Annotated in this window: 52 protein-coding genes (2 of these 52 cut by a window edge); 27 read left to right on the top strand and 25 right to left on the bottom strand. The window is 73.8% G+C overall.

Going from position 1 to position 55561, the window contains the following annotated elements:
• On the bottom strand, nt 1-343 hold the 5' portion of the coding sequence (locus tag ABTY62_RS30535) for an ATP-binding protein (protein WP_311729478.1). 86 nt of this gene lie to the left of the window's left edge; 343 of the gene's 429 nt are visible here — the first part of the coding sequence; its start codon is at nt 341-343; the stop codon falls past the left edge of the window.
• 249 nt (nt 344-592) lie between these two features.
• Here ABTY62_RS30535 and ABTY62_RS30540 point away from each other — a divergent pair, with 249 nt between their 5' ends.
• Both ABTY62_RS30540 and ABTY62_RS30545 read left to right on the top strand, forming a co-directional pair.
• On the top strand, nt 593-1462 hold the full coding sequence (locus tag ABTY62_RS30540; RefSeq protein ID WP_352132644.1) for a helix-turn-helix domain-containing protein: 870 nt from the start codon (nt 593-595) through the stop codon (nt 1460-1462).
• A 9-nt stretch (nt 1463-1471) separates the two neighbouring features.
• Nucleotides 1472-1729, top strand: coding sequence for a DUF397 domain-containing protein (locus ABTY62_RS30545; protein ID WP_352132645.1), 258 nt, complete (start codon nt 1472-1474; stop codon nt 1727-1729).
• A 5-nt stretch (nt 1730-1734) separates the two neighbouring features.
• On the opposite strand, the gene ABTY62_RS30550 is transcribed toward ABTY62_RS30545, so the two are convergent.
• On the bottom strand, nt 1735-2907 hold the full coding sequence (locus tag ABTY62_RS30550) for an 8-amino-7-oxononanoate synthase (protein WP_352132646.1): 1173 nt from the start codon (nt 2905-2907) through the stop codon (nt 1735-1737).
• Between the two features lie 171 nt (nt 2908-3078).
• On the opposite strand from ABTY62_RS30550, the gene bioB reads away from it, so the two are divergent.
• The 3 genes from bioB to bioD all read left to right on the top strand — a co-directional run bounded on the left by bioB (nt 3079) and on the right by bioD (nt 6404).
• A complete protein-coding gene (gene bioB / locus ABTY62_RS30555) occupies nt 3079-4320 on the top strand; it encodes a biotin synthase BioB (RefSeq protein WP_352132647.1) in 1242 nt (413 codons plus the stop codon).
• The gene (locus ABTY62_RS30560; RefSeq protein ID WP_352132648.1) at nt 4313-5626 is read left to right on the top strand and encodes an adenosylmethionine--8-amino-7-oxononanoate transaminase; all 1314 of its coding nucleotides are present in this window, start codon (nt 4313-4315) and stop codon (nt 5624-5626) included. Before bioB ends, ABTY62_RS30560 begins: the two co-directional genes overlap by 8 nt.
• Nucleotides 5627-5690: 64 nt before the next feature.
• On the top strand, nt 5691-6404 hold the full coding sequence (gene bioD / locus ABTY62_RS30565; RefSeq protein ID WP_352132649.1) for a dethiobiotin synthase: 714 nt from the start codon (nt 5691-5693) through the stop codon (nt 6402-6404).
• 102 nt (nt 6405-6506) lie between these two features.
• Here the strand turns inward: bioD and ABTY62_RS30570 are convergent, their stop codons facing one another.
• The 3 genes from ABTY62_RS30570 to ABTY62_RS30580 form a co-directional block, all read right to left on the bottom strand.
• Nucleotides 6507-9083 carry a glycoside hydrolase family 3 N-terminal domain-containing protein gene (locus tag ABTY62_RS30570; protein ID WP_352132650.1) on the bottom strand — a complete coding sequence of 859 codons (2577 nt, stop codon included), beginning with the start codon at nt 9081-9083 and terminating at the stop codon, nt 6507-6509.
• A gap of 79 nt (nt 9084-9162) precedes the next feature.
• On the bottom strand, nt 9163-9534 hold the full coding sequence (locus tag ABTY62_RS30575; protein WP_352132651.1) for a fic family toxin-antitoxin system, toxin component: 372 nt from the start codon (nt 9532-9534) through the stop codon (nt 9163-9165).
• Nucleotides 9531-9758 (bottom strand): antitoxin, encoded by a 228-nt coding sequence (locus ABTY62_RS30580; RefSeq protein ID WP_311729487.1) that lies wholly within the window; start codon nt 9756-9758, stop codon nt 9531-9533. Before ABTY62_RS30580 ends, ABTY62_RS30575 begins: the two co-directional genes overlap by 4 nt.
• Nucleotides 9759-9866: 108 nt before the next feature.
• Between ABTY62_RS30580 and ABTY62_RS30585 the strand changes: the two genes are divergently transcribed.
• Genes ABTY62_RS30585 through ABTY62_RS30595 form a run of 3 tightly spaced genes read left to right on the top strand, consistent with a single transcriptional unit; the run spans nt 9867 to nt 12744 of the window.
• Nucleotides 9867-10298 (top strand): GNAT family N-acetyltransferase, encoded by a 432-nt coding sequence (locus ABTY62_RS30585; RefSeq protein ID WP_352132652.1) that lies wholly within the window; start codon nt 9867-9869, stop codon nt 10296-10298.
• 56 nt (nt 10299-10354) lie between these two features.
• A complete protein-coding gene (locus ABTY62_RS30590; protein ID WP_352132653.1) occupies nt 10355-11743 on the top strand; it encodes a hemolysin family protein in 1389 nt (462 codons plus the stop codon).
• Nucleotides 11740-12744, top strand: coding sequence for a hemolysin family protein (locus ABTY62_RS30595; RefSeq protein ID WP_352132654.1), 1005 nt, complete (start codon nt 11740-11742; stop codon nt 12742-12744). The genes ABTY62_RS30590 and ABTY62_RS30595 overlap by 4 nt, the downstream gene beginning before the upstream one ends.
• A 246-nt stretch (nt 12745-12990) precedes the next feature.
• Here the strand turns inward: ABTY62_RS30595 and ABTY62_RS30600 are convergent, their stop codons facing one another.
• Together ABTY62_RS30600 and ABTY62_RS30605 are read right to left on the bottom strand one after the other, a co-directional pair.
• A complete protein-coding gene (locus ABTY62_RS30600; RefSeq protein WP_352132764.1) occupies nt 12991-13212 on the bottom strand; it encodes a hypothetical protein in 222 nt (73 codons plus the stop codon).
• Between the two features lie 133 nt (nt 13213-13345).
• Nucleotides 13346-13600 (bottom strand): hypothetical protein, encoded by a 255-nt coding sequence (locus ABTY62_RS30605; RefSeq protein WP_352132655.1) that lies wholly within the window; start codon nt 13598-13600, stop codon nt 13346-13348.
• A 31-nt stretch (nt 13601-13631) separates the two neighbouring features.
• Here ABTY62_RS30605 and ABTY62_RS30610 point away from each other — a divergent pair, with 31 nt between their 5' ends.
• The 3 genes from ABTY62_RS30610 to mug all read left to right on the top strand — a co-directional run bounded on the left by ABTY62_RS30610 (nt 13632) and on the right by mug (nt 16496).
• Nucleotides 13632-14402, top strand: a complete 771-nt coding sequence (locus tag ABTY62_RS30610; RefSeq protein WP_352132656.1) for an SGNH/GDSL hydrolase family protein — start codon at nt 13632-13634, stop codon at nt 14400-14402.
• A 92-nt stretch (nt 14403-14494) separates the two neighbouring features.
• Nucleotides 14495-15928 carry an adenylosuccinate lyase gene (gene purB, locus ABTY62_RS30615; RefSeq protein ID WP_352132657.1) on the top strand — a complete coding sequence of 478 codons (1434 nt, stop codon included), beginning with the start codon at nt 14495-14497 and terminating at the stop codon, nt 15926-15928.
• Nucleotides 15929-15947: 19 nt separating this feature from the next.
• A complete protein-coding gene (mug, locus tag ABTY62_RS30620) occupies nt 15948-16496 on the top strand; it encodes a G/U mismatch-specific DNA glycosylase (RefSeq protein WP_352132658.1) in 549 nt (182 codons plus the stop codon).
• A 39-nt stretch (nt 16497-16535) separates the two neighbouring features.
• Here the strand turns inward: mug and ABTY62_RS30625 are convergent, their stop codons facing one another.
• Genes ABTY62_RS30625 through ABTY62_RS30635 form a run of 3 tightly spaced genes read right to left on the bottom strand, consistent with a single transcriptional unit; the run spans nt 16536 to nt 18739 of the window.
• Nucleotides 16536-16976, bottom strand: coding sequence for a hypothetical protein (locus ABTY62_RS30625; RefSeq protein WP_352132659.1), 441 nt, complete (start codon nt 16974-16976; stop codon nt 16536-16538).
• A 44-nt stretch (nt 16977-17020) separates the two neighbouring features.
• A complete protein-coding gene (locus tag ABTY62_RS30630) occupies nt 17021-17743 on the bottom strand; it encodes an ABC-2 transporter permease (protein WP_352132660.1) in 723 nt (240 codons plus the stop codon).
• 6 nt (nt 17744-17749) lie between these two features.
• Nucleotides 17750-18739, bottom strand: coding sequence for an ABC transporter ATP-binding protein (locus ABTY62_RS30635; RefSeq protein WP_352132661.1), 990 nt, complete (start codon nt 18737-18739; stop codon nt 17750-17752).
• Nucleotides 18740-18839: 100 nt separating this feature from the next.
• Between ABTY62_RS30635 and ABTY62_RS30640 the strand changes: the two genes are divergently transcribed.
• From ABTY62_RS30640 to ABTY62_RS30665, 6 genes are all read left to right on the top strand, one after another.
• Nucleotides 18840-20150 (top strand): sensor histidine kinase, encoded by a 1311-nt coding sequence (locus ABTY62_RS30640; protein WP_352132662.1) that lies wholly within the window; start codon nt 18840-18842, stop codon nt 20148-20150.
• Between the two features lie 34 nt (nt 20151-20184).
• Nucleotides 20185-20838: a response regulator transcription factor gene (locus ABTY62_RS30645; RefSeq protein ID WP_311729499.1), complete on the top strand. Its 654-nt coding sequence runs from the start codon at nt 20185-20187 to the stop codon at nt 20836-20838.
• 67 nt (nt 20839-20905) lie between these two features.
• Nucleotides 20906-22165: an ROK family protein gene (locus ABTY62_RS30650; RefSeq protein ID WP_352132663.1), complete on the top strand. Its 1260-nt coding sequence runs from the start codon at nt 20906-20908 to the stop codon at nt 22163-22165.
• A gap of 53 nt (nt 22166-22218) precedes the next feature.
• Nucleotides 22219-22833, top strand: a complete 615-nt coding sequence (locus tag ABTY62_RS30655) for a hypothetical protein (RefSeq protein ID WP_352132664.1) — start codon at nt 22219-22221, stop codon at nt 22831-22833.
• A 101-nt stretch (nt 22834-22934) separates the two neighbouring features.
• Nucleotides 22935-23651: an SMI1/KNR4 family protein gene (locus ABTY62_RS30660; RefSeq protein WP_352132665.1), complete on the top strand. Its 717-nt coding sequence runs from the start codon at nt 22935-22937 to the stop codon at nt 23649-23651.
• Nucleotides 23652-23727: 76 nt separating this feature from the next.
• Nucleotides 23728-25305 (top strand): SMI1/KNR4 family protein, encoded by a 1578-nt coding sequence (locus ABTY62_RS30665; protein WP_352132666.1) that lies wholly within the window; start codon nt 23728-23730, stop codon nt 25303-25305.
• A gap of 45 nt (nt 25306-25350) precedes the next feature.
• Here ABTY62_RS30665 and ABTY62_RS30670 read toward each other — a convergent pair whose 3' ends face one another.
• Nucleotides 25351-26094 (bottom strand): GntR family transcriptional regulator, encoded by a 744-nt coding sequence (locus ABTY62_RS30670; RefSeq protein ID WP_352132667.1) that lies wholly within the window; start codon nt 26092-26094, stop codon nt 25351-25353.
• Between the two features lie 148 nt (nt 26095-26242).
• On the opposite strand from ABTY62_RS30670, the gene ABTY62_RS30675 reads away from it, so the two are divergent.
• Nucleotides 26243-27022, top strand: a complete 780-nt coding sequence (locus tag ABTY62_RS30675; protein ID WP_352132668.1) for an SDR family NAD(P)-dependent oxidoreductase — start codon at nt 26243-26245, stop codon at nt 27020-27022.
• Here ABTY62_RS30675 and ABTY62_RS30680 read toward each other — a convergent pair.
• Nucleotides 27016-27924 (bottom strand): RNA polymerase sigma-70 factor, encoded by a 909-nt coding sequence (locus ABTY62_RS30680; RefSeq protein ID WP_352132669.1) that lies wholly within the window; start codon nt 27922-27924, stop codon nt 27016-27018. The two genes, ABTY62_RS30675 and ABTY62_RS30680, sit on opposite strands and share 7 nt — an antisense overlap.
• A gap of 108 nt (nt 27925-28032) precedes the next feature.
• Nucleotides 28033-29091: a DMT family transporter gene (locus ABTY62_RS30685; RefSeq protein WP_352132670.1), complete on the bottom strand. Its 1059-nt coding sequence runs from the start codon at nt 29089-29091 to the stop codon at nt 28033-28035.
• A gap of 47 nt (nt 29092-29138) precedes the next feature.
• On the opposite strand from ABTY62_RS30685, the gene pdxR reads away from it, so the two are divergent.
• The 5 genes from pdxR (at nt 29139) to ABTY62_RS30710 (ending at nt 36166) form a co-directional block, all read left to right on the top strand.
• Entirely contained in the window at nt 29139-30665 is a 1527-nt protein-coding gene (pdxR, locus tag ABTY62_RS30690; protein ID WP_352132671.1) for a MocR-like pyridoxine biosynthesis transcription factor PdxR, read from the top strand.
• A gap of 67 nt (nt 30666-30732) precedes the next feature.
• A complete protein-coding gene (locus ABTY62_RS30695) occupies nt 30733-32337 on the top strand; it encodes an alkaline phosphatase D family protein (protein ID WP_502997550.1) in 1605 nt (534 codons plus the stop codon).
• Between the two features lie 30 nt (nt 32338-32367).
• Complete coding sequence (locus ABTY62_RS30700; protein WP_352132672.1) at nt 32368-32892, top strand: DUF1990 domain-containing protein; 525 nt, start codon at nt 32368-32370, stop codon at nt 32890-32892.
• 194 nt (nt 32893-33086) lie between these two features.
• The gene (locus ABTY62_RS30705) at nt 33087-34358 is read left to right on the top strand and encodes a GNAT family N-acetyltransferase (protein WP_352132673.1); all 1272 of its coding nucleotides are present in this window, start codon (nt 33087-33089) and stop codon (nt 34356-34358) included.
• A gap of 101 nt (nt 34359-34459) precedes the next feature.
• Nucleotides 34460-36166, top strand: a complete 1707-nt coding sequence (locus ABTY62_RS30710) for a DUF885 domain-containing protein (protein WP_352132674.1) — start codon at nt 34460-34462, stop codon at nt 36164-36166.
• Nucleotides 36167-36262: 96 nt separating this feature from the next.
• Here ABTY62_RS30710 and ABTY62_RS30715 read toward each other — a convergent pair whose 3' ends face one another.
• The 7 genes from ABTY62_RS30715 to ABTY62_RS30745 all read right to left on the bottom strand — a co-directional run bounded on the left by ABTY62_RS30715 (nt 36263) and on the right by ABTY62_RS30745 (nt 48021).
• Entirely contained in the window at nt 36263-39784 is a 3522-nt protein-coding gene (locus ABTY62_RS30715; protein WP_352132675.1) for an AAA family ATPase, read from the bottom strand.
• Nucleotides 39781-40938, bottom strand: coding sequence for an exonuclease SbcCD subunit D (locus ABTY62_RS30720; protein ID WP_352132676.1), 1158 nt, complete (start codon nt 40936-40938; stop codon nt 39781-39783). Before ABTY62_RS30720 ends, ABTY62_RS30715 begins: the two co-directional genes overlap by 4 nt.
• 165 nt (nt 40939-41103) lie before the next feature.
• Nucleotides 41104-41379, bottom strand: a complete 276-nt coding sequence (locus tag ABTY62_RS30725) for a CPCC family cysteine-rich protein (RefSeq protein WP_352132677.1) — start codon at nt 41377-41379, stop codon at nt 41104-41106.
• Between the two features lie 5 nt (nt 41380-41384).
• On the bottom strand, nt 41385-46049 hold the full coding sequence (locus tag ABTY62_RS30730; RefSeq protein ID WP_352132678.1) for a putative T7SS-secreted protein: 4665 nt from the start codon (nt 46047-46049) through the stop codon (nt 41385-41387).
• Nucleotides 46050-46152: 103 nt separating this feature from the next.
• Complete coding sequence (locus ABTY62_RS30735; protein ID WP_352132679.1) at nt 46153-46794, bottom strand: hypothetical protein; 642 nt, start codon at nt 46792-46794, stop codon at nt 46153-46155.
• Nucleotides 46791-47225 (bottom strand): SseB family protein, encoded by a 435-nt coding sequence (locus tag ABTY62_RS30740; protein ID WP_311729517.1) that lies wholly within the window; start codon nt 47223-47225, stop codon nt 46791-46793. Before ABTY62_RS30740 ends, ABTY62_RS30735 begins: the two co-directional genes overlap by 4 nt.
• Before the next feature lie 160 nt (nt 47226-47385).
• Complete coding sequence (locus ABTY62_RS30745) at nt 47386-48021, bottom strand: YigZ family protein (protein ID WP_352132680.1); 636 nt, start codon at nt 48019-48021, stop codon at nt 47386-47388.
• A 116-nt stretch (nt 48022-48137) separates the two neighbouring features.
• Here ABTY62_RS30745 and ABTY62_RS30750 point away from each other — a divergent pair, with 116 nt between their 5' ends.
• Nucleotides 48138-48545, top strand: a complete 408-nt coding sequence (locus ABTY62_RS30750; RefSeq protein WP_311729604.1) for a CoA-binding protein — start codon at nt 48138-48140, stop codon at nt 48543-48545.
• A 59-nt stretch (nt 48546-48604) separates the two neighbouring features.
• On the opposite strand, the gene ABTY62_RS30755 is transcribed toward ABTY62_RS30750, so the two are convergent.
• Complete coding sequence (locus ABTY62_RS30755) at nt 48605-49159, bottom strand: YbaK/EbsC family protein (protein ID WP_352132681.1); 555 nt, start codon at nt 49157-49159, stop codon at nt 48605-48607.
• Nucleotides 49160-49223: 64 nt separating this feature from the next.
• A complete protein-coding gene (locus ABTY62_RS30760) occupies nt 49224-49796 on the bottom strand; it encodes a helix-turn-helix domain-containing protein (RefSeq protein ID WP_352132682.1) in 573 nt (190 codons plus the stop codon).
• A gap of 135 nt (nt 49797-49931) precedes the next feature.
• On the opposite strand from ABTY62_RS30760, the gene ABTY62_RS30765 reads away from it, so the two are divergent.
• Nucleotides 49932-50486: a gamma carbonic anhydrase family protein gene (locus ABTY62_RS30765; protein ID WP_352132683.1), complete on the top strand. Its 555-nt coding sequence runs from the start codon at nt 49932-49934 to the stop codon at nt 50484-50486.
• A 15-nt stretch (nt 50487-50501) separates the two neighbouring features.
• Here ABTY62_RS30765 and ABTY62_RS30770 read toward each other — a convergent pair whose 3' ends face one another.
• Entirely contained in the window at nt 50502-51164 is a 663-nt protein-coding gene (locus tag ABTY62_RS30770) for a DedA family protein (protein WP_352132684.1), read from the bottom strand.
• A gap of 516 nt (nt 51165-51680) precedes the next feature.
• On the opposite strand from ABTY62_RS30770, the gene ABTY62_RS30775 reads away from it, so the two are divergent.
• Both ABTY62_RS30775 and ABTY62_RS30780 read left to right on the top strand, forming a co-directional pair.
• Entirely contained in the window at nt 51681-52544 is an 864-nt protein-coding gene (locus ABTY62_RS30775) for a DUF8017 domain-containing protein (RefSeq protein ID WP_352132685.1), read from the top strand.
• 91 nt (nt 52545-52635) lie between these two features.
• A complete protein-coding gene (locus ABTY62_RS30780) occupies nt 52636-53967 on the top strand; it encodes an MFS transporter (RefSeq protein ID WP_352132686.1) in 1332 nt (443 codons plus the stop codon).
• Here ABTY62_RS30780 and ABTY62_RS30785 read toward each other — a convergent pair.
• Nucleotides 53954-54799, bottom strand: coding sequence for a spermidine synthase (locus ABTY62_RS30785; RefSeq protein ID WP_352132687.1), 846 nt, complete (start codon nt 54797-54799; stop codon nt 53954-53956). The genes ABTY62_RS30780 and ABTY62_RS30785 overlap by 14 nt on opposite strands.
• 78 nt (nt 54800-54877) lie before the next feature.
• Nucleotides 54878-55561 carry the 3' portion of an elongation factor Tu gene (tuf, locus tag ABTY62_RS30790; RefSeq protein WP_352132688.1) on the bottom strand. The gene runs 498 nt beyond the window's last position, so 684 of the gene's 1182 nt are visible here — the last part of the coding sequence; the start codon falls outside the window, past its right edge; the stop codon is at nt 54878-54880.

Consider the following 55561-nt stretch of genomic DNA (forward strand, 5'->3'; position numbering starts at 1 on the left):
ACTCCGCGGCCAGTGAACGGATGATCAGCAGGCCCCGGCCGCTGTCCTGGTGGGGGGCGGCCGGCAGCCGTTTGGGCCATCGGGGGTGGCTGTCGGTGACGCCGATCCTCAGCCGCTCCTCACGCTCGAGCCGCACGTCCACGGTGAAGGTGGGTGACTGGCCCATGGTGTGCTGCACCGCGTTGGTGGCGAGTTCGGAGACGACGAGCCGTACGATGCCGACGGTCTCCGCGTCCGTCGGCAGACCCCATTCGGTCAGCACGCTCGTCACATATCTTCGCGCCGCGGTCACCGAGACCGGCGCGCTCGGGAGAGTGACGGATGCTTCCTGGTGGTCAGCCATGGCGACCCTGTCCCTTCCCGCCGGGGTCGCGGCTGCGGGCGCGTGCGAGTGGTATTGCCAAGCCAGTGAAGTCGTTGGGCAGCCCCGGCGGCTCTAGCGTCAGACTGCCATCGATAGGGCCCGCGACGGGGGCGATCCGCCGAGTTATGCATATATCTGTCGCTCGAAACGGTGAACTCTGCTACGGAAGACCGGATTTGAGCGGCACACTGGCGACCGGGAATTCACAGATAGCCGAAAGGGGACATCATGCGGTATGGCCCTGCGGTGCGCCGCCGCAAGCTCGGTGCGGAACTCCGCCGCCTCCGCGATCTCGCCGGACTCACCAGTGGCGAGGCAGCGCGCCGGGTGGGCTGGCACCAGTCGAAGGTGAGTCGGCTGGAAACCGGGCGCAGCGGCGCGAGACCGTCCGATGTGACGCGGCTGCTGGATGTCTACGGGGTCGCCGACCCGGAGTTGCGGGCGCTGCTGGAGGCGCTGTGCGGCGGGGGCGCCTCGGATCCCGAGGGTTCGCGGCGCGGCTGGTGGTACGCGTACCGCGATCTGCTGCCGCCCGCCTACCGGGACTTCATCAGCCTGGAGTCGGAGGCCTCGGCCGCGTACACGCTGGAGACCACGGTGGTGCCGGGGCTGCTCCAGACCCCGGACTACGCGCGGGCGGTGACCCGGGCGGCGCTGCCGGATCTGCCGCGGCCGGAGGTGGACACCTTGGTGGAGGTGCGGATCGCGCGGCAGTCGGTGCTGCGCGGGGCGCGTCCGCTGCGGCTGCACGCGGTGCTCGACGAGGCGGTGCTGCGGCGGGAGGTCGGCGGGCCCGGGGTGATGGCGGATCAGCTGAGGCATCTGGCAGAGGTGGCGGCGCTCCCTCAAGTACGGCTCCAGGTACTGCCATTCTCGGCCGGAATGCCCATTGGCATCACAGGTCCTTTCATTATTTTTTCGTTTTCGCACATTAGTGATCTCGATGTTGTTGTTCTCGACCACTTGACGAGTAGCCTCTACCTGGAGCGGAAAGAAGACCTCCGGGCGTACAGCGCCGCGTTCGACACGCTGCGCACCAACGCCCTGTCAGTCAAGGAATCGTTGACCTTCATCACAAAAATCGGGGGCGGCGCCTGAGGGGGCACCATGTCTGGAATGTCCTGGTCCCTACCCTGCGATTCGGCACTGCGCGATGCGCAATGGCGGCGCAGCAGCTACAGCACCGGAATGAACAACTGCGTCGAGTCGGCCGCACTCCCGCCCGGCCTGCTGGCCGTGCGGGACTCCAAGAACACGGCCGGTCCCGCGTTGCTGTTCACCCCGGAAACCTGGGTCACGTTCGTCGACGCGCTACGGGGCGGCGCGCTCGACACCGACGGGACCCGCGCCGACGGGCGTAGCTGAGCTGTCTAGGCGGTCGGCGCGGTCCTCACGACCGCGTCGGCCGCCTCCTCGATTTGCTGATCGGTCAGATCCGCCCGGGCCGTCAGCCGCAGCCGGGAAATGCCGTCCGGGACGGACGGCGGGCGGAAGCAGCCGACGGCCAGCCCGGCCGCCCGGCAGTCCGCGGCCCACCGCACCGCCCGCTCGGGCGAGGGGGCCCGCACCGACACCACCGACGCGTCCGGCCGCACCGCGCTCAGCCCGGCGGCGGTGAGCCGTTCGTACAGCGCGGTGGCCACCGCGCGGGCGCGCTCGGCGCGCTCCGGCTCGCGGCGCAGCAGGCGCAGGCTCGCCTGGGCGGCGCCCACGGCGGCCGGGTTGAGGCCGGTGTCGAAGATGAAGGTACGGGCCGAGTTGACCAGGTGTTCGATCACCCGCGCCGGTCCCAGGACGGCCCCGCCCTGGCTGCCCAGCGCCTTGGACAGCGTGACCGTGACGACCACGTCGGGCGCCCCCGCGAGCCCGGCGGCGTACGGCGCGCCGCGCCCGCCGTCGCCCAGCACCCCGAAGCCGTGCGCGTCGTCGACGACCAGGGCCGCGCCGTGTGCGCGGCAGGCGGCGGCGAGGCCGGGCAGGGGCGCGGCGTCCCCGTCGACGGAGAAGACGGAGTCGGTGACCACGAGCGCGCGGCGCGAGGCGGTTTCCGTCCGGTAGGCGGTTTCCAGGGCCTTGCGCACCGCCTCGGGGTCCGCGTGCGGCACCACGGCGACCTCGGCCCTGGACAGCCGGCAGCCGTCGATGAGCGAGGCGTGGTTGCCCGCGTCGGACAGGACCAGGGCGTCGCGACCGCTCAGCGCGGCGACGGCGGCGAGGTTCGCCGCGTAGCCGGAGGAGAACACCAGGGCCGCCTCGAAGCCGCAGAAGGCGGCGAGTTCCGCCTCCAGCGCGGCGTGCAGCTCCGTATGCCCGGTGACCAGCCGGGACCCGGTCGAGCCCGCCCCCCAGCGCGCCGCCGCCGCACCGGCCGCGGCCGTGACCTCCGGATGCCTCGCCAGGCCCAGGTAGTCATTGCCCGCCAGGTCGAGCAGCGGGGAGTCGGCGGGACGGGGGGTGAGCGTGCGGACGAGTCCGGCACGGCGCCGCCGTTCGCTCTGTTCGTCGATCCACTCGAACGGGTCGTCGTGACGGTCCTGGGGCATACGCCGTCCCTGCCTTCCGCCGGGCACCTGTCGGGCGCCAACTGTCGGGTCCCGATAGAACGTAGCGGCGTCCATGCACGGTCAGGGTGTGGCAATACACACACCTGGAACGGATGGTGTTGTGGAGTCTCTCCTTTGCCCCGGGCCCTGGGGCAGGGCAGGATCGGCGCCATGGAGCTGCTGAAGACGCTGGTGGACAAGGGGCTGCGGCGCGAGCTGCCGACCCGAGAAGAGGCCCTCGCCGTGCTGGCGACCGCCGACGACGATGTGCTCGACGTGGTGGCCGCGGCGGGCAAGGTGCGCCGCGCCTGGTTCGGGCGGCGGGTGAAGCTCAACTATCTGGTCAACCTCAAGTCCGGGCTGTGCCCCGAGGACTGCTCGTACTGCTCACAGCGGCTCGGCTCGCGCGCCGGCATCCTCAAGTACACCTGGCTGAAGCCCGAGGAGGCCGCGGCCGCGGCGGGCGCGGGGGTCGCCGGCGGCGCCAAGCGGGTCTGTCTGGTCGCCAGCGGGCGCGGGCCGACGGACCGGGACGTGGAGCGGGTCTCCCGCACCATCGAGGCGATCAAGGAGGAGAACGAGGGCGTCGAGGTGTGCGCCTGTCTCGGCCTCCTCTCGGACGGGCAGGCGACGCGGCTTCGGGAGGCGGGCGCCGACGCGTACAACCACAACCTCAACACCTCGGAAGCCACGTACGGGGACATCACCACCACCCACACCTACGCCGACCGGGTGTCGACCGTGCAGCAGGCCCAGGCGGCGGGCATGTCCGCCTGCTCCGGGCTGATCGCGGGCATGGGCGAGACGGACGCGGACCTGGTCGACGTGGTCTTCGCGCTCCGCGAGATGGACCCCGACTCGGTGCCGGTCAACTTCCTCATCCCCATCGAAGGCACCCCGCTCGCGCAGGAGTGGACGCTCACCCCGCAGCGCTGCCTGCGCATCCTGGCGATGGTGCGGTTCGTCTGCCCGGACGTGGAGGTACGGCTCGCCGGCGGCCGCGAGATCCATCTGCGCTCGCTCCAGCCGCTCGCCCTGCACCTGGCCAACTCGATCTTCCTGGGCGACTATCTGACCACCGAGGGCCAGGCGGGCGCGGACGACCTCGCGATGATCGCCGACGCCGGCTTCGAGGTGGAGGGCAGCGACACGACGACGCTGCCCGCGCACCGGGCCGACGCGCTCGCGGCGGCCCGGGCGGGCTGCGGTTCGCACAGCTGTTCCGAGGGGGAGGCGACGGGCGGAGGCTGCGGGCCGTGCGGCGACGCCGCGCCCGCGGAGGCGCCGGCCACCGAAGCCGGGACCGGAGCCGGAGCTGAGGCAGTCGAGCCCGCGCGGGCCGCCGGCGCCCGCACCGACCTGGTCGCCGTGCGCCGCCGTGGCGCGGGCACGGACCTGCCGCCCAATGCCTGAGCCGCTGACGCCCGCCGAACTGCTGGCCCTGGACCGGCAGCACGTCTGGCATCCGTACGGGCCGATGCCCGGCCGCCAGGACCCGCTGATCGTCGAGTCCGCCTCCGGGGTCCGGCTGCGCCTGGCCGAACCGGCGGAGGGCCACCGGGAGCTGATCGACGGGATGTCGTCGTGGTGGTCCGCCGTCCACGGCTACAACCACCCCGTGCTCAACGACGCGGCCCGCGGCCAGTTGGACCGGATGAGCCATGTGATGTTCGGCGGACTCACCCACGAGCCCGCCGTGCGGCTGGCCGCCCGCCTCGTGGAGCTCACCCCCGAGCCGCTCGAGCACGTCTTCCTCGCCGACTCGGGCTCCGTCTCGGTCGAGGTCGCGGTCAAGATGTGCCTCCAGTACTGGCGCTCGCTGGGCCGCCCCGCCAAGCGACGGCTGCTCACCTGGCGCGGCGGCTACCACGGCGACACCTGGCAGCCGATGGCGGTCTGCGACCCGGACGGCGGAATGCACCACCTGTGGTCGGGCCTGCTGCCCCGTCACCTCTTCGCCGACGCGCCCCCGCCCGGCTTCGACGCCCCGCCGGACCCCGCGTACGAGGCGCATCTGCGCGACCTGATCGCCCGCCACGCGGACGAACTGGCCGCGGTGATCGTCGAGCCGGTGGTGCAGGGCGCGGGCGGGATGCGCTTCCACTCCCCCGGCCTGCTGCGGGTGTTGCGCGAGGCCTGCGACGAGCACGACGTGCTGCTGGTCTTCGACGAGATCGCCACCGGCTTCGGCCGTACGGGCGAGCTCTTCGCGGCCGGACACGCGGGCGTCAGCCCCGATGTGATGTGCCTGGGCAAGGCGCTCACCGGCGGTTATCTGACGCTCGCCGCGGCGCTGTGCACCCCGCGCGTGGCGGACGGCATCTCGCGCGGCGAGCTCCCGGTGCTCGCCCACGGCCCGACGTTCATGGGCAACCCCCTGGCCGCCGCCGTCGCCCTCGCCTCGATCGACCTGCTGCTCGGCCACGACTGGCGGCAGGAGGTCAAGCGCATCGAGGCGGGCCTGCGGGACGGTCTGGCCGCCACGGCCGAACTGCCCGGCGTACGGGACGTCCGGGTCCTGGGCGCCATCGGCGTCGTCCAGCTCGACCACGCCCTCGACGGAGCGGGCATGGCGGTGGCCACCCGCGCGGCGGTACGGGAGGGCGTCTGGCTGCGGCCGTTCCGCGACCTGCTTTACACCATGCCGCCGTACATCACGGGCGACGACGACGTGACCCGCATCTGCGCGGCCGTCCACGCGGCGGCCCTCGCGGCCTGACCCGACCGGGCGGGCGTCCGCCGCGACAACCCGCACCACACGAGAGACCGAAAGGCGCCACCCCATGCCCGTACTCGTCATCACCGGCACCGGCACGGAAATCGGCAAGACCGTCACCACCGCGGCCATCGCCGCCGCCGCGCTGGCCGGCGGCCGGTCCGTCGCCGTGCTCAAGCCCGCGCAGACCGGGGTCCGGGCGGACGAGCCGGGAGACGCGGCGGAGGTGGCGCGGCTGGCGGGGGCGGTCACGCAGGCGGAACTCGCCCGCTACCCGGACCCGTTGGCCCCGGCCACCGCCGCCCGCCGGGCCGACCGTCCCGCCGTGCGGCCCGCCGACGTGGCCGAGGCGGCGGGGAAGCTGGCCGCCGAGCACGACCTGGTGCTCGTGGAGGGCGCGGGCGGGCTGCTGGTGCGCTTCGACGAGGAGGGCACGACGCTCGCGGACGCGGCGCGGCTGCTGGACGCGCCCGTGCTGGTCGTCGTCCAGGCGGGCCTGGGCACGCTCAACACGACCGTTCTGACGGCGGAGGCGCTGCGCGCCCGGGGCCTGCGCTGCCCCGGCATCGTCATCGGCAGCTGGCCCACGGCCCCGGGCCTCGCGGACCGCTGCAATGTCGCGGAACTGCCCGGGGAGGCGGGCGCCCCGCTGCTGGGCGCCGTGCCGCAGGGCGCGGCGGCACTCCCGCCCGCCGACTTCCGCGCCGCGGCCCCCGGCTGGCTGGCCCCCGAGCTCGACGGGACCTGGAGCGCGGAGCGGTTCGCCGCGGCGCACGGCTGACCGGGCCGACGGTCCGACCGGGCGGCGGGGCGCACGCGATCGTCGCGTGCACCCCGCCGACTCACCCCCGCCGACCCACCCCCGCGGCCTCATCCCGCGGCCTCATCCCGCGGCGCGATACGCCGCCCTCAGCTTCCGCAGCGCCCCGGTCACATCCCCGCCGAGCAGCAGATGGTCCGCCTCGGCGAAGGGCTTCGCCACCGCCGGGGTGATCTTCTGGCCGACCCGGTCCTGGACCAGGAGCCGCGCGGCCGTCACCAGAGCCCGGCCCTCCGCGGAGTCCGCGCGCCCCGCCTTCCGCAGGACCCTCGCCTCGGCGGTCAGCTCCCCGAGGCGCTTCGCGCCGCCGTCCGTACCGGACGCGCGGGCCGTCGTCGTCAGCCCCCAGCCGTACGGGTACTGCGGGTCGTACGCCGCGTCGCCCACGTTGATCGGCAGCTGGGCCTCGGACTTGGGCCAGGTCACCGGCAGCTGCCCGGTGAAGGGCCGCTTGCCGTACAGGACGTCCGCGACCCCGTCGCCCTCCGTGCCGGGCAGCCAGGAGGCGACGAGGGCGTCGATGTCGCCGAGGCGGTCGCCGATGAGCTGCGGGCGGCCGGAGACGATCAGCACCGCGCACTTCATGGCGCCGCACACCCGGTCCACCGCGGCCCGGTCGGCCTTGGACAGCCGCAGGTCATGGCCGTTGCCGACGTCCCCCGCCCCCTCGGCGTACGGGGTCTCGCCGACGACCACGACACCGACGTCGTGTCCGTCCGTCGGGGCGGAGGCGTCCCTGGAGTAGGTGATGGCGGAGTCGGCGGCCGCCTTCCGCATGCCCTCCAGGATCGTGGTGCCCTCGGTGTGCCGGCCGGAGGAGCCCTGCCAGGTGATGGTCCAGCCGCCGGTCTGGTTGCCGAGGTCGTCGGCGCTGGACCCGGCGACGTACACCTTCTGGGAGGGCTTCAGGGGCAGCACCCCGCCGCCGTTCTTCAGCAGCACCTGCGACTTCGCGGCCGCCTCGCGGGCGACGGCGCGATGGCCGGCCGAGCCGATCCGGCCGAGGTTCGAGGTGTCGGCATACGGCTTCTCGAAGAGACCGAGCCGGAACTTGGCCGTCAGGATGCGGGAGACCGCGTCGTCGATCCTGGCCCGGCTGATCCGGCCGGCCTCGACCTCGTCGACGAGGGTGGAGTGGAAGTCCGCATACGCCGTGGGCACCATGACCATGTCCACGCCGGCGTTCACCGAGGTACGGACGTCGCTCGGGTAGTCGCCGGGGATCTGGTCAATGGCCTTCCAGTCGCTGACGACGAAGCCGTCGAAGCCCATCCGGCCCTTCAGCACGCCGTTGATCATCGCCCCGTCGGCGTGCATCTTGAGCGGCGGCCGCCCGTCGCCGAGGATGTCGAGCGAGGAGTACGAGGGCATGACCGTGCCCACCCCGCGGCGCACGGCCTCCCGGTACGGCGCGAGGTGGATCTTCTCCAGCTCCTCGCGGGTGACCTTGGTGACGCCCTGGTCGATGGTGTAGCCGTCGGTCGTCGAGGAGCCGAACTCCGTACCGCCGTCCCCCACGAAGTGCTTGGCGGTGGCCAGCACCTTGTCGCCGCGGTCGAGGTCCTTGCCGCTCGGCGAGCCCTGAAGGCCCCTGATGACCGGCTCCATCGCGATGACCAGCGCCGGGTCCTCGCCGAAGGACTCGTACGCCCGTCCCCACCGCTCGTCGCGCGATACGCACAGGCAGGGCGCGAAGTCCCAGGGGACGCCGGTGGCGCGCACCTCGGAGGCGGTCACCGCGCCCGTCCTCTCGGCCATCCGGGGGTCGCGGGCGGCGCCGAGGCCGATGTTGTGCGGCATGATCGTCGCCCCGACGAGATTGTTGTGGCCGTGCACCGCGTCCACGCCGTACACCAGCGGGATCTGGAAGCGGGTGGCCTGGGCGCGCAGTTGGAAGGCGTCCACCATCCGCGCCCAGGCCTCGGGCGTGTCGGGGGTGGGCACCGAGCCGCCGCCGGACAGCAGGGAGCCGAGGCCGTAGGCGGCGATGTCGCCCGGCGAGGTGAGCGCGCCGCGCTCGGCCTGGGTCATCTGCCCGGCCTTCTCCTTGAGCGACATCCGGGAGAGCAGGTCCTTGACGCGCTGCCGCACGGGCAGTTTCGGGTCGAGATACGGCAGCCCATGGGCGTCGATCACGACCCGGGGCGGCTCGGCAGGGGCCTTGGCGCCCGACACGGTGAGCCGCAGCGGAACGGTCTCGGCCGGTTCGGCGCCGCCGCCCCGCGCGGTGACGACCTCGACGGTGCGGGAGGCGCCGGAGGCGGTGCCGGCCGGGAAGGTCACGCTGCCCTCGGCCGGGCGGTAGTCCTCCCCGGGGCTGGCGGTGGCACCCGCGCCGTCCGCGTCGGTGGCGTAGTCGACGGTCACGGGTGCGCCGAGCGGCGCGGAGCCGGTGGTGGCCACGGAGATCCTGACCCGGGCGGTCGCGCCCTCCTCGACCGGGTAGACGGCCGCGTCCGTGACCACCCGCGCCTTGAGCGAGCCGTCGGCCGTCGCGTGGCCCGCGGCCGCGGCGCCTCCCGTGAGGGGCAGTAAGGCGACGACGGCGGCCCCGGCGACGAGCGACGCCGCGGTCGGTCCGAGCCTTCCGTGCTCTCCTGTCCGTCTCCGCTGTCTTCGCAGTCTTCGCTGACCTGGCATCGCGGCTCCTTCGGCGCTCCTTCGGCTGGATGCACAGATCCTGGGCCGACGTGCCGCCCCGATCGCGGCGGCACGCCGCTCAGGCGCTCCAGGTGCGCAGCTCGGCGGCGATGGCGTGGACGTCCGCGGTGCCGTCCTTGACGAGGCGGGCCAGGTCGCGGACGCGCTCGGGGGTGGTGGCGATCTTCAGCCCGCTGGCGACGAGATAGGCGTACGCGACGGCGGTCGCGAACAGCGCGTTGGACCGCTCCAGGGCGGGCACCAGCAGGAGCAGCTGGAGCAGCGAGGCGGCCCTGGTCTGCGGGTCGGGGTAGATGGGGGTGCCGAATATCTCGGCTTCATGCCTGCTGACGGCGGCGACCAGCGCGCCGTAGTCGGTGACCTGCGGGTCCCCGGGGGTGCTGCGCTCGGCGACCATCAGCAGCCAGGCGAGGTCGATCCGCACCGTCAAGACCGCGCCCCGGCCTCCTTGCCGAACTCCTCGTCGAACACGGTTTGATACTGCTTCATGAAGTCGGCGGCCGCCTCCACGAAGGTATGGCCCACCTCTCCGGCGTCCTTGCGGACGAGCTCTTCGATGTAGCGGTTCATGCTCATGCCCCGCTGGAGCGCGCGCTCCCGCGCCACCTCCGCGGTGGCCTCATCGACCCGGACGTTCAGCTGTGTCTTCGCCACGGCCTCACGCTAGCGTCAATCCGCTAGCATCGGCAAGCCGGGTCTCGCATCGCGGGACCGGGGGCAATTCGATCGACGCCGGGCTCCCGGCGGTGATGGGATCCCACCATGAACGATCTCGTGATACGGGCCGCGACGCCCGCGGACCTCGACGCCGTGCTGGCCTTCTGGAAGGAAGCCGCCGAGGGCACCAGCATCAGCGACGACCGGGACGGCGTGGCCCGGCTGCTCGACCGCGACCCCGAGTCGCTGCTGCTGGCCGAGCGGGAGGGAGAGCTCGCCGGGACCGTGATCGCGGGCTTCGACGGCTGGCGCTGCCATCTGTACCGGCTCGCCGTGCACCCCGGCCACCGGCGCCAGGGGGTCGCCACCGCGCTCCTCCAAGCGGCCGAGGAGCGGTTCACCGCGCTCGGCGGGCGGCGCGGTGACGCGATGGTGCTGGAGGACAACGAGCTCGCCCACCACGCCTGGCGCGCGGCGGGCTACGCCCCGCAGCCGGAGTGGAGCCGCTGGGTCAAGCCCCTGGCCACCTCCCACTAGCCCACATCGCGCACTCCCCCTGTTCCTGCCGGACCATGGGACACGGGGGTGAACCGATGACCGAAGTGCTCCTCCTGGCCGTGGCGGTCCTGCTGGCCCTCGCCTGCGGCGGGTTCGTCGCGGCCGAGTTCTCCCTGACCACCGTCGATCGCGGTGAGCTCGAGCGGGCGGCCGAGCGCGGGGAGCGGGGGGCGGCCAGTGCGCTGAAGGCCGCGCGCAGCCTGACCTTCCAGCTCTCCGGCGCCCAGCTCGGCATCACCGTCACCAATCTGGTGGTCGGCATGCTCGCCGAGCCGTCCGTGGCCGCGCTGCTGGCCGGGCCGCTCGAGGCGGCGGGGGTGCCCGCCTCCGCCGTCCACTCGGTGGCGCTGGTGATCGGCACGGCCCTCTCGACGGTCGTGCTGATGGTCGTCGGCGAGCTGGTCCCCAAGAACTGGGCCATCTCCCGCCCGCTGGCCGTCGCCCGGGCCGTCGCCGCCCCGCAGCGCGCCTTCAGCGCCGCCTTCCGCCCGCTCATCGCCCATCTCAACAACGCCGCCAACCGCACGGTGCGCCGGATGGGCCTGGAGCCCGCCGAGGAGCTGGCCTCCGCGCGCAGCCCGCAGGAGCTGGTCGCGCTGGCCCGGCACTCGGCCCGGGAGGGCGCCCTGGAGGAGGACACCGCGGAGCTGTTCGTACGGACCCTGAATCTGCGGAAGCTGACCGCGGAGAACGTGATGACCCCGCGCGTGCAGGTCATCGCGCTGGACGTACGGGCCACCGCCGAGGACGTCGCCAACGCCACGCGCGCCACCGGCCTGTCCCGCTTCCCGGTCTACCGCGGCAGCCTGGACACCGTCGTCGGCACCGCCCACATCAAGGACCTGCTGGCCCTCCCCGCCGAGGAGCGGCCCCGCCGCCCGGTGTCGGAGCTGATGCGCGAGCCGCTGTTCGTCCCCGCGCCGCTCACCGTGGACCGGGTGCTCGACCGGCTCTCCGGGGAGCGCAGCATGGCCGTGGTCATCGACGAGTACGGCGGCACGGCCGGGGTCGTCACCCTGGAGGACATCGTCGAGGAAGTGGTCGGCGAGGTCCGCGACGAGCACGACCCGCACGAGAAGCCGGGCCTGGCCCCGGCCGGGGAGGACGCGGAGGGCCGGGCGCTGTACGACGCGGACGGCGCGGCCCGCGTCGACCAGCTGGAGGCGCTCGGGATGCGGGTGCCGCACGGCCCGTACGAGACCCTGGCCGGGCTGGTGGCCACCGGTCTCGGCCGGATCCCGGTGCGGGGCGACACCCTGGAGGTGGCGGGCTGGGGCGTCGAGGTGGCCGACGACTCCGGCCACCGCGCCGCGCGCGTACGGCTGCGGGCGCCGCTGCCGGACGACGGCGATGGCGGGGATCGCGGGGATCGCGGGGATCCCCGGGACGGCCGGAGCGGAGACGGTGAGGGGGCGGCCCGATGACCCTGCTCCAGGTGCTGATCGGCCTGCTGACGGTGGTCGTCAACGCCTTCTTCGTGGGAGCCGAGTTCAGCCTCGTCTCGGTGCGGCGCAGCCAGGTGGAGCCGCGCGCCGAGCAGGGCGACCGGCGGGCCCACGCCGTGCTGTGGGGCCTGGAGCACGTCTCCGCGCTGCTCGCCGCGGCCCAGCTGGGCATCACGCTGTGCACGCTGGTGCTGGGCGCCGTCGCGGAGCCGGCCATCGCGCATCTGCTGGAGCCGGTGTTCCACGCGGTGGGCCTGCCCCTGGGGCTGATCCACCCGGTGGCGTTCGTGATCGCGCTGGCCGCGGCGACCTATGTGCACATGCTGTTCGGCGAGATGGTGCCCAAGAACGTGGCGCTGGCCGAGCCGGTGCGCACGGCGCTGCTGCTCGGCCCGCCGCTGGTCACCCTGGCGCGCGGGCTGCGCCCGGTGATCTTCACGGTCAACTCCTTCGCCAACGCCCTGCTGAAGCTGTTGCGGGTGGAGCCCAAGGGCGAGGTGGCCTCGACCTTCTCCGACGACGAACTGGCCCGGGTGGTCGTGGACTCCCGCAAGGCCGGAATGCTCGACGACCGGGCCACCGAACGGCTGCGGGACGCCCTCGAACTCGGCCGCCGCCGGGTGCGCGATGTCGTGCTGCCTCTGGACCGGGTGGTCTCCGCCCGGCTCGGGGTGACCCCGGAGGAGCTGGAGGGGCTGGCGGCCGAATCCGGGTTCTCGCGCTTCCCGGTGGTCGACGGCTCCGGGCGCGTCCTGGGCTATCTGCACGTCAAGGACGCGCTGGACGCCCGCCCCCGCGACCTGCCGTTCCGCCTCGACCAGCTGCGCTCGATCGCCCGGGTGCGGCCCCAGACGGCGCTGGACGACGTGCTGACCGCGATGCGCGGCAGCCGCACCCACCTCGCCGCCGTCATCGGCCCGGACGGTCGTCTGGAGGGCCTGGTCACCATGGAGGACGTGCTGCGCGAGCTGGTCGCCTGAGCCGGCGGGCAGGCGGCCCGCCGTCCGCCCCTCAAGCGTCTGCCATGTGTCACCGCCTGGGCCCTTCTCCGCGATCTCTGCGACGGTTACGCCCCCAGCTACCGCTGGGAGGTGCCCCCGCCCGGCCGAAGGCTGGGGGCGGGCCTACTCGGGCGGGCCCGACAACGCAGCGCGGGGGCTCCGCCCAGCGGTAGCCGGGGGCGCGCGCCAGGCGTCGCGGGCCCGCGGAGACCGGGGAGACAGGGCCTAGCCGCCCCGCCGCGACTCGTGCGCGATGATGCACGCCTGCCAGTGGGCGAGCGCCTCGGCCTTGCCCCCGCCCCCTTCCTCCGCCACGGCCAGCAGCGCGTCGGCTGCCATCGCGGCCAGCCGGACGGCCACCCGGCACACGTCCCGCCGCTCCAGCGGGTCCAGCAGGGCGACGGCCCCCTCCCCGTCGTCGGCGAGCGCGGCGGCCACGATGGCCATGGTCGTACGGTCGCATTCAAAGGCATCCACGCCGCCAGACTGCCCCGATGCGCCCCATCCGGAACCCGGCACGGGCCAACCGAGGGATCCGCCGGGCGCGCGGGGCGCGCGTGAGGCGCGGGTCACGCGAGCCTCATGTGGGCCGGGTGCCGGATGGGTCGTAGCGGAAGATCGTGTACTCGATCCTCCCGATGACCTTCGTTCTGGCGGTCCGCCGGTACAGCTCGGGCGGCCGGAAGATGTTGTCGTCGTAGATGTCGGCGCCCGGCTCCAGGTTCCAGATGGCGGTCGTGCCGTTGCGCGCCCCGCCCTCGAAGTAGATGTTGGTCATGCCCATGCGGCTCATCATGCGCGCGCCCGCCGTGGCGCGCACCCACGGGGCGGTCATGGGACGCCCACCGGATAGGATCGCCCGCGCCATGCGGATGAACACCACCTACACCAGCTACGTCGCGGTCGGCGACTCCTTCACCGAGGGCATGTCCGACGGACTGCCGGACGGCAGCTACCGGGGCTGGGCCGATCTGCTCGCGGCGCGCCTCGCGGCCCGCACCCCCGGGTTCCGCTACGCCAACCTCGCGGTGCGCGGCAAGCTCATCGGACAGATCGTCGACGAGCAGGCCGACCCGGCGGCGGCGATGGGCGCGGACCTGGTCACCCTGGTCGGCGGCCTGAACGACGTGCTGCGGCCCAAGTGCGACGTGGAGCAGGTCTGCGGGCTGCTCGAGGATGCCGCGGGGCGGCTGGCGCCCAGCTGCAAACAGCTGGTGCTGATGCGCAGCCCGGGGCGGCGCGGGCCGGTGCTGGGGCGGTTCCTGCCGCGGATGGAGGAGCTGTTCTCCTTCATCGACGGGCTGGCGGCGCGGCACGGCGCGATCGTCGTGGACCTGTTCGCCTCCGAGGCGCTCGGCGATCAGCGGATGTGGGCGGAGGACCGGCTGCATCTGAACGCCGAGGGGCACCGGCGGGTGGCCGAGGCGGTCTGGCAGGCGCTGGGGCACGAGCCGGAGGCCGACTGGAACGCCCCGCTGCCGCCCGCCGTACAACCCGGCTGGGCCGCCCGGCGCGCCTCGGACGCGCGCTTCGCCCGCGAGCACCTCGGGCCGTGGATCGGCAGGCGGCTGACGGGCCGTTCCTCGGGCGACGGGCGGCCGCCGAAGCGGGCCGAACTGCTGCCGTACGAGGGCTGATCCGCCGCCGTACCGGCGCTGGGGCGCCGCCGTCCGGGCGTGACCACGGCCACCGCGCTGGCCTGCGCATACGCCCAGTAGACTGTCTGTCCGTGACTGCTAAGCCGCGCATCCCGAACGTCCTGGCCGGCCGCTACGCCTCGGCGGAGCTGGCCGTCCTGTGGTCCCCCGAGTACAAGGTGACGCTGGAGCGGCGGCTGTGGCTCGCCGTGCTGCGCGCCCAGAAGGACCTCGGGATCGAGGTGCCGGACGCCGCCCTCGCCGACTACGAGCGGGTGCTGGAGACCGTCGACCTGGCCTCGATCGCCGAGCGCGAGAAGGTCACCCGGCACGACGTGAAGGCCCGGATCGAGGAGTTCAACGCGCTCGCCGGGCATGAGCACGTCCACAAGGGCATGACCTCCCGCGATCTGACCGAGAACGTGGAGCAGCTCCAGATCCGGCTCTCCCTGGAGCTGGTCCGGGACCGTACGGTCGCCACGCTGGCCCAGCTCGGGAAGCTGGCCGCCGAACACGCCGAGCTGGTCATGGCCGGGCGCTCGCACAACGTGGCGGCGCAGGCGACGACCCTCGGCAAGCGCTTCGCGACCGCGGCCGACGAGCTGCTGGTGGCGTACGGGCGGCTGGAGGAGCTGCTGGGCCGCTACCCGCTGCGCGGCATCAAGGGCCCGGTCGGCACCGCGCAGGACATGCTGGACCTGCTGGGCGGCGACGCGGCCAAGCTGGCCGAGCTGGAGCGGCGGATCGCCGGGCACCTGGGCTTCGGGCAGGTCTTCACCTCCGTCGGCCAGGTCTACCCGCGCTCGCTGGACTTCGAGGTGGTCACCGCGCTGGTGCAGCTGGCCGCGGCCCCCTCCTCACTGGCCAAGACGATCCGGCTGATGGCCGGGCACGAGCTGGTGACCGAGGGGTTCAAGCCCGGGCAGGTCGGCTCCTCCGCCATGCCGCACAAGATGAACACCCGCTCGTGCGAGCGCGTCAACGGCCTCGCGGTGATCCTGCGCGGCTATGCCTCGATGACCGGCGAGCTGGCCGGCGACCAGTGGAACGAGGGCGATGTGTCCTGCTCGGTGGTGCGCCGCGTCGCGCTGCCGGACGCCTTCTTCGCCTTCGACGGGCTGCTGGAGACCTTCCTGACGGTGCTCGACGAGTTCGGCGCCTTCCCCGCCGTCGTCGCCCGCGAACTGGACCGCTACCTGCCCTTCCTCGCGACGACGAAGGTGCTGATGGGGGCGGTGCGGGCCGGGGTGGGCCGCGAGGTGGCGCACGAGGCCATCAAGGAGCACGCGGTCGCGTCGGCGCTCGCGATGCGCGAGCAGGGCGCCGAGCGCAACGAGCTGCTCGACAAGCTCGCCGCCGACGAGCGGATCCCGCTGGACCGCGCTCAGCTCGACGGGCTGATGGCCGACAAGCTGTCCTTCACGGGCGCGGCGGCCGAGCAGGTCGCCGCGGTGGTCGCCCGGATCGAGGAGATCACCAAGCGCCACCCGGAGGCCGCGGCGTACACGCCCGGGTCGATCCTCTGACCGGGCCCGGCACCCCGCGATGACCCCCGGCGAACTGGAAGCCGCCCGCGACCGCCTCGTGCCCGACGTGGTCGCGGACGGCCTCCGCGTGCTGTTCTGCGGCATCAACCCCGGGCTGATGACCGCCGCGACGGGCCACCACTTCGCCCGGCCGGGCAATCGGTTCTGGCCCGTCCTGCACGCCTCGGGGTTCACCCCGCGCCGGCTCCAGCCGTCCGAGCAGCACGAGCTGCTGGGGTACGGCCTGGGGATCACCAATGTGGTCGCCCGCGCCAGCGCCCGGGCCGACGAGCTGAGCGACGAGGAGTACCGCGAGGGCGGGCGGCTCCTGGCGGAGAAGGTCGCCCGGCTGCGCCCGCGGTGGCTCGCCGTCGCGGGCGTGACCGCGTATCGGGTGGCCTTCGGCGACAAGCGGGCCAGGATCGGCCCGCAGGAGCGCACCATCGGCACCACCCGGATATGGGCCCTCCCCAACCCCAGCGGGCTGAACGCCCACTGGACCCTGGCCACGATGGCCGAGGAGTTCGGCCGGCTGCGCGCCGCCGCGTACGCCGACGGTGACAGCTGACGGCTGACGGCTGAGAACAGGCGGCTGGGAGCAGGCGGCTCAGCGCACGCTGTCCTCCCCTATGGCCGCGACCAGTTGCAGGGGCAGCTCGCGGTCCCCCTGCCCTATCCCCAGCCCTATCCAGCGCCCGCCGGTCCGCCAGCCGTACAACTGCCCCACATAGCCGCACAGCGACCGCAGTGGCTCCGGCACCGGCTCGCCCATGGCATCGCGCTCCAAATGGTCGGCCAGGTGGAGGACTTCGGGCTCGCCCCAGCGTAAGGACAACACCTGGACCAGCACCCGCATCTCCGCCTCGAACTCCTCCTCGACCTCGATCAGGCGCTCCAGATCCGCGTCCCAGAAGTCCTCGCTGACCCGGAGGTCGGCGACATGGAAGCCGGGGCCGCTCGCCACGCCCCCGACGACGCCCCGCCGGTCGGGGAAGTCCCGGGCGCGCAGCAGGTCGATGGTCGCCAGATGGTCCGCCGTGCTGGTCATGACTTCATTAAACAAGCGAGGTCTGACAATCAATTGGCCGCGCGTCAGCTGTCCCGGCGCTCGACCGCCAGCCGCCCGCAGAACACCGCGACCGCCGTGTACAGCGCCAGCACCCCGAGCCCGGTCCACGCGCCGAGCGGGCCTTCCGGCGTGGCATGCAGCACCTGCTGACCGGCCTGGTCGGGGAGGAACCTGGTGGCGGACGTGGCCCCGAACACCGGGGAGAGGAACGAGACGACGGGGACGACCAGCGCCAGGGCGCCGACCGAGCTGCGCAGCACGGCGGCGACGCCCGCTGCCAGCACCGTCAGCAGGGCGAGATAGATCCCGCAGCCGACCGCCGCGCGCAGCGCTCCCTGCGCGCCCGGGCCCACGCCCTCGTCACCGAGCAGCGCCTGGCCGCTCAGCAGGGACACGAATCCGGTGACCAGACCGACGGCCAGGGCGCACAGGCCCACGATGGTCAGCTTGCACCCGTAGTAGAGGCCGCGCCGGGGTACGGCGGCCAGCCAGACGCGGATGCCTCCGCCGGTGTATTCGTTCGCTACCGCGAGCACGCCGAAACAGACGGCGGCGATCTGCCCGAAGGGCAGGCCGAAGAAGGAGTAGAAGACCGGGTCGAAGTCGCTCTCCTTGCCGTCATAGGTCGCGCTCGCGACCGCCGAGATCCCGGCGGTCGCCACCAGACCGCCGAGGAGGGCGAGCAGGAGGGATCGCAGGGTGCGGATCTTCATCCACTCCGAGTGCAGCACCGCTTTGACCGACATACGACCTCAAACCTCCTGCTTCGTTGTGTTCACGTTCTCGTCCTCGGATGTGGACGCGGATGTGGGCGCGGATGTGGGCGCGGACGCCGTGAATTCCGCCTCGTCCGCCGTGAGCCGCAGATAGGCCTGCTCCAAGGAGGCCTTGTCGTCGACCAGTTCGAGGACGGGGATGCCGTGCTGGGCAGCCAGCGTGCCGACCTGCTCCGGCGTGGCCCCGTCGACCGTCCAGTGGTCCGGCCCGTCCGGCTCCACGGTCAGCTCGGCGCGGGTCAGCTCCGCGCGCAGCCGCTCCGGCTCGGTGGTGCGCACCCGCACCCGCGGTCGGCTGTGTGCCCGGATGAACGCGTCCATGGACATGTCGGCCAGCAGCCTGCCCCGGCCCAGCACGACGAGGTGATCGGCGGTCAGCGCGGTCTCGGCCATGAGATGGCTGGAGACCAGGACGGTGCGGCCCTCTCCGGCCAGCCGTTTCATGAGCGTGCGGATCCAGATGATGCCTTCGGGGTCGAGCCCGTTGGCCGGCTCGTCGAGCATCAGCACGGGCGGGTCGCCCAGCAGCGCCGCCGCGATGCCCAGTCGCTGCCGCATGCCGAGCGAGAACGTCCTGATGCGCCGCTGCGCGGCAGCGGCCAGCCCCGCCTCCTCCAGCACGGCGTCGACCCGGCTCGCGGGGAGGCGGTTGCTCAGCGCCAGGCACAGCAGGTGGTCCCGGGCGGTGCGGGCGCCGTGGGCGGCGCCCGCGTCCAGCAGCGCGCCGAGGTGGCGCAGGGGCTCGTCGTGCTCGCGGTACGGGCGGCCGCCGACGGTCGCGGTGCCGGAGTCCGGCCGGTCGAGGCCCAGCACCATCCGCATGGTGGTGGACTTGCCGGCGCCGTTGGGCCCGAGGAAGCCGGTGACCCGGCCGGGCTCCACCCGGAAGGTCAACCCGTCCACGGCGCGCACCGACCCGTAGTCCTTGGTCAGCTCATGTACGTCGATCGACGTCGCGGTGGTCATGGTCTCCACGTTGCCGTGCCGGGCCGCCCGTGGCTTCCCCCACGAGCGGGGTCGCCCTCCCCCGCGCGGGGGAGGGCGTGGGAGCGGGGCGCAGGGCACGATGGCCGATGTGTCCACGTCGCCCACCGCTCTCGCCGCCCGTATCCCGCGCGCCGCACGGGCCGCCCTCGCCCCGCTGGCCCGGGCGGTCACCTACACCCGCTGGCTGCATCTGCTGATGGGGGCCGTGGTGGCGGCGGCGTGCGGCCTGGTCTACCCCGGGCTCTTCGACCTCCGCACCGCCGACCTGCTGTGGCTGCCGGTGCTGCCGGTGCTGCCGCTGGTGGCCGTCGCGATGGTGCCGGCCACCCGGCTGGCGGAGGGGCTCCAGGCCCGTCTGCTGCTCACCCCCGGAGAACACGCGCGCCACCAGCAGGGCCACCTCGCCCCGCGGATCGCGGCCGCGCCGTCCGCGTCCCGGGGCGACCGGGCGCGCACCGCGCTGTGGCTGGTGCTGCGGCTGGAGGCGGGCTGTCTGACGGCGCTGCTGAGCGTCCAACTGCCCAATGTGACGGGGGCGCTGGTCGCCGCGGCGTCCGACGGCACGCCCACGGCGGTCATGGGCCTGCGGATCAGCGGCCACCACTGGTGGTACGCGCTGCTCGCCCCGCTCCCCCTCGCCGCCCTGATGGCCCTGGTCGTGGCCGCCGGGAGCCTGATGACGGCGGCCGCCACCCGGCTGCTGGGCCCATCGGCCGCGGAGCGGCTGGCCGCGCTGGAGGAGCGTACGGAGCGGCTCCTGGAACACAACCGGCTCGCCCGCGAGTTGCACGACTCGATCGGACACGCGCTCACGGTCGCCGTGGTGCAGGCGGGCGCGGCGCGCGCGGCGGGCTCCGCGGAGTTCACGGACCGCGCGCTGGCCGCGATCGAGGAGACCGGGCGGAGCGCGCTGGAGGACCTGGAGCGGGTGCTGCGGCTGCTGCGCGAGGACACCGCCCGTGGCCCGGCCGACCGCCCGGGACTCACCGACGCCGAGCGCCTCCTGGAGTCGGCGCGGGCGGCGGGCTCGACGCTCGACGCGGAGGTGACCGGCCCGCTGGAGGAGCTGCCAGGACCGGTGTCCCGCGAGGGCTACCGCATCCTCCAGGAGGCGCTGACCAATGTGCTGCGGCACGCGGGCCCGGTGCCGGTGACGGTACGGGTCGCCGTCGCCGCGGACACGGGGGCGCTGCGGCTGGACGTACGCAACCCGCTGCCGGGCCCCGGCCGCCCGGACGGGCCAGTCGCCGGCCCCGGCCACGGCACCGGCCTGCGCGGCATCCGCGAGCGGGCGGCGCTGCTGGGCGGCGAGGCGGAGGCGGGCCCGTACGAGGGCGAGTGGCGGCTGAGTGTGACCCTGCCGCCGGACCGGAGCCACGCCCACGTGTGATCCGAGGCCGAGGCGAGCACATTAGGGTGTTCGCGTGCCGATCAGTGTCCTCCTCGTCGACGACGAGCAGTTGGTGCGCGCCGGGTTGCGCGCGATCCTGGAGTCCCAGCCGGACATCCGGGTCACCGGCGAGGCGGCCGACGGGGCCTCGGTGGTGCCGCTGGTGCGGCAACTGCGGCCGGATGTGGTGGCGATGGATGTGCGGATGCCGCTGCTGGACGGCATCGAGGCGACCCGCGCCGTGCTGCGGGCGGTCCCCGACCCGCCCCGGATCCTGGTCGTGACGACCTTCGAGAACGACGAGTACGTGTACGAGGCGCTGCGCGCCGGGGCGGACGGCTTTCTGCTCAAGCGGGCCCGTCCGGCCGAGATCGTGCACGCGGTGCGCCTGGTGGCGGAGGGGGAGTCGCTGCTGTTCCCGGCGGCCGTACGGTCGCTCGCCGCGGCCCGCGGCGGCAACGCGCGCGCCCGCGAGGCCATGGAGCGGGCCGCCCTCACCGAACGCGAGGCGGAGGTGTTGCGGCTGATGGCCCGTGGCCTGTCGAACGCCGAGATCTCCGGCCATCTGCTGATCGGCACCGAGACGGTCAAGACACACGTCAGCGCGGTGCTGGCGAAACTGGGCGCGCGGGACCGCACCCAGGCGGTGATCGCGGCGTACGAGTCGGGCTTCGTGGTGCCCGGCTGACGTGCCTCTCGCCGCGTCCACGTCCAGCGGCTACCATCCGGCAGACACCCACAGCAGGGAGGTCCACGTGGGGCGGCTCACCGGCGGGGATCCGTCCCTGCTGCGGCGCATCAACTCCGCCGTCGTCCTGCACGCGCTGCGCGCGGCGACCGTGTCCCCCGAGGGCCGGGACCCCGGTGCCGGCGCGGACGCCGACCGCGCTCCGGAACGCGCCCCGGAGCGCGCCCCCGACGCCGCGCCCGGCTGTGCCACCCTCACCGACCTCACCCGGGTGACCGGCCTGTCCCGCCCCACCGTCGAGGGCGTGGTCGAGGGGCTGATCGCGGACGGCCTGGTGGTGGAGATGCCCGCCGAGGAGGGCGGCGTACGCCGTCAGGGGCGCCCCGCCCGGCGCTTCCGGTTCCGGGCCGAGGCCGGCCATCTGCTGGGCGTCGAGATCGGCGCCCACCGCGTCGCCGCCCTGCTCTCCGACCTCGACGGCCGCCCGCTCGGCTCCACGGTGCGGGAGGTGTCCGAGAAGGCGCCGGCCGACGAGCGCCTGGAGCGGGTCCGCGGCGCCGTCGCCGACCTGCTGCGCCGGGCCGGGGTCTCCCGCCACTCGCTGCGGGCGGTGGGGGTCGGCAGCCCCGGTGTCGTCGAGGCCGACGGCACCGTCCACCTGGGCACCGCTCTCCCCGGCTGGACCGGGCTGCGCCTCGGGGAGCGCCTGCGCCGCTCCTTCCGCTGCCCGGTGCTCGTCGAGAACGACGCCAACGCCGCCGCCGTGGCCGAGCACTGGAAGGGCGCCGCCGTCGGCTCCGACGACGTGGTCTTCGTCCTGGCGGGCCTGAGCCCCGGCGCCGGCTCGCTGATCGGCGGCCGGCTGCACCGCGGCTTCGGCGGCGCGGCCGGCGAGATCGGCGCCCTGCACCTGCTGGGCCGCGAGGCCACCCCGGAGGAGGTCCTCTCCACGACCGGCGAACCGCTCAACCCGCTCGACGAGGGCCAGGTCGCCCGCGTCTTCGCCCTCGCCCGCTCCGGGGACGCCCGCGCCCGCGCGGCCGTCGACCGCTTCATCCGCCGCCTCGTCCATGACGTGGGCGCGCTCGTCCTCGCCCTCGACCCCGAGGTCGTGGTGGTCGGCGGCTGGGCCACCGGCCTGGACGGTGTCCTCGACCCTCTCCGGGACGAGCTCGCCCGCTACTGCCTGCGCCCGCCCCAGGTCGCCCAGTCCCTCCTCGGCGAGGCGGCCGTGGTGACCGGCGCGCTCCGGCTGGCCCTCGACCATGTGGAAGAGGAGCTCTTTGCCGTCGAGTCCACGGTCACGGCCCGCCGCGCGAGCCGCTGACCCGGCCGCGGCCGGCCGCCCCAGGTGTTCCAGCCGTTCTAGGGTCGTCCCTCATGGGAACGGACATCAGCGGCGTGATCGAAATCCGTGCGGCGGACGGCCGCTGGGAAACCGAGGTCGGCCTGCTGGACTTCCAGCTCGGCCGGGACCGCTCCGCGTGGGAGTGTCTCTTCGGCTTCGGAAACAACGACGACATCCAGCGTCCGCTCTTCGACAGCCGAGGGCTTCCGCCCGACGCCTCGGACTGGGTACGGGAAACGGGCACCGAGGACTTCTACGGTCACAGCCACACCTGCGCCACCTGGGCCGAAGTCGCCGCCATCGACTGGGACGCCCCCCTCGCCGACGGCCCCGCCCGGTACTGGGCGGCCCGGTGGCGACCTGGCCCGACCGGCGAACTCGTCAGGCACGACGTCGTACCGGCCACGGTCGACCTGGCCGATGCGGCGTCCGACATTTTCGGCGGCCACATGCTCCTCGCGCCGTCGCAGTGGCCACCGGGCGGCGAAGTGCCCCTGGACGGCGCGGTGTACCGCCCCGTGGTCCTCACCGCACGGATGCTCGTCCCTCCGGACGAGGCGCCCTGGGCGCAGGTCTGGCAGACGATGCGAGAGCTGGCCGCCGATATCGGCGCCGAAAACGTACGCCTGGTCGTCTGGTTCGGCTGACGCCGTCCCCGGCCCCCCTGCGCCACCGGATGCCGGCCCCGCGGCGGAGTGGCGCGGGGCTGCGTACGGTGGTGGCGGTGTTGCATTCCCGAGGAGGAGCGATGGGCGGGACCTGGGCAGGGGTGCGGGAGCGTGTGCTCGCGCTGCGGAAGGCGCCGCGGTGGTGGGCGGTGTTCGGCGCCGACTACCCCGACCACGGCCACAACTTCGAGCTGCTGCCCGTCCTCACCGAGGAGCAGCTGGAGGCGGTGGAGAAGCGGTTCGGCGCCGGACTGCCCCAGGAGTACCGCACGTTCCTCCTGGAGGTGGGAGCGGGCGGCGCGGGCCCCGAGTACGGCCTGTTCCCGATCAAACCCCCCGGCCCCGACACCCCGCCCGCCTCCGGCCACTGCGCCCTGCCCTTCCGCCCCGCGCTCATGGCCGAGCTCGAGGACCACGAGTGCGCGGAGCCCACGCGGGCCGACCATCCGGACGCCGACGACGACGCCTTCGCCGCCGTGTACGCCGCCTGGGACGCCCGCCACGACGAGCTGCTCGACGCGCTGACCGAGGGCACCCTCTGCATCGGCCACCAGGGCTGCGGGTACTACTCGCTCCTCGTGGTCACGGGCCCCCTCAGCGGCACCATGTGGGACGACGCACGGGCGGTCAGGGAGGGCGTGGTGCCGGTCGAGCTGATCCGCAAAACGGGGCATGTGTCGTTCGCGGAGTGGTATCTGAACTGGCTCGACCACGCGGAGCGCCGCGCCTGGGACGAGACGACCGAGCCCCCGCCACGGCTTCAGTTCACCTCCGGCCGGACCACGTCGGGCGGGTAGCGGCCACCGCGCCCGTCCGTCTGTCACAGCCCACTGCGATGATGACGAGCAGTACCGGCAGAACGGGGAGCAGGGCATGGTGGAGCAGGCCGCGCGGCGGATCGTCGAGAAGATCGTCGCGGCCGCGCCGGCGGGCTGGACGCGGGCGGTGCTGGTCTGCACAGCGCGCGCGGGCGGGGCCTCGCTGTCCGGCGCCTACTTCGTCCCCGGCACGGCCTCGTGGCGCCACCCGGTGCGCAGCCTCTTCACCGAACTGAGGGCACTGGGCGGGGCGTTGCGGGCGGCCGGGGGCGGTGAATCGACCACCTTGGAGATCGAGTGCCGCCCGTCCGGCGAGTACCGGCTGGTCGCGTGCGCGGACACGATCACCAGCCTGCGCGGGCGAGGCGGCGGTTTCCAGGTCGTGCTGAACCCCGACTACCGGCTGCCGGAGCCGGGGTTCGGGCAGGAGGCGGGCACGGCCGCGCCCGCGGGCGACCCGGAGCTGGCGGTGGCGCGGTTCCGCGCGTATCTGGAGCGGCGGGCCGCGATCCTGGGGCGGCCCGAGCAGCTTCCGCCGCCCGCCTCGGCCGCCGCGCTCGACGAGGCCGAGCGCCGCATCGGCCGGTCCCTGCCCGCCGACCTGCGGGCGCTGTACTCGATCGCCGACGGGGACGGCGTCGGCTTCGAGCACCGCTACCTGCTGGGGGGCATGGCCTGGATGGCGCTGAAGAACCTGGTCACCGTCCACGCCGACCAGCGCGAATCGGCCTGGTGCAGCTGGGAGCTGGCCTGGCACTCGGTCGTCTTCGACGCCGACCCGGCCGACACCGTCCGGCGCTGCGACGGGCACCCGGCCTGGCTGCCCTTCGCCACCGGCGAGGACGGCAACTACCTGGCGGTGGACCTGGCCCCGGCCCGCGACGGGCGGCCCGGCCAGGTCATCCGGATGGGCCGCGACTACAACAGGGGCCCGGCCTATGTCGCCGACTCGCTCACCTCCCTGCTCGGCCACCATCTGAAGGAGCTGGAGGAGGGGGCGTACGAGGAGGAGGACGGTTATGTCTTCCCGCTGGAGCCCGCCCGCAGGTTCGGCCCGGAGAGGATCATCGGCGAGATCCCCGAGGAGGTCCCGCCCGCCCTCCAGGCCATCCACATCAACGACGCCACCGGCCCGGTCGATCTCGCCCCGCTCCTGGCGGCCCCGAGCCTGCGGCTGCTGCACCTGAACCGCAGCGCCACCGCCGATCTGACGCCGCTGCGCGCGCTGCCCGTCGAGTCATTGTGCGTCACCCTGGACGGCGGCGACCTGACGCCGCTCGAAGGCCACCCGGATCTCAGCTCTCTGGGCCTGGGGACCGCCGCCCCGGTCGACATCGCCCCGCTGCGCACCGTCCCGAACCTGCGCGGCCTGGACCTCTCCCGGGCCGAGGTCCGCGATCTCACCGTCCTGGCCGACCTGCCCGACCTGCGCTATCTGGCCCTCACCGCGCGGCAGTGGGCCGCCCTGCTGGACGAGGGCAAGGCACCGCCCACCCTCGCCGCCGCCCGCCTGGCCGACGACGAGGCCACGCTGGACGAGGCCCTCGCCTGGGCGGACCGGATCGGCCTGGACACCGGGGGCGCGCTGCGCTTCACCGGCGCCCTCGGCACGCTCGGGACCGACGGCGGGTGAGCCCGGGCGCTCGGCGCGGGTGGTGGCGGGCGGCTCCGTCCGGGGTCAGCTCGCCAGGAGTTCCACGCCCGCGCCGTCGCCGAAGGTGAGGCGGCAGGTGTCGGCGCGGTAGGTGGCCACCGCCACGGCGATCGTGTGGCCGGCCGCGGTGTAGCAGGTGGTGACCACGAGGACGGGGGCGCCGGGCAGCCGGTCCAGGGCCTTGGCCTGGTCGGCCCGGGCGGAGCCCAGCTCGACCGACTGCTCGCGGCCCCCGAGTTCCACGCGCCGCAGCTCTCGGAGGATCGCGCGGACGCGGGCGGCGCCGGGCGGGGTGTCGAGGGCGCTGAGGCCGGGGACGGACGCGGGCGGGACGTAGAGGAGCTCGGCGGCGATCGGCTGGCCGTGGCCGACGCGGCTGCGGCGCACGGTGTGCACCAGGGCGCCGGGCTGGATCTCCAGCAGCCGGGCGATCTCGGCGGGCGGGGCGGCCTCGGTGCTGTCGACGGGCTGCCAGGCCGCGTCGTCCGCGTCCTCCCAGCTGTGGGCGCGCTCGCCGACCGCGACGCCCATGCGGGGCGGGGCGACGGTGGTGCCGACACCGCGGCGGCGCTGCAACCTGCCCTCCAGCTCGAGCTGTTCGAGGGCCTGCCGGAGGGTGGCGCGGGCCACGCCGAAGCGGGCCGCGAGCTCACGCTCGTTGGGCAGGATCTCACCGACCGCGAACTCCGAGTCGAGCGCGTCGGTGAGCACGGTTTTCAGATGCCAGTACTTGGGCTCCGGCACCGTGTCGAGCTGCGTGGTCCCCACCCTGTCCTCCGCAACAGTCTGTGCGCCGCGACATGCGCGCTGCGATATACGTGTTTCTTTATTAAAGGTTGTTGCAGTATCTATGGCGACGATAGGACGGCGCCCCGGGTTGGTCAAGACCAATCGAGGCGCCGCCTAGGATGCCGCCATGAGCCCACAGTCCTATCTCTCCGAACTCTTCTCGCTGGACGGCCGGGTCGCCGTGGTGACCGGGGGCAGCTCCGGCATCGGCCGTGCCATCACCGGGGCCCTGGCGCGCGCGGGCGCGAGCGTCGTGGTGGTGGCGCGCAGGGAGGCGGAGCTGGCCGCCACGGTCGAGGAGCTGACAGGGCAGGGCTGCCGGGCGGCCTGGGTGAGCGCCGACCTGGGCACCCGCGACGCCGTCCGGGCGGCGGCCGAGGAGGCGGCCGCGGTGTTCGGGGAGCCCGACATCCTGGTCAACAGCGCCGGGGTCAATCTGCGGCCCCCGATGGGCGAGTTGGGCGAGGAAGTGTGGGACACCACGATGGCGGTGAACCTGGAGGCGCCCTATCTGCTGGGGCAGCGGTTCGGCCCGGGGATGGCCGAGCGGGGCTTCGGGCGGATCATCCACGTCACCTCCCAGCAGGCGCACCGGGCGTTTGTGCAGAGCGGCGCGTACGGGGTCTCCAAGGGGGCGCTGGAGTCGCTGGCCCGGTCACAGGCCGAGGCGTGGTCGCCGTACGGCGTCACCTGCAACACCCTGGTCCCGGGGTTCGTGATGACGCCGCTCAACGTACGGCTGTCGTCCGACCCCGAGAAGGTGGCGGCGCTGGCCGCGCGCACGATGGTCGGGCGCAACGGCCTGGCCGAGGACTTCGAGGGCGCCGCGGTGTTCCTGGCGAGCCGCGCCTCCGCCTATGTCACCGGGCAGGCGGTCTTCGTCGACGGCGGGCTCTCCGTTCACTGACCCCCGGCGCCGGGCAACCGCCCCGTCAGGTGGGTCAGCTTGTCGGGGTTGCGCATGATGTAGACGGCCTGGACGCGGCCCTCGGCGACATCGAGGGTGAGGGCCGTGTCGGGGCGGCCGGCCGAGATGAGCACCAGCGCGGGCCCGCCGTTGAGCTCGGTGACGACGAACTCCGGGTACTGGGCGACTTCCTGGCGGACCCCCATCACGAAGCGGGCGATCTTGCCCGCCGTCTCCAGGACGCGCAGCGGCGCCTTGGCCTTCCCGCCGCTGTCGCTGATCAGTCGGGCGTCCGGCGCCAGCAGGGCGAGCAGGCCGTCGAGGTCCCCGCTCCGGGCGGCGGCCAGAAAACGCTCCGTCAGGTCGCGGCGCTGCTCCGGGTCCACCTCGAACCGCGGCTTGCGCTCGTCCACATGACGCCGCGCCCGCCCGGCCATCTGCCGCACCGCCGCCTCCGTGCGCTCCAGGGCGGCGGCGATCTCCCCGTACGGGAAGCCGAAGGCCTCGCGCAGCACGAACACCGCGCGCTCCAGCGGCGAGAGCGACTCCAGGACCACGAGCACGGCCAGCGAGACGGACTCGGTGAGCACGGCCAGCTCGGCGGTGTCCGGGGCGGTGTGGCCGAAGTCGGTGGCGATCGGCTCGGGCAGCCATGGGCCGACGTACGCCTCGTGGCGGGCCTGGGCCTGCCGCAGCCGGTCGATGGCGAGCCGGGTGGTGATCCGTACGAGATAGCCGCGGGGGTCGCGCACCGGCTCGCGGTCGGCGCCGGACCAGCGCAGCCACGCCTCCTGGACGACGTCCTCCGCGTCCGCCGCCCGGCCCAGCATCCGGTAGGCGACGCCGGTCAGCGTGGAGCGGTGCTCTTCGAAGACGTCCGTCGCGGTATCTGCGGTGGTCACGCGGCTCATCATCCCATCCGGCCGAGGCCGGTCGTCCGGCGGCCCGGCGGGCACCGCACCGCCCCGATCCGCCCTGTCGGCGCCATCCGCGCCCGGCCCTGGCGGCGTTCAGCCGGGGCCGTGGTCGCCGGGGCCCGGCTGCTCCGCCCCCCCGGCCGCGGCTGTGTCCCCGTGCTCGACGACCCCGCGCTCGTCGCCTCCGTGATCGTGGACGGCAGCCGCTGACCGGCCGCTCGCCGTGCCCAGCACGCCCGAGCCCAGGGCCACCCCCAGCCCGACCAGAAGGCTGCCGCCCGCCTGCGCCGGGCCGTATCCGCCGGTGCCGACGAGCGGTGCGGTCGCGGCGGCGGAGACGGGGATGAGCCCCGAGAAGAGGGTGGCCCGCTCGGCGCCGATCCGCTGGACGCCGACGTACCAGCACACGAAGCCGACGACGGTGACCACCACCGCCTGCCACAGCAGCGCCGCCGCCTCCCCGCCGTCCGGTGTCCGCAGCCATCCGCCGCCGTCGAGCACCAGGCCGAGCAGCGCGGACTCCACGGCGGCCAGGCCGCAGGCCGCGGCGGACAGCAGCCGCGGTCCGAGCGGCCGCAGCACGGGGACGGCCAGGATGGCGAAGCCCACCTCGCCCACGAGCGCCCCCAGCGACCACAGCAGCCCCGCCGTGTCCGTACGCCCCCACCCCTGCACGACGAACGCGCCCGCGGCGACCGACAGCGCCCCCGCGACCACCGCCGGGGCCGGGCGCCGCCCGTCGAGCGCGGGCGCGATCACGGCGACGGCCACGGGCGCGCAGCCGACGAACACCCCGGGCACCGCGGGTTCCGCGGTGCCCTCCGCCGCCAGCACGGCCAGGTTGAACCCCACCATCCCGACGGCCGCGAGCGCGGCCAGCCGCCCCCACTGGCGCCCGCTCAGCGCCCGCAGCGGAGCCCGCACCGGCCCGCCGCGCGCGGCGAGCGGCAGGAGCAGGAGGCAGGCGAGGCCGTAGCGCAGCGCCTGGCCGCCCGCGAGCGGGTAGTCGCCCAGGACGCTGTTGGCGGTGAACGAGGCGCCGACCAGGCAGCACGCCACGGCCGCGAGCAGCGCCCCGAGCCGCGCGGTGGCAGCAGTAGCAGCGGTGGGCTCGGCCGGTGCCGCGCCCTCCGGAAGATCACTTCGTCTCATGGCGCCGACGCTAGGCAGCCGACCGGTACCCCTTAAGGTCCAATCCGATGGCTGATTCCCGGACCACTTCCCGGACCCCCTCCCGGACCACTTCCCAGACCTCTTCCTGGACCGCCGCGTGGGAGCTGCTGCTCCCCACCGCGGCCGCGCCGCCCCGTAAGCGCGGGCGGACGCTTCAGTCCGCGCTGCGCGAGGCGGTGCGCTCCGGCCGGATCGCCGCCGGGACCCGGCTGCCGTCCAGCCGGGAGCTGGCGGCCGACCTGGGGGTCTCGCGCGGCCTGGTGACCGACGCGTACGAGCAGCTGACGGCCGAGGGATACCTCAACAGCAGCCGGGGCTCGGGCACATGGGTGAGCGGGGCGGCGCGGGCCACAGCAGCACGGGAGCACCGGCGCCCCGCCGCCGACGCCCCCGGGACCGGCTTTCTGCCCGGCACCCCCGATCTGTCACTGTTTCCGCGCGCCGCGTGGTCGGCGGCGCACCGCCGGGTTCTGGCGCGCCTTCCGCACAGCGGGCTCGGGTATCCGGATCCGCGCGGGCTGCCGGAGTTGCGGGCGGCCGTGGCGGGGCTGCTCACCCGCCGCCGCGGGGTGGTGGCGGACCCGGAGTCCGTGGTGATCTGCTCGGGTGTGGCGCAGGCCATGACGTTGCTGGGCTTCACGCTGGCCGGTCTTGGCCACCGGGCCGTGGCGGTGGAGGATCCGGGCAGCCCCGAGAACACCGCGCTGCTCTCGGCGGCGGGCCTGACGGCCGTGCCCGTGCCGCTGGACGCCGAGGGGACCTCCCCCGCCGCGCTGGCCGCCTCGGGCGCGCGGGCCGCCCAGCTGACTCCGTGCCATCAGTTCCCTTCGGGCCTCGCGTATTCGGCGCGGCGCCGCCTCGAACTGCTGGAGTGGGCGCGGGCTGTCGACGGGCTGTTGCTGGAGGACGACTACGACGGCGACTTCCGCTACGACCGGGCGCCGGTCGGCGCGCTCCAGGGCCTGGACCCGGCGCGGGTCGCCTACGCCGGGTCGGTCAGCAAGTCGCTCGCCCCGGGGCTGCGGCTGGGCTGGCTGGTGGTCCCCGAGCACCTCGTGGACCTGGTCGTGGAGCGCAAGCGGACCATGGATCTGGGCAACCCGGCGCTGGACCAGGCGCTGCTGGCCGAGTTCATCGAACGCGGCGACTACGACCGGCAGTTGCGGCGCTGTCAGCGCGCCTACCGGGAGCGGCGCGACGCGCTGGTCGCGGCGCTGGCGGAGCACTTCCCGGGCACGGAGGTGACCGGGATCGCGGCCGGGCTGCACATCATCGCGCGGCTGCCGCGGCGGTACGGGCCCGAGGCACGCTTCCTGGAGCGCGCGGCGGAGGCGGGGGTGGCGCTGCGCCCGCTCGCCGACTTCGCCCGGCGGCCCGCCGCCACCCCCGCCCACTCGCCCGACGAGAACGCCGAGGGCGACGGGGACGCCGGGGGCGCCGGCCAGGTGCGTCTGGTGATGGGCTACGCCCACCTCTCCCCCGCCCGGATCGCCCGGGCCGTGGCGTTGATCGCCGAGGCCCGGGCCCCGGGCCTTCCCGGCACCCCGCGGTGAGTTGTTCACTGTCCGTTCGAACGCGAGGCATCTGGCACCGATAGCAACAGGACCGCACAGCGGTTCCATGAGCAACGGGAGGTTCGGCATGGCGCGGGAATCCGACAGAGGAATTGGGCGGCGGCAGGTACTGCGGGGATCGGCGGCGGCGTCCGCCGGGCTGGCGCTGCCGGCGCTGGCGTCGTCAGTGGCGTCCGCCGCGCCCGCGCAGGCGCTGTCCGGGCGGCCGAGCGCCCAGTGGGGCGTCCAGGTGGGCGATGTGACCACGTCCTCGGGCCTGGTGTGGGTGCGCTCGGACCGTCCGGCCCGGATGGTCGTCGAGACGTCCGCGACCGAGTCGTTCGCGAAGGCGCGGCGCTGGCGCGGCCCGGTGCTCGGAGCCGGCAGTGACTTCACCGGCACCACCCCGCTGCACGGGCTGCCCGCGGGCACCCAGGTGCACTACCGGGTGCTGCTCGCCGACCCGGACGACCCGCGCCGCACCGGCGAGCCGGTGTACGGGACGTTCCGCACCGCGCCGGCCCGCCGCCAGGGCCTGCGGTTCGTGTGGTCGGGCGACCTGGCGGGGCAGGGCTGGGGCATCAACCCGGAGCTCGGCGGCTACCGGATCTTCGAGGAGATGCGGCGGCTGGACCCGGACTTCTTCCTGTGCAGCGGTGACAACATCTACGCCGACGGCCCGATGACGCAGAGCGTGACGCTGCCCGACGGCCGCACCTGGCGGAACCTGGTCACCGAGGAGAAGTCCAAGGTCGCCGAGACGCTCGACGAGTACCGGGGCAACTTCCGCTACAACCTCCTCGACGCCAATCTGCGCCGCTTCAACGCCCAGGTGCCCACCATCATCCAGTGGGACGACCACGAGGTGCTCAACAACTGGTACCCGGGCGAGATCCTCACCGACGACCGCTACACCGAGAAGAACGTGAACGTGCTGGCGGCGCGGTCGCGGCAGGCGTTCAGCGAGTACTTCCCCATCTCCACGATGCGGTCGGACGCCCAGAACCGGGTGTACCGGGTGCTGCGGCACGGCCCGCTGCTCGACGTCTTCGTGCTGGACTGCCGTACGTACCGGAACGCCAACTCCCCGGACCGGCAGCCCGACGACGCCGAGGGCATCCTCGGCGCCGAGCAGCTGGCGTGGCTCAAGCGGGAGCTGTCGGCGTCGCGCGCGGTGTGGAAGGTGATCGCCTGCGACATGCCGCTCGGCCTGGTGGTCCCGGACGGGGCGACGGACTTCGAGGCGGTCGCGCAGGGCGACCCGGGCGCGCCGCTCGGCCGTGAACTCCAGATCGCGGAGCTGCTGCGGCACATCAAGCACCGGAAGATCACCGGCACGGTGTGGCTGACGGCGGACGTCCACTACACCAGCGCCCAGCACTACGACCCGTCGCGGGCGGCGTTCAAGGACTTCGCCCCGTTCTGGGAGTTCGTCTCCGGGCCGCTGAACGCGGGCTCCTTCCCGGCGGTGAAGCTGGACGGCACCTTCGGGCCGGAGCAGCCCTTCGTCAAGGCGCCGACCAGGGCGAACGTCTCGCCGGCCGAGGGCTTCCAGTTCTTCGGCGAGGTGGACATCGACGGGCACAGCGGCGAGCTGACGGTGCGGCTGCGCGAGGTGGGCGGCACGGTGCTGTTCACCAAGGTGCTCCAGCCCGGGCGCGTCGGTCAGTGACGTGCGGGGCCGGGCTCGTACCGTACGGGCATGTCCACGACCGGCCCCGCATCCCGTCTGACCTACCCGGAGACGGGCGCCACGCGGCAGTGGCCGCTGCCCGACGGCTACAGCCATCTCCGGGTGTCCGTCCCGGTGGGCCGCGGCCCCGACGCGTTCGGGGCCGCGGGCCGGGCCGTGATGGACTGGCGCATGCACCGGGCGGTGGGCGTGTCGGTGCGCTGCTGGGAGCCGACCGCCGTGGCGGGTCTGCCGGTGGTGATCGGCCTTGGAGTGGGGCGGCTGCGGCTGCGCGCGCCGTGCCAGGTGGTGTGGACGGTGGCGGAGGAGACGCGGACCGGCTTCGCCTACGGGACGCTGCCCGGGCACCCGGAGCGTGGCGAGGAGTCGTTCGTGGTCAGCCTGGAGCGGGACGGGACCGTGGTGCTCACGGTGACCGCGTTCAGCCGTCCGGCGGTCTGGTACGCGCGGGCCGCCGGGCCGCTGGTGCCGCTGTTCCAGCGGGCGTACGCGCGGCGCTGCGGGGCCGTGCTGCGGCGGCTGGCCACCGCGTGAGAACCTGAACCCCACCGCATGGGAGCCTGATTGGCGCGGCATGAGACCCTGAGTGGCGGCGGCGAGTCTTGACAGGCTCCGCCTTTCAACCGCTCCATTCCAGACAAAAACGGTTTCGGGTCGCAAATACCCTCTTAACCCATCGGTCACAATGCGTTCGTGATCGCGCAACACCCCTCCGCAAGGGTGTACGCATGACCGACGCGACCCCTCACGACCACACCCGGCGCCCCCACAGCTGGCGGCGCGATCTGGTAGAGCTGGCCGCCCGGTGGTCACGGCGCCACGGCAACGGCCCTGTCACGGACGGCACTGACGGTACGGACAGCACGGACGGTACGAACGGCGCTCACAGCACAAACGGCGGAACCGGCGCGCGGAGCGCCGAGACCACCCTGTGGCGGATGCGGACGACCGTGCGGGACGAGCCGGGCACCCTGGCCGCGCTGTGCATGGCGCTCGCCCACCACGAGGTCGACATCCTGTCGCTCCAGACCCACCCGCTGGCCGACGGCACCGTCGACGAGTTCCTGCTGCGCGCCCCCGCCGGCCTGCCGCCCTCCGAGCTCACCGGCGCCGTCACCACCGGGGGCGGCCGCGACACCTGGCTCGAGCGGGCCGACGCCCACGACCTGGTGGACGCGCCGACCCGGATCCTGTCCCTGGCCACCCGCACCGCCCTGGACGCCGCCGAACTCCCCCTCGCGCTGCGCGGGCTGCTCGGCCGCTGCACCATCCGGTCGGTGCCCGCCAAGTCCCTCGGCAGGCATCCCGTGGCCGGGGCGGACGGCGTCCCGCCGGTCGAGGGCGTGCTGGAGGAGACCGTGATGCGGCTGCGGGACCCGTCCGGCGGCGCGATCACCGTCGAGCGCGCCTATCTCCCCTTCACCCCGACCGAGTTCGCGCGCGCCCGCGCCCTGGTCGAGCTGGACACCCGGCTGGGCCCGCGGGTGCCCCGCCGCCACGATGTGCTGACGCTGCCCGAGGGCAACGAGATCACCGTGCGCCGCGCCGACACCCGCGACCTGGACGCGGCGCGCGCCATGCACCAGCGGTGCTCGGCCGCGACGCTCGCCCGGCGCTACCACGGCCCGGCCGACGACGCCGACCGCTATCTGACCCATCTGCTGAGCCCGCGCTTCGGCCGCACCCTCGCCGCGTACACCGCCTCCGGACGGCTGGTCGCCCTCGGCCATCTGCTGTGGGACGGGGACGAGACCGAGATCGCGCTGCTCGTCGAGGACGAGTGGCAGCGGCGGGGCATCGGCGGCGAGCTGCTCCGGCGGCTGGTCGCGATGGCCGCGGAGGCGGGGGGCGGATGCGTCTACGCCGTCACCCAGTCGGCCAACACCGGCATGGTCGCGGCGATGCGCGCGCTGGAGCTGCCGCTGGACTACCAGATCGAGGAGGGCACGCTCGTCATCACCGCCCGGCTCTCACCCGCGGTGACCACCTCGGGCGCGTAGCGGGCGGGGACGCGGGCCGGTCCGGCACGAGATGATCTCGGTCAGGTACGTCACGTCCAATGCCCGTGACGCGACACCTCCCGCCGTACGAGGATGGCCGCATGTCCGACACCAATGACGCATCCCTGCCCCGCCAGGTGGCCGACGCCTACGTCGACGCCCTCATCGCACTCGATCCGATCACCGGCACCTACCTGGGGGTGCCCGAGAGCGCCCGGCGCCTGCCGGACTACTCCCCCGCGGGGCGGGAGGCGCTCGCGAGCCTCGCCCGCACCACCCTGGACCGGCTCGCCGAGGCCGAGACGCGGCCCGGTGCGGACAGCGACAGCGAGCGGCGCTGCGCCCGGCTGCTGCGGGAGCGGCTGACCGCCGAACTCGCCGTGCACGAGGCTCACGAGCAGCTGCGGGCCGTCAGCAACCTCCACTCCCCGCTCCACGAGGTGCGCGGCGTCTTCACCGTGATGCCGACCGAGACCGAGGACGACTGGGCGGCGGTCGCCGCGCGGCTGCGCGCCGTGCCGGCCGCCCTGGAGGGATACCGCGCCTCGCTCGCCGAGGGGCTGCGCCGGGAGCTGCCCGCGGGCCCCCGGCAGGTGACCACGGTCGTCGGCCAGCTCGGCGAATGGATCGGCGCCGACGGCACGGCGCAGCCCCTCGGCGAGGGAGGCTGGTTCGCCGACTTCGCGTCCGGCGGCCCCGACGCGCTGCGCACCGAGCTGGACGGGGCCGCGATCGAGGCCACCGCCGCCCTCGCCGCGCTCCGCGACTGGCTGCGCGATGTGTACGGACCGGCGGTCCAGGACGCCCCCGATGTCGTCGGGCGCGAGCGCTACCGCACCTGGGCGCGCATGTGGAACGGCACGGACCTCGACCTGGACGAGGCGTACGCCTACGGCTGGTCCGAATACCACCGGCTGCACGCCGAGATGCGCACCGAGGCGGAGAAGATCCTCCCCGGCGCCACCCCCTGGGAGGCGCTGCGCCACCTCGACGAGCACGGCGAGGCCATCGAGGGCGTCGAGGAGACCCGCGTCTGGCTCCAGCAGCTCATGGACCAGGCCATCGAGGCGCTGGACGGCACCCACTTCGACCTGGCCGAGCGGGTCAAGCGGGTCGAGTCGATGATCGCGCCGCCGGGCGGCGCGGCGGCGCCGTACTACACCCAGCCGTCGGTGGACTTCTCCCGCCCCGGCCGGACCTGGCTGCCCACCATGGGCGAGACCCGCTTCCCCGTCTACGACCTGGTATCCACCTGGTACCACGAGGGTGTGCCCGGCCACCATCTCCAGCTCGCGCAGTGGGCGCATGTGGCCGACCGGCTCTCCCGCTACCAGGCCACGGTCGGCATGGTCAGCGCCAACGCGGAGGGCTGGGCGCTGTACGCGGAGCGGCTGATGGACGAGCTGGGCTTCCTGACCGACTCCGAGCGGCGCCTGGGCTATCTCGACGCGCAGATGATGCGCGCGGTGCGCGTGATCATCGACATCGGTATGCACCTGGAGCTGGAGATCCCCGCCGACTCCCCGTTCCACCCCGGGGAGCGCTGGACGCCGGAGCTGGCGCAGGAGTTCTTCGGCAAGCACAGCGGCCGGCCCGCGGACTTCGTCGAGAGCGAGCTGGTGCGCTACCTGGGCATGCCGGGCCAGGCCATCGGCTACAAGCTGGGCGAGCGCGCCTGGCTGGCCGGGCGCGAGGCGGCCCGCAAGGCCCACGGCGACGCCTTCGACGCCAAGTCCTGGCACATGGCGGCCCTTTCGCAGGGCTCACTGGGCCTGGACGATCTGGTGGCCGAGCTCTCGGCGATCTGACGGGCACTCCGGGACCGGCCCCGCGACGGGGCCGGTCCCGGCGAGGTCGGTCCCGGCCCGCCCCGTTGGGGCCGCCCCGCCGCTCCTGGGGACGCGTCAGGGGCGGCGGCCCGCCCCCGCCGTGGCCCCGGCCGTACGGTGGCGCACCGCCGATCCGTCCCGGCCCTTCACCACCTCAAGCCGCACCGGTATGCGCTGCCGCAGATCGGCGACATGGCTGACGATGCCGACCGTACGGTCCCGCTCGCGCAGCGAGTCCAGTACGTCCAGGACCTCGTCGAGGGTCTGCTCGTCCAGGCTGCCGAAGCCCTCGTCGATGAACAGGGTGTCCAGCCGGGTGCCGCCCGCCTCGTCCGTCACCACGTCGGCGAGGCCGAGGGCGAGCGAGAGCGACACGAAGAAGGTCTCGCCGCCGGAGAGGGTGGCGGTGTCGCGCTCGCTGCCCGTCCAGGCGTCGATGACATGCAGGCCCAGGCCCGACCTGCCACGGCCGCCCGTCCGGGCATCGGAGTGCACCAGCGTGTAGCGCCCGGCTGACATGTGCCGCAGCCGCGCGCTGGCCGCGGCCGCGACCTGTTCGAGCCGCGCGGCCAGGACATACGCCTCCAGGCGCATCTTCCGCTCGTTCTCGGCGGAGGTGCCCGCGGCGAGTGTGGCCAGCCGGGCCAGGCGGTCGTGCTCGTCGCGCAGGGGGGCGAGCCGCCGCGCGTCGGCGACGGCCTGGGCGGAGAGTTTGTCCAGCTCCTGGCAGCGGGTACGGGCCGCCGCGTCCCGCGCCGACGCCTCGCGCAGCGCCCGGGTGGCCGCCTCGGCCGCCGCGTCGGCGGCGGTGGGGTCGGCGGGCGGCTCCTGCGCGGCCGCGGCCAGTTGCGGGTCGGCCAGCTCCGCCGCGACGGCCGCGGACTCCGTCTGCCACTGGTCCAGGCGGTGCCGCAGCCCGCGCTGGTCCGCCGCGGGCAGGACGGCGCGGGCCGCGGCGTGCGGCGTCTCGAAGCCCGCGCGGCGCGCGGCGTCCGCGAGCCGCGCCTCCGCCTCCGCCAGCCGCCGCGCGGCGGCCTCCGCCCCGCGGGCCGCCTCGGCGGCCCCGGCCAGCAGCCCCGCGTGGCGCTCCAGCCGCGCGGCGCGCTCGGCCACGGTGGCGGCTCCGCCGCGGGCCCGCTCCAGGTCCGCCAGCAGCGCGGCCCGCTCCCGCACCAGGGCCTCGCGGTGCGAGGTGCGCCCCGCGGCGCGGCGCTCGGCCTCCTGCTTCTGGGCCAGGCGCCGCTCGTGCTCCTCCTCGGCGTGGGCCAGGGCCTCGCGCGCGGCGTGGCCGTCGGCCCCGGCCCCGCGCGCCTCGGTCAGCGCGGTCTCCACGTCGGCCACGGCCCGGTCCAGTTCCTCCGCCGTGCCGCCGCCCGCGGCGGCCTCCGCGCCCGCCAGAGCCTCCCGCAGCGACTGCCGCCCCCGCTCGTCCTCTTCCCGCCCGGCCTCGGCCCGCCGGTAGGCCGCCAGCGCGGCCTCCTCCGCCGTACGGTCCACATGGCCCGCGCCCGGGCGCGCGGGGCGCGGGTGTTCGGTCGCCCCGCACACCGCGCACGGCTCGCCGCCGCGCAGCCCCGCCGCGAGCTCGGCGGCGATGCCGCGCAGCCGCCGGTCCTTCAGGTCCAGCCATGTCTCGTGTGCCGCGGCGGCCTCCTCGCGGGAGCGCAGCAGGCGCTGGTCCGCCTCGGCCGCCTGCCCGGCGACCAGATCCCGCCGCCGGGCCGCCTCGAGCCGCTGCCGGGCCGGGGCGAGCTGCCCCGCGAGCTGCTCGGCCCGAGTGACCGCCTCCTGCGCGGCCTCGACGCGCCGCGTATGCGCCTGGCGCGCCGTCTCCCACCCGGCGAGCCACTGCCCGGCCTCCTCGATCGCCTCCTCGTCGGCACGCGCCTGCCGGTCGAGCCGCGCGACCTCGTCGGCCGCCTCCCCCGCCCGCCGCTCGGCCCGCCACGCCGCGCCCAGCGACCCCAACTCCTCCCGCAGCCGCCGCTCCTCAGCGGCCAGCCACCCGGCGTCGCCGCGCGCGAGGTCCGGTACGCCCGGCGTCCCACCACGCTCCCCGGAGCCCTGCTCCGGCACCGCGAGCGCTCCGCACGTAGCGGCCGCGCCCGGCCGCCCGGAGTCACCGCCCGCCGCGCCCGGCGCGCCGGCGAGCCCTCCGGCCTCCGTCGGCACGCCCTCCGCCGCCTGAAGCCCGTGGGCCCGCGGCGGCACACCCGGCGTTCGCTCCTCGTCGGCCGACGGCGCGACGTCCGCGCCCGCAAGCCCCGACGTGCCGGCGCCGGCCCGGGCCGTCTGGCCGGACCCCGCGTCGGCCTGCCCGTGGGCGGGCCGCGCCACACCTTGCGGCCCGCCGCCGTCAGCCGCCGGACCCGGCTCGTGGGCGCGCCACCGGGCCCCCGGCTCCGTCAGCACCCGCTGCCCGGACTCGTCACCCGCCGCGGCGCGCGGCCCCGGGAGTCCGATTCCGCCGGGCGCGGGGGTGTCCACCGAGGCCGTCCGCCGAAGCTCCAGGCCGGGCTCCGCCGCGAGGCGGGTGCGGGCGGTGCGGTCGGTGGCCGTGGCGGTGGTGTGGTCGCGTTCGGCGGCCGCGTGGAGGTCCAGGGCGGGGGCGACGGCATCGGCCGCGCGGGCCCGCTCCAGCCGCTCGCGGGTCAGGTCGTGCTCGGGGCGCTGCTGTTCGAGTGCGTCGGCGCGGTGCCGTGCGTCGGCGTGGCGGCGCTGGAGGCGGGCGCGCTCGCGTTCGGCGTCGGCCGCTCGCCGGGCGGCCCGGTGGGCGGTCTCGGTGGCGTGGAGCGCGGCGAGCGCGATGTCCTGTCGCTCGCGGGCGGTCGTACGGGCGACGGCGGCCCACTCCAGGACGGCGCCGGCCAGCCCCGGCTCGCCGGGGGCGAGGTGGGGCAGCTGCTGCGCATCGAGGGCGGGCCCCGCGGCCTGTGCCATGCGGTGGGCCAGGGCGAGCAGCCGTTCGTCACCGCCGACGACCTGTTTCTCCGCGGCGCGCCGCAGCTCGGCGAGGCGCTCCTCGACGGCGGCGAAGCGGCCCGTGTCGAAGAGCTTGCCGAGCAGCTTGCCGCGGGCCAGTTCGTCGGCGCGCAGGAAGCGGGCGAAGTCGCCCTGGGGCAACAGCACCACCTGGCAGAACTGCTCCTTGCTCATGCCGAGCAGCTGGCTGATCTCCTCGCCGATCTCCTGGTGCGAGCGGCTGAGCGCCTTCCACTCCCCGGCCCCGGGGAGGTGTTCGCGCAGCCGGCTCTGCGCCTTCTCGCGCGTGGTGCCGGCGCCGCGCTTCTTGGGGCGGGGCTGCTCGGGGCGGCGGGTGATCTCCAGGCGCCGTCCGCCGGCGGTGAGTTCGAGGACGACCTCGGTGAGGGTGTGCGGGTCGGCGTGGTCGCTGCGCAGGGACAGCCCGCTGCCCTGCCGGGCGCCGGGCACCTGCCCGTACAGGCCGTAGCAGACGGCGTCCAGCACGGATGTCTTGCCCGCGCCGGTCGGCCCGTGCAGCAGGAAGAGCCCGGCGGACGACAGCTCGTCGAAGTCGACCTCCTGGGTGGTGCCGAAGGGCCCGAAGGCGGTCATGGCGAGGCGGTGCAGCCTCATTCCGCCGCCTCCCCCACGGTCCGTACGGTGTCCAGCGCGGCGCCGAGCACCGCGCGCTCGGCCTCGTCGAGGCCGCGTCCGCCGCGCACATGGGCCACGAAGTCCTCCGCGATCTGCCGGTCGGTGCGGCCGCGCAGCCGCTGTGCGTAGGAGGCGAGCGGGTCCTCGGGGGCCCGCTCGGGGTCGAACACCAGGCTCAGCAGGTGAGGGAAGCGCCGCGCCAGGCGGGGCATCGGCTCGTGGGGGCGCGCGGGGTCGGTGAGGGTCGCCTCGACCCAGGCGTCCTCGTGCCGGGCCAGGTCGGGGTCGCCGATCAGCTCCTCGATCCGGCCCCGGATCCGGGCCAGCGGCCTGGGCACCGGGCAGTCGACGCGCTCGGCGGCCACGGCGCCGCCGGGGCCGAGGTCGACGAGCCACATGGACTTGCGGTGCCGCGCCTCGGAGAAGGAGTAGGCGAGCGGCGAGCCGGAGTAGCGGATCCGCTCGGTGATGGACTGGCAGCCGTGGAGATGTCCGAGCGCCGCGTAGTCGACGCCGTCGAAGATCTCGGCGGGGACGGAGTCGACGCCGCCGACGGTGATGTCGCGCTCGCTGTCGCTGGGCGCGCCGCCGGTGACGAAGGCGTGGGCGAGGACGACCGAGCGGGTGCCGGGCGCCCGGGTGGCGAGGTCGGCGCGCACCCGGTCCATGGCGGCGCGCAGCACCGCGGTGTGCCCGGCCGCCTCCGCGCCCAGCGCCTCCCGAACGAGCGCGGGCTCGAGGTACGGCAGGCCGTAGAACGCGACGTCGCCGTGGTCATCGGCCAGGACGACCGGGGTGGCGCACCCCGCGGGGTCGGTGCGCAGATGGATTCCGGCCCGCTCGATCAGCCCGGCGCCGACGCCGAGCCGCCGGGCCGAGTCATGGTTGCCGGAGATCATCACGGTCGGCACGCCGAGGCCGGCGAGGCGGTGCAGGGCGTCGTCGAAGAGCTCGACGGCGGCGAGCGGCGGCACCGCCCGGTCGTAGACGTCGCCCGCGACGAGCACGGCGTCGACCCGCTGCTCGCGCACGGTCTCGACCAGGTGGTCGATGAACCGCCGCTGCTCGGAGAGCAGGTTCACCCGGTGGAAGGACCGCCCCAGGTGCCAGTCCGATGTGTGCAGAAATCTCACAGCCCGGCCCCGCCCCGCACGCTCGTTCACCTTCCCGTCGCCGACTCCCCGCCGCCGGCTCTCCGTTCCGGGCACGAGTACGGCCCTACGCTATCTCCCGCCGGTGCCCCGCGCGGCACGGACCTCGGTTTTCCCGGCGCACGCGGGCCGCCCCCGCGCCGGGCGTCAGCCGGGCGGGTACTCCTCCGGGAGCGGTGCCCGGGCCCGGGAGCGCCGGCGCTCCTCGGAGGCGCCGAATTCCGCGAAATTCGCCCGTGCCTCGGTCAGCGTGACGCGATTGGGGCCGCCGATGTATTCGTCGGCGTTGTGGTCGTCCTGCCCGGTGTCCTCCCACCAGCAGACCGGACAGATTTCGTACCACCCTCTGGCCTCGAGTGTGAGAAATCCGCAGCAGGGGCAGGCGACCTTGTCCGTCGCCACTTTCTCGTTCTCTCTCGCCATGTCCGTCACTCTTCCACGCCTGGCGTGTTCTGGTCCCAGTACTTCTGGGCCCAGGCGTTCGAGCTCTTCCCGCCGCGGTCGATGGAGCTGTCGAAGTACGTGATGATCTTTCCTGTACTCCGGTCCTTCACACCGTATTCGTGGGTCTCCGGATCCCAGCGATAGACCTTGCCCTCGATGAGACTGTCCTTTTCCCGTACACCGGCCCGGCGCTCGCCCGCCATGAGGTCGTGGGCGCCTTCCGCGTAATCCTCCAGCCGATAGTAGCCGAGGTCCTGACCGTGATCGACGAAGTGCCGGTTCAGCCCGGCCGGGCTGGTCCAGCTCTTCTGGGGATCCGGCTCGTTCGGGTAATCCGGTGTCAGGCCGAGGACATCGGTCGCGGCGAAGGGATTGTGGACGTACGTGACCGGGTTGGGGGCCGGGGCCAGCCCCAGGGGGTCGGGGCCGGTGTAGCGGGCGGTCTCGGGGTCGTAATAGCGGTGGAAGTTGTAGTGCAGACCGCTTTCCGGGTCGTGGTACTGCCCCGGGAAGCGCAGCGGGGTGTAGGCCGTGCTGCCGCGGGCCCAGGTCGTGCTGCCCCACAGGGTGGTACGGGTGCGCCAGGCGATCTGCCCCGACTCGTCGACGAGTTCGGAGGGGGTGCCCACCAGGTCGGTGACGATGGCGAAGAAACGCCGGTCGATCTCGCGCTGCCCGGTGGCGTCGGTGATGCGCTCGGACTGGGCGAGCGGTCGGATCCCGTCGTGGTCCCAGGTCAGGTTCACCAGGTCGGTGCGGCCGGGGACCGTGGTGGTCTGCTCGACGAGGATCGCGCCGTCCCAGGTGAAGTCGGTCCGCTCGACCACCGTCTCGCCGTCCGCCGCCAGCCGCTGCTTGGCGGTACGGCGGCCGAGGGGGTCGTAGAGATAGCGCCACACCGTGCCGTCGGGGGTGGTCACGGACGTCAGATGGTCCTCGGCGTCCCACGCGTAGCGCCAGGTGTCCGGCTTCTTCGACAGCCGGTCCTTCTGCCGCAGGGTGACCCGGCCCGCCGCGTCGTGTTCGTAGCGGACCCGGCCCGCCCGGGTGAGGCGGGTGCCGGTGTACGCGCGCTCGCCCGCCGCCTCCGAGCCAGGGTGCCTGGCGGGCCACGTGGCGTGGGTCTGATTGCCCGCCTCGTCATAGGCGTAGGTCTCGCTCCACCGCCTGGCGTGCACCGCGGTGACCCGGCCCATCGCGTCCAGCTCGAAGGACCGGTGGCCGCGCAACTGGTCCTCCACGCCGACCAGATGACCGTCGGCCCGGTAGCTGTACGCGCGGCGCTGCACCGTTCCCGCGGTCGGGCCGGCCAGGGACTGCTCGGCCAGGCGACCCGCCGGGTCCCAGAGGTGGGACAGGGAGAGCTCGTCCCCGATGTGGCGGGTGACCTCGCGCCCCGCGGCGTCGTATTCAAAGGCAAGGGTGTGGCCGGAGGCGGTGAGGGTGGTGCGGTGGCCCGCCGCGTCGTACGCGGAGGTGGTGGTGGCGCCACTGGGGGTGGTGCGGCGGGTACGGCGGCCCAGGGCGTCGTACGCGTACGTCAGCACGCGGTCGCCCACCAGCTCGGACTTCACCCGGCCGACCCGGTCGCGCCGGAAGACGATCTCCGCGTCCGGGCCGGCGGCCGAGACCAGGTGTCCGGCGGCGTCGTAGCCGTAGGTGGTGGTGTGTCCGTCGGTGTCCTTGGCGATGATGCGGCCGAGCACATCCCGTCGGAAGGCGATGCTCTGCCCGGTCGGGGTGGTGCGTGAGACCAACTGGCCGGCCGCGTCGTGCTCATAGCCCGTCGTGCGGTCGTCGAAGTCGGTCTCGGACACCAGCCGGCCCGCCGGGTCGTACTCATAGGCCCAGGTCAGCCCCTGCGGGTTGGTGACCTTGGTCAGGCGCAGCTCGGCGTCGTGCTCGAACGCGTAGCGGGTGCCGTCGGGCTGGGTCCGGGCGGCCAGGAGGTCGAAGTGGGTGTACTCGTAGGTGGTCACCCCGCCCGCCGCGTCGACGTGGTCGGTGCAGTTGCCCTCGCCGTCGTAGGTCCACACCTCCTCGGTGTGGTCCGGGCGGATGCGGCGCAGCATCTTGCCCTCGACCGACCACTCCAGCCGAGTGGTCGCGCCGAGGGGGTCGATGATGGTGACCGGGCGGCCGAGCGCGTCGCGTTCGTAGCCGGTGGTCGCGCCGAGCGCGTCGGTGATCTCCACCGGCAGGCCGGCCGCGTCACAGCGCACCTGGGAGGTCTCGCCCAGGGCGTTGGTGACCGAGGTGAGCCGGCCCAGCTCGTCGTAGCGGTAACGGGTGGTGGCCCCGGTGGGGTCGGTGTCGGCGGTGCGGTTGCCGCGCTCGTCGTACTCCTTCGTCCTGGTGGACCCGTCGACCTCCGTGATCGAGACGGGCAGGCCCAGGTCGTTGTACACGGCGCTGGACCGCCCGCCGTCGGGGTAGGTGACGGCCACCAGCCGGCCGTGCCCGTCGTAGGCGTAGCCGATCCGGCGGCCGAGAGCGTCGGTGTGGGCCAGCATCCGGCCATGGCGGTCGTGCTCGGTGTGGGTGCGGGCGCCCATCTGGTCGATCCGGCCGACGACCTGGCACGCGTCGTTGACCAGGTGCTTCATCGTGTGGCCTGCGGCCGTGGTGACGGTGGTGATGCGGTGGCCGGTGCGCTGGTCGACACCGTGGTAGTCGACCCGGATGGAGACATGGCCTTCGGTGCCGCCCTCGGCGATGCAGCGGTGGCGGTTGTCGTAGACGTAGTCGTAGCGGCGGTCGTTGGTGTCCGTCCAAGAGATCACCCGGCGCTCGTCGTCGTACTCGAACCGCAGCGGCAGACCGGAGGAGTTCACGACCTCGGTGAGGTTGCCGTCGGTGTAGCCATAGCGCACCAGCGTCAGATCCGAGCCGTCGGACGCGGCGCCGGACAGGCACAGGGCGGTGATCCGGCCGTCCTCGGTGGTGAACTTCAGGTGGTAGCCCGCCGAGTGGACGATGTCCGTGGGCGTGCCGTCGGGGGCGTGGTGGAAGGCGATCCGGTTGCCGTTGCGGTCGCGGATCTCCTCGATCGGCGCGATCCCGTCGGCACCGTCCCTAGGAGCGGTGAAGAGGTAGGTGAGGCCGGCGTCGGTGTCGGTGACGGTGTACGCGTCCCCCTCCGGCGAGCGCTCCAACGGCCAGCGCGCGACCCCCGCCTTCGGCAGGGTGGGCAGGTCGGGCGCGGGGTGCGGGTAGTCGAGCAGCCGCCCGTCCTCGCAGACGAAGACCACGCCCTCCGGGCCGATCTCCAGGTGCTGGTCGGCCGTGCTCGCCCACGACGGGCCGAACCACCGGCCCGCCGTGTAGCCCGACTCCACCTGACGCCGGAACACCAGCGGCAGCACGCCGGGCAGGGCGACATCCCGCTGCGGCAGGAACATCCGGCCCGTGGCGAAGTCGATCGGGTCCGAACCTTCCTTCTCCTTCTTCCGGTTGGGCGTCGACGGTCCCTCAGGACCGTTCTCGTTCAGATGGGCGCGGCCGGGCGGCTTCACCTCCGCCGCCCGCCTGCCGAGCCCCATGGCCTTCTTGACACCACCCAGGCCCTTGGTGCCGATCAGCTCCGGCACCAGCCGGCCGATCCCCTCACCCGGGTCCTTCTGGAAGGTGTCCCACATGCCGCCCAACGTCCCCCACGGGTCGTTGGCCACACGCACCAGGCCGGCGGCCGTGTTGTTGAGACTGGTGACGTACTCGGCGGGGTGGGTGATGTTGTACGGATCCAGGGGGTTGAGCTGCCGGGCGAAGCTGGCGATGCCGACGGTCCCCTTGACGATGCCGCCCACCAAGTGCGACGCGTCCAGGTTCAGCCCGTCCACACCGTCCATCAGCTGCCTGGCGTACGAGGGCTTGGCCGGCGCCTTGTCACGCGCCGTCTCCACCGCCGCCTTCGCCGTTGTCTGCGCCTCGTTCCGCTGCCGCCGCGCCTCCTTCAGAATGTCCTGCGCGGCCTGCACATCCGCCGTCCCCGGGTCATGGAACTCCCCCGGCTTCTCCGGCAGCGTCGACTTGTCACGCTTGTCCGCGGGCTTCGCGTTGTACGCGTCCACCGCCGTGTTGTACGCCGACACCTTGTCGTTGTGCGCCGATCGCGCATCATCCGACGCCTTCTTGCCCTTCTTATAACGCGCGATCGCGGTCTCGGCCTGCTTCTGCGCCCACTCCACCGTCCCCGCGAAGCTGTCCAGCGCCCCGGCCGCCTTCTCGCACGCGTCCGCCGCCGTGAACCACTTCTTCGGCTCGACCGACACACTCTCCCGAAAAGCATCCGCCGACTTGCCCTTGAGATGAGCCGCGTCCAGCCCCTGCAACCCCTTGCCCACATTGTCGAACGCGGTCTGGAAATCCCTCAGATGACCCGCCGTGGTCCGCAGCTTGTCCGGACTGCCGTGCACCAGCTTCTTCGGATCCTCGGACTCACCCAACTGCATCTCGTCGACATCCGCGCCCAGCGCGTTCGCCGCCGAATCGGTCTTGTCCCGGACCCAGTCCGCACCGCTCTCCCAGCCGACATCATCCAGCCGGTCCGCCGTCCAGTCCCCGGCGACGTCGATGGCCTCACCGACGTCCTCCACCCGGTCCTCGACCCAGTCCTCCAACGAGTCCGGAACGAAATCCCCAAGCCCCATGGACGCTTATCCCCCGATCAGCGTGGATGTGCCAGCCGCCTTGCCGTGGCTGTCGTACTGCTGTGCCGTCTTGTGTGCTGTGTCGTGCCGCGGGCAGCAGCCGCTACTGTCCCCCTTGCTGCTCCTGCTGCCGGGCGCGCTCCTCGGGAGAGGGCCCGAAGGTGTCGTCCAGCTGCTGGTTGAACTGCTGGTCGTCGACCCCGAGCAGGTCGTTCATCATGTCGGTGCGGATTCCGCCGTTGCCCTCGGTGAGCAGGGCGCGCCCGGTGTCCTTCCAGGTCTGCCCCATCTCGTCACCGGCCCGCTCCCAGGACGCCGCGCTGTAGTCCGGCATGTCCGGGGTGAAGATGTCGCCCCAGCCCTGCTGCGCGACCTCTTCCTCCGTCAGGTGCGGATTCCCGGTCGGCGAGAGGGCGTTCACGGTCACCTTCAGGGTGTTGCCCCAGTACTGGTCCTCTTCCCACATCAGACCCGCGGCCAGGCCCAGCCGGTTGGCTATCTCGTTCGCGTCCTGGACGAGCGCCCGGACGCCCCACTCCCAGCGGTCGCAGAACCCCTCGAAGGCATCGGCCAGGCCCTTGCCCCCGGCCTCCATCTTGGACATCGTCATGTCCGAGAACCCGGAGCCCTGAAGCGCGCCGGTGTTGTCCCCGACGTCCTTGAGTTCGCTGATCGCCGCCCGCAGACCCCTGGTGATCAGGTCCACGGACTCCTTGCCGACATTGAGATCCCCGTCGTTGCTCACTGTCCGGCCCCCTGTGCCCGCTCGCCGCCGACCCCGCCGTCGGCCCCGTCGTCGTCCATGTCCACCGCGACCTCGTCCGGGACGATCCCGCGCACCGGCGGGAACATCATCGACCCGTCCTCGTCCGCCACGTCCACCGCGACGCCCGCGGGGCGGCCCATCTCCGGAACCATCACATCCAGCAGCCGCGCGCCGAGCACGGCGGCGTACTCCCACTCCTGGCCCGGGGCGGAGCCGCGCGCGGTGGCGAAGCGGGCCAGCGCGGACTCGTCGGTGAAGGCGTAGATCCAGCGGATGCCGCCGTACTCGGCCGTCATGAAACCGTCATCGGCCACCGGCACCAGGACGGCCGTGCGCCGGAACTCGCCGACCATCGCGGCGGGATCACCCGCACCCGCGCGCACCGCGGCTATGTGCTCTGCCAGTTCCATGGGCCCCCCGTTCCCGTGTCACCTGTGTTCATCAGCCGTGTTCACCAACCGTGTTCACCAGCTGTGTGCATCAACGACATCCCAGGTCACCGTACCCTCGCAGGGTCTCATGATCCGGGATCGCGTCGTCCACTGTTGCAAACCTCGTACAAACGACGTCTCAGTCACCCGGGGCGTCCTGGTACGCCTCGCCGCCCAGCTCGAGGGCGGCGGCGCCCGCGGTGACGTCCGCCAGCCAGCCGCGGAAGGCGTCGACGTCCGCGTCGGGGAGCCCCAGCTCGATGGTCACCGCCTCGGCATAGCGCACGCCGCGCACCGCGCGGCCGGTGGCCCGCAGGTCGTTCTCGAGCCGTCCGGCCCGCTCGTGGCCGACGGTGACGGTCGCCAGCCGGAACCGCTGCCGGGTGACGGTGCCCAGCGCGTCCAGGGCCTCGCCGACCACGCCGCCATAGGCGCGGATCAGCCCGCCCGCGCCGAGCTTCACGCCGCCGTAGTAGCGGGTGACGACGGCCACGACGTAGCGCATCTCCCGGCGCAGCAGCATCTGGAGCATCGGCACCCCCGCCGTGCCGCCCGGCTCCCCGTCGTCGCTCGCCTTCTGGACGCCGCCGTCGGCGCCGATGACGTAGGCGTAGCAGTTGTGGCTGGCGGAGGGGTGCTCGTCGCGGACGCGCCGGATGAACTCCTGGGCCTCGTGCTCGGTCGCGGCGGGCGCCAGCGAACAGAGGAAGCGCGATCTGTTGATCTCGATCTCGTGCACGCCCGCGCGCGCGACCGTCCGGTACCGCTCCTGCATCGGACCACCCTATGCCTTCGGCTTACGGAGATCGCCGGGGGAATGGCCCGGGGCCCGTGTTGGTTGCCGAACGCAGATGACCATCCGGCCAGACGATGTCCAAGCAGGAGGCAGGCGTGTACGGCGATCCGGCGGAGATCCGCGAGATCCTCACCGAGCTCGGTGACACCTGGGCGGTAGTGGGGCTCTCCTCGAACCAGTCGCGCGCGGCGTACCGGGTCGCGGAGGTGCTCCAGCGGTACGGCAAGCGGATCGTCCCCGTGCACCCGAAGGCCGAGACGGTGCACGGGGAGCAGGGTTACGCGTCGTTGTCCGACATCCCCTTCGCGGTGGACGTCGTGGACGTGTTCGTCAACAGCGAGCTGGCGGGCCAGGTCGCCGACGAGGCCGTGGCCATCGGCGCCAAGGCGGTGTGGTTCCAGCTGGGGGTGGTCGACGAGGCGGCGTACGAGCGCACCCGCGGCGCGGGGCTCGCCATGGTGATGAACCACTGCCCCGCCATCGAGATCCCCCGGCTGGCCTGACCCCGCGGCGGCCGCCCCGCGCCGGGCCGCCTCCGAAGCAGCGGCCAGGCGCCCGGGGCTCAGACCCCGAGGCCCTCCAGGACCTCCGCTCCCGGCAGCGCGGCGAGCGCCTTGCCCGGCAGGATGAGCTTGCCGCGGCGGCTGCCGCTGCCGATGAGGACGTACGGGGTGTCGGCGACGGCCGCGTCGATCAGGAGCGGCCAGCCGGCGGGCAGGCCGATCGGGGTGACGCCGCCGAACTCCATGCCGGTCTCCCCGAGCGCCGTGTCCATCGGTGCGAACGAGGCCTTGCGGGCGCCGAGCCGGCGGCGCGCCGCGCCGTTGACGTCCACGCGGGTGTGGGAGAGGACCACGCACGCGGCGAGGGTCACCTCGCCGCCCCGCTTGCCCGCGACCACCACACAGTTCGCGGACTGCTCCAGCAGCCAGGCCCCGTAGTGATCCACGATGGCGGCCGTGTCGGCCATGTCCGGGTCGGTGTCCACGTACAGCACCTGCTCCACGGGCAGCGGGCCGCGCCAGGCGCGCAGGGCGTCGGCCACCGGCGCGGTCAGCAGGTCGAGGCATTCGACGGCGGGACGGGCATCGTCGAAGGCGTCCATCGGCGTACTCATGTGGTCAAGTTAGCAGCGCGTCCGGGGCCCGATCCGCCGCCCGCACGGCTCGCGGCCCGGCGCCTCAGCGCGCCGGCGGCACGGAGACGGTCATGGTCATCACCACCGGCTCCGTGCCGTCGTTGCGGTAGCCGTGGGGGACGCTCGCCTCGAAGGCCGCCGAGGAGCCGGCCGGCACCGGATAGGTCTCGTCGCCGACGGTCAGGGTGGCCTCGCCCACCGTGACGTGCAGCAGTTCGTAGGTGCCGGACGGATGCGGGTCCGACGTGCTGCCCTCGCCCGGCATCAGCCGCCACTCCCACATCTCCAGCGGGCCGTGCGCCTCCGCGCCGACCAGGAGGGTGCCGTGGCTGCCGGCGTCGGTGGACCACATCCGCACCGCCTGCTCGGCGGGGACGAGCTGCACCTGGGGGCCGCGCTCCTGGTCGAGCAGGGTGGTGATGCCCACCCCGAGCGCGTCGGCGAGCTTGACCGTGGTGCCGACGCTCGGGTTGGTACGGGCCTGCTCGATCTGGATGATCATGCCGCGGCTGACCCCGGAGCGGGCCGCGAGGGCGTCGAGGGTGAAGCCACGCTCATTGCGTCGGCGTCTGAGGTTGCGTGCGAGGGCCCGGGTGAGCTGGTCGAGGTCCGTCACGATCCGTCCGTCCAATATTCTGAATGGTGTGGTGCACTCCAACGTCCATCACACTGTACGGCGGGCCTCCGGGGGCTACCGTGCCACTCGGCGCCGTACGGTGCGGCGGCGACGGATGACACCAGGGAGTGGGCCATGGCCGAGCGGGCGTTGATCGCGGGTGTGGGCGGCAAGGAGCCGAAGGTCGACCCGGAGGCGTTCACCGCCCCGACGTCCGTGGTGATCGGCGATGTGGCGCTGGGCGCCGGGGCGAGCGTCTGGTATCACGCGGTGCTGCGCGGCGACACCGAGACGATCAGCGTGGGGGCCGGGAGCAACATCCAGGACAACTGCACGGTGCACGCCGATCCGGGGTTCCCGGCCACCGTCGGCGAGCGGGTGTCGGTGGGCCACAACGCGGTGCTGCACGGCTGTGTCATCGAGGACGATGTGCTGGTCGGCATGGGCGCCACCGTTCTCAATGGCGCCCGGGTCGGCGCCGGCTCCCTGGTCGCCGCGCAGGCGCTGGTCCCGCAGGGGATGCAGGTGCCGCCGGGCTCGCTGGTCGCGGGGGTGCCCGCGAAGGTCAGGCGGGAGCTGACCGAGGAGGAGCGGGAGGGGATCCGGGCGAACGCGGCGGGCTATACGGAGCTGGCCCGCCACCACCGTGACGCCGCGCTGGAGCGCGAGGACCGGGAGCGGCGGGCCTGAGCGGACCGGGCGGGGTCAGTCGGCGGCCGGGACGGGCTCCGGCTCGGCCGCCCCGGACTCGGCGCGCCTGGCCGCCTCGGCCTTCTTCGCGCGCCGCTTCATCACGAGCATCGAGCCGAGGCCGAAGAGCAGCGCCGCCACCAGGCCCAGCCAGGAGAAGCGCTTGAGCCAGTCCTCGGCGACCTTGCCGACCGAGTAGATGACCGCGGTGGTGCCGCCCGCCCAGACGATGCCGCCCAGCACGTTGGCGATCAGGAACTTCCAGTAGGGCATGCGCAGACATCCGGCGAGCGGGCCGGCGAAGATGCGCAGCAGCGCGATGAAGCGGCCCACGAAGACCGCCCACATGCCCCACTTGTGGAAATATCGCTCGGCAGTGGCCACATGCTCGGCGCTGAAGTGCTTGGGGAATTTCCGGCCCAGCCAGTTCAGCAGCGGCTGGCCGCCCCTCCGGCCGATGAGATAGCCGATCGAGTCGCCGATGACCGCGCCCGCGATGGCGGAGGCGCCCAGAATGTATGGATCGATGTGGTCCTGGGAGGCCGCCAGCAGGCTCGCGCTGACGAGAATGATCTCCCCGGGGAGCGGGATGCCCAGGCTCTCCAGGCCGATGACCAGGCCGACCAGCAGATAGACGCTGACCGCGGGTACGGTCTCGAGCCATTCCTCGATATGCAACGCCGGTTCCTCCCCAGACGGCCGGACTTTTCCCGGCGTGCGCCGATTCGGCGCACGTCGGGAAGCCTACTCAATCAGCGCGGGCTCGCCACATCGCACGTGCGACGCTCCCTCCCCTGGAGATGGCCTGCGGGGCCGTCCCGGTTCCCGCTGAGCGGCACGGCGTGCGAGAGCCGGTCGCCGAACGCGGCGGGGGCGGTCGCACCGAGGGGTGGCCATAGCCGTCGCCCCTGGTCCCCCTTATCGTTACTGGCCATGTGGCCAGGACAGCAGCCGCCCGGGGGCGAGCCGAATCCGCAAGATCCGAACCCCTATCAGCAGCCGGGGTATCACCAGCCGAACCCGTACCAGCAGCCGGGTTACCACCAGCCGAATCCTTATCAGCAGCCCCAGCAGGGGCAGCCGCAGCAACCCCAGCCGCCACAGCCGCCGGCCCCGCAGCCACAGCCGCCGCAGGGGCAGTACCCACCACAGGGGCAGTACCCGCCGCAGGGGCAGCCGCAGCCGGGGTATGACATGCCCACGCAGGCCTGGGGCGGCCCCGCCGCGCAGCCCGGCCCGCCGGAGCCACCGCGGAAGAAGAACCGCACGGCCGTCATCGCCGTCGTCGCGGCGGTGGCGGTGGTCGCCGCCGCCGGGGTGACCGCCGTGTTCGTGCTGAACAAGGACGACAGCAAGAAGGACGAGGCGAAGACCGACAAGAAGCCCTCCGCCACCGCGCCCTCCTCCGCGAGCTCACCCGCTCAGGACGGCGACAGCGAGGAGGAGGACAACCCGCGCGCGGGCGTGACCGCCAAGCCGGTCATCCCCGGCTGGAAGACGGTCGTCAACCCCAAGCGGCACGACGCCTTCGACGTCCCCGCCGGCTGGTATGTGGCGTCGCCCGACACCTTGAGCTCGTACTCCAAGGACGGCAAGCCGATCATCTCGATGACCGGCCCCGCCTACTACAAGAGGGAGAACTGCACGGTCAAGGACAAGAAGACCGGCCTCACCGGCTCCAGCCCCCTGGCCGGAACGGGCACCAAGGGCGCCCAGGGCGCGAAGACCCAGGCCGAGGCCGCCAAGAACGAGGCGCTCAACTGGGTCTACGCCGTCTTCGACCAGGAGAAGACCGGCACCTTCAAGTACACCAAGCCGAAGAAGTTCACCAGTGACCACGGCATCACGGGCTACTCCTCCTCGGCCACCGTCACCGGTGTGAAGAAGACCGACAAGTGCTCGTCGGACGGCAAGTCGTTCACCGTCACGTACACGGACATCAACGGCGACTTCGCGACCTGGGTCCTCTACGCGGCGAAGGGCGTCAAGGACGAGGTCCCGGACGAGACCATCAAGAAGATCATGAGCACGCTGCGGCCGCTGAAGTCCACCTCCTGAGCCGGTCCGGCTCCCCCGTCGATTCGGCTTCCGGGCCGATCCGGCTGAAATCCGCTTGGCGCCGGGGCTCGCCCCCGGGGATAGTCCGCGGGTGACTACCCCTTCAACCGCACGCCGGCGACCACACCGCCCCGCCTGGGCCGGCCGCAACTACAGCCTGCTGACCGCCGCCGCCGTGGTGACGGGCCTCGGCAACGCCGGAGCCCTGATCGCGGCGGCGTTCGCGGTCCTGGAGGCCGGCGGGGACGGCGGCGACGTGGGCCTCGTCGCCGCGGCGCGCACCGTCCCGCTCGTCGTCTTCCTGCTGATCGGCGGCGCGATCGCGGACCGGCTGCCGCGCCACCGCGTGATGGTCGCGGCCAACACCCTCAACTGCCTGTCCCAGGCCGCCTTCGCCGCGCTCGTGCTGTCCGGCGAGGCACGGCTGTGGCAGATGGCCCTGCTCTCCGCGCTCGGCGGCACCGGGCAGGCGTTCTTCTCCCCCGCCGCCGAGGGCATGCTGCTCTCCAGCGTGGACGGCGAACAGGCCAGCCGCGCCTTCGCGGTGTTCCGGATGGGCACGCACGGCGCGCAGATCGGCGGCGCGGCGCTCGGCGGCGCGCTCATCGCGGCCGTCGGCCCCGGCTGGGTCCTGGTCGTCGACGCCGCCGCCTTCGCCCTCGCGGGCCTCATGCGGGCCTTCCTCGACGTCGACCACGTGGCCAGGCGCGAGAGCGGCGGGCTGCTGCGGGATCTGCGCGACGGCTGGCGGGAGGTGGCGAGCCGGGCCTGGCTGTGGGGCATCGTGGTGCAGTTCTCGGTGGTCAACGCCGTGGTGGCGGCGGCCGAGGCGGTGTACGGGCCGCTGGTCGCCGAGGAACACCTGGGTGGTGCGCGGCCCTGGGGGCTCGCGCTCGCCGCATACGGCGCCGGAACCGTCCTGGGCGGGCTGCTGATGACGCGCTGGAAGCCACGGCGGCTGCTGCTGGTCGGCACGGTGTGCGTGTTCCCGTTCGCCCTGCCCTCGGCCGCGCTCGCCGTCCCGCTGCCCGTCCCCGCGCTGTGCGCGGTGATGTTCGCCGGCGGGGTCTCCATCGAGGTGTTCGGCGTGTCCTGGATGACCGCGCTGCACCAGGAGATACCGCAGGACAAGCTGTCGCGGGTCGCCTCGTACGACTGGTTCGGCTCGGTGTCCATGGTCCCGATCGCCACGGCGCTCGCCGGGCCGGCCGAGAGCGCCTTCGGCCGCACCGCCGCGCTGTGGGGGTGCTCGGCGCTGATCGTGCTGCTGACCCTGGCCGTGCTGGCGGTGCCGGACGTACGGCAGCTGCGGCGACGCACCGCCGGGCCCCCGCCCGTCGCGGAGGGCGGCCCCGGCGAGCCGGAGGGGACGCGGCCGGACGGCAGGGAGCCGGACGGGACGGAGCCGGTCAGCCGATACTGAAGGCGCCGCCCGGCGGCTCGGGCGAGGGCACCGCGTCCACATCCCGGACGGGCGCGGCCTCTCGGACGAAGCGCTCCAGCGCCGCGCCGTGCTCGACCCGCGCGGGGAAGGTGTCGGCGGCGGTGCGGCGCGCCAGGCCGTCGATCGGGAGTTCGCGGTCCGAGGCCACCAGCACCGCGTTGCCGAACCGGCGGCCGCGCAGCACCGCGGGCTCCGCGATCAGGCACACCTGGGCGAAGGCCGCCTGGAGCGTGGCCACTTGGGAGCGGAGGAAGGTGAAGGGCGCGCCGTCGGCGAGGTTGGCCGCGTAGTGGCCGCCCGGCCGCAGCGCCCAGGCGGCGGCGCGCGCGTACTCGACGGAGGTGAGGTGCGCGGGGACGCGCGAGCCGCCGAACACATCGGCCACGATCACATCGGCCGACGCGCCGGGGGCGGCCTCCAGCGCGGTACGGGCGTCCGCCCGGCGCACCGCGATCCCCGCGCCGGCGGGCAGCGGCAGCCGCTCGGCGACCAGATCGAGCAGCCCGCCGTCGGCCTCGATCACCTCCTGGCGCGAGCCGGGGCGGACGGCCGCCACGAAGCGCGGCAGGGTGAGCGCGCCGCCGCCCAGGTGCAGCACGTCCAGCGGGGTGCCCGGGGCTCCGGTGAGCTCCAGGACGTGGGCGAGCCGCCGCGCGTACTCGAACTCCAGGTGGGTGGGGTCGTCCAGGTCGACATACGACTGGGGGGAGCCGTCCACCGTGAGCAGCCAGGCGCGCGGCCGGTCCACGTCCGGCATCAGCTTGGCGGTGCCCCGGTCCACGTCCCTGATCACGGGTATCGGCTCGTCCACGCTCGCATTGTGCCGCGTGGAACGCGCGGCTCCGGCCGCCCCGGTGCGCCGTGGCGGCGTATCGGGGCGGCCGTGTTCTCAACTCTGGTCCGCGACCGCGGTCACCGTGCCCGCGCCCACCGTGCGGCCGCCCTCGCGGATCGCGAAGCCCAGGCCGGACTCCAGCGGCAGCGCGTGCCCGAGCTCGATGTCCATGGTGACGGTGTCACCGGGCCGGGCCACGCCCGTCGTGCCGAGGTCGACATCGCCGACCACATCGGCCGTGCGGATGTAGAACTGCGGACGGTAGCCGCTGGACAGCGGTGTGCGCCGGCCGCCCTCCGCCGCCGACAGCACATACACCCGCGCGGTGAAGCGCCGCCGGGGCACCACGCTGCCGGGGGCGGCGACCACATGGCCGCGGCGCACCGCGTCCCGCGCGACACCGCGCAGCAGCAGGGCCACGTTGTCCCCGGCCTCGGCGAACTCCATCGGCTTGCCGAACGTCTCGACGCCCGTGACCACCGTGGTGGTGTCGGCGCCGAGCACCTCCACGCGGTCGCCGACGCGGACCGTGCCGCGCTCGACGGCGCCGGTGACGACCGTGCCACGCCCGGTGATGGTCAGGACGTTCTCCACCGGGAGCAGGAACGGGGCGTCGGTGTAGCGCACCGGCATCGGCACATAGGTGTCGACCGCGTCGAGCAGGGCCTCGATGGAGCCGGTCCAGCGCGGGTCCCCGGCCAGCGCGCGCAGCCCGGAGACCCGTACGACGGGGGTGGT

The sequence above is a fragment of the Streptomyces sp. NPDC097640 genome (genome assembly GCF_040302705.1).
Taxonomy (GTDB): Bacteria; Actinomycetota; Actinomycetes; order Streptomycetales; family Streptomycetaceae; genus Streptomyces.

Excerpts from the sequence above, each read along its gene's own strand:
- ABTY62_RS30540 (WP_352132644.1), top strand. The coding sequence starts at position 593 with ATGCGGTATGGCCCTGCGGTGCGCCGCCGCAAGCTCGGTGCGGAACTC.
- ABTY62_RS30545 (WP_352132645.1), top strand. The coding sequence starts at position 1,472 with ATGTCTGGAATGTCCTGGTCCCTACCCTGCGATTCGGCACTGCGCGAT.
- ABTY62_RS30550 (WP_352132646.1), bottom strand. The coding sequence starts at position 2,907 with ATGCCCCAGGACCGTCACGACGACCCGTTCGAGTGGATCGACGAACAG.
- bioB (WP_352132647.1), top strand. The coding sequence starts at position 3,079 with ATGGAGCTGCTGAAGACGCTGGTGGACAAGGGGCTGCGGCGCGAGCTG.
- ABTY62_RS30560 (WP_352132648.1), top strand. The coding sequence starts at position 4,313 with ATGCCTGAGCCGCTGACGCCCGCCGAACTGCTGGCCCTGGACCGGCAG.
- bioD (WP_352132649.1), top strand. The coding sequence starts at position 5,691 with ATGCCCGTACTCGTCATCACCGGCACCGGCACGGAAATCGGCAAGACC.
- ABTY62_RS30570 (WP_352132650.1), bottom strand. The coding sequence starts at position 9,083 with ATGCCAGGTCAGCGAAGACTGCGAAGACAGCGGAGACGGACAGGAGAG.
- ABTY62_RS30585 (WP_352132652.1), top strand. The coding sequence starts at position 9,867 with ATGAACGATCTCGTGATACGGGCCGCGACGCCCGCGGACCTCGACGCC.
- ABTY62_RS30590 (WP_352132653.1), top strand. The coding sequence starts at position 10,355 with ATGACCGAAGTGCTCCTCCTGGCCGTGGCGGTCCTGCTGGCCCTCGCC.
- ABTY62_RS30595 (WP_352132654.1), top strand. The coding sequence starts at position 11,740 with ATGACCCTGCTCCAGGTGCTGATCGGCCTGCTGACGGTGGTCGTCAAC.
- ABTY62_RS30600 (WP_352132764.1), bottom strand. The coding sequence starts at position 13,212 with ATGGCCATCGTGGCCGCCGCGCTCGCCGACGACGGGGAGGGGGCCGTC.
- ABTY62_RS30605 (WP_352132655.1), bottom strand. The coding sequence starts at position 13,600 with ATGACCGCCCCGTGGGTGCGCGCCACGGCGGGCGCGCGCATGATGAGC.
- ABTY62_RS30610 (WP_352132656.1), top strand. The coding sequence starts at position 13,632 with ATGCGGATGAACACCACCTACACCAGCTACGTCGCGGTCGGCGACTCC.
- mug (WP_352132658.1), top strand. The coding sequence starts at position 15,948 with ATGACCCCCGGCGAACTGGAAGCCGCCCGCGACCGCCTCGTGCCCGAC.
- ABTY62_RS30625 (WP_352132659.1), bottom strand. The coding sequence starts at position 16,976 with ATGACCAGCACGGCGGACCATCTGGCGACCATCGACCTGCTGCGCGCC.
- ABTY62_RS30630 (WP_352132660.1), bottom strand. The coding sequence starts at position 17,743 with ATGTCGGTCAAAGCGGTGCTGCACTCGGAGTGGATGAAGATCCGCACC.
- ABTY62_RS30635 (WP_352132661.1), bottom strand. The coding sequence starts at position 18,739 with ATGACCACCGCGACGTCGATCGACGTACATGAGCTGACCAAGGACTAC.
- ABTY62_RS30640 (WP_352132662.1), top strand. The coding sequence starts at position 18,840 with ATGGCCGATGTGTCCACGTCGCCCACCGCTCTCGCCGCCCGTATCCCG.
- ABTY62_RS30655 (WP_352132664.1), top strand. The coding sequence starts at position 22,219 with ATGGGAACGGACATCAGCGGCGTGATCGAAATCCGTGCGGCGGACGGC.
- ABTY62_RS30660 (WP_352132665.1), top strand. The coding sequence starts at position 22,935 with ATGGGCGGGACCTGGGCAGGGGTGCGGGAGCGTGTGCTCGCGCTGCGG.
- ABTY62_RS30665 (WP_352132666.1), top strand. The coding sequence starts at position 23,728 with ATGGTGGAGCAGGCCGCGCGGCGGATCGTCGAGAAGATCGTCGCGGCC.
- ABTY62_RS30675 (WP_352132668.1), top strand. The coding sequence starts at position 26,243 with ATGAGCCCACAGTCCTATCTCTCCGAACTCTTCTCGCTGGACGGCCGG.
- ABTY62_RS30685 (WP_352132670.1), bottom strand. The coding sequence starts at position 29,091 with ATGAGACGAAGTGATCTTCCGGAGGGCGCGGCACCGGCCGAGCCCACC.
- pdxR (WP_352132671.1), top strand. The coding sequence starts at position 29,139 with ATGGCTGATTCCCGGACCACTTCCCGGACCCCCTCCCGGACCACTTCC.
- ABTY62_RS30695 (WP_502997550.1), top strand. The coding sequence starts at position 30,733 with ATGAGCAACGGGAGGTTCGGCATGGCGCGGGAATCCGACAGAGGAATT.
- ABTY62_RS30700 (WP_352132672.1), top strand. The coding sequence starts at position 32,368 with ATGTCCACGACCGGCCCCGCATCCCGTCTGACCTACCCGGAGACGGGC.
- ABTY62_RS30705 (WP_352132673.1), top strand. The coding sequence starts at position 33,087 with ATGACCGACGCGACCCCTCACGACCACACCCGGCGCCCCCACAGCTGG.
- ABTY62_RS30710 (WP_352132674.1), top strand. The coding sequence starts at position 34,460 with ATGTCCGACACCAATGACGCATCCCTGCCCCGCCAGGTGGCCGACGCC.
- ABTY62_RS30715 (WP_352132675.1), bottom strand. The coding sequence starts at position 39,784 with ATGAGGCTGCACCGCCTCGCCATGACCGCCTTCGGGCCCTTCGGCACC.
- ABTY62_RS30725 (WP_352132677.1), bottom strand. The coding sequence starts at position 41,379 with ATGGCGAGAGAGAACGAGAAAGTGGCGACGGACAAGGTCGCCTGCCCC.
- ABTY62_RS30730 (WP_352132678.1), bottom strand. The coding sequence starts at position 46,049 with ATGGGGCTTGGGGATTTCGTTCCGGACTCGTTGGAGGACTGGGTCGAG.
- ABTY62_RS30740 (WP_311729517.1), bottom strand. The coding sequence starts at position 47,225 with ATGGAACTGGCAGAGCACATAGCCGCGGTGCGCGCGGGTGCGGGTGAT.
- ABTY62_RS30745 (WP_352132680.1), bottom strand. The coding sequence starts at position 48,021 with ATGCAGGAGCGGTACCGGACGGTCGCGCGCGCGGGCGTGCACGAGATC.
- ABTY62_RS30755 (WP_352132681.1), bottom strand. The coding sequence starts at position 49,159 with ATGAGTACGCCGATGGACGCCTTCGACGATGCCCGTCCCGCCGTCGAA.
- ABTY62_RS30765 (WP_352132683.1), top strand. The coding sequence starts at position 49,932 with ATGGCCGAGCGGGCGTTGATCGCGGGTGTGGGCGGCAAGGAGCCGAAG.
- ABTY62_RS30775 (WP_352132685.1), top strand. The coding sequence starts at position 51,681 with ATGCCCACGCAGGCCTGGGGCGGCCCCGCCGCGCAGCCCGGCCCGCCG.